The organism is Streptomyces iranensis, assembly GCF_017874715.1.
In the GTDB taxonomy this organism is placed as follows: Bacteria; Actinomycetota; Actinomycetes; order Streptomycetales; family Streptomycetaceae; genus Streptomyces; species Streptomyces iranensis.
In genome coordinates this window covers 338,596-394,952 of sequence record NZ_JAGGLR010000008.1, presented here as the reverse complement: position 1 = coordinate 394,952, position 56,357 = coordinate 338,596, and the positions used below count along the sequence as shown (strand labels likewise).

Sequence of the window (56,357 nt, the reverse complement as noted above, 5' to 3'; positions counted from 1 at the left end):
CGAGCCCACCCCGAGCTTCATCAGCACCCGCTGCACATGGGTGCGGGCCGTGCTGGGGGCGATCCCCATACCCGCCGCGATCAGCCGGGTGTCCTCGCCCTCGGCGACCCGCACCAGCACCTCCACCTCGCGCGGGGTCAGCATCCGCAGCAGCCGGGCGCCCTCGTCGTCGGGCTGGGCCGCGGGGTTGAGCAGCTCCGCGAACGCCCCCTGGAGCAGCTGGGGCGCCACGGCCGCCTCGCCCGCGCGCGCCTTCATCATGGCGCGTTCGACACCCTCGATCCGCTCGTCGTGGCGCACATAGCCGGACGCCCCGGCGGCGAAGGCGGCGGCTATGCCGCGCGGGCTCGGCACCGGGCCGAGCACCACGACCGCGACCTGTGGCCGCTCCTTCTTGATCCGCACCACCGGGTCGAACATCCCCGGCTCGGCGGGTGCCGCCGTGCCCAGCAGGCACACCTCAGGTGCCCGGCTCACCACCAGGTCCGCCGCGCCCGCGCTCGGCGCCGCCGCGGCGAGCACCCGGTGCCCGCGCAGCTTCAGCGCCGAGGCGAGCGCCTCCGCGAGCAGACGGTGATCGTCGACCACCATGAGTCGCACGCCCATGAGCTCCCCCCATTCGCTCAGGGGGGAAAGCTACACGCTTGTTCGACGTTGCGCGCCCCTTACCGGGCAGAAGCCCCCCGGAATGCCGAAATCCCGGCCATTCGTGCCTACTTGACGTCCGGTTGACGTCCCAATCCGATCGATGCGGCTGGGTTCCCAGGGGGCGCGCACCCCCGCGCTCTGCCGGGCGCGCACGGCGGCGGCCCCGCCCGTACGGTGTCGTACGGGCGGGGCCGCCGTGGGGTGGCCGGGCGGGGCGCCGGAACGTCAGCTCGCGCCGAAGATGATCGCCAGCGGGTCGTCCCGGTCGTAGGTGCCCGAGGGCTTGCTGGCGTAGACGTCGCTCATGTAGAGGTGCTCCCCGGAGTAGATGATCTCCGAGTAGCTGGGGCTGAACTTCTGCTCCATCTCATGGCTGGCGACGGGGTTCTGCAGCAGCTTGGTCTTGGCGTACGACTTGGGGTCGATCCGCCAGACCGCGCCGCCGGTCTCCCAGGTGCTCTCCTGGTAGGCGAGAACGGAGCCGTCCTCGTCCAGCCCGAGCGGGGTGAGGGCGGCGCCCTTGGCCCCGTCGGTCTTCCCGACCGGCTTGCCGGTCTTCAGGTCGAAGGCCACGATTTCGTTGGCCGTCGCCGCGCTGGAGTCGGTGCGGTCCTCGGAGCCGAGGAAGAGGGTGTTCGCCGACTTGGAGACGGCGAGCTTCCGGCAGCCCTCGACGTTGGTCGACTCGCACTTGGCGTCGTACTTGCCGTTCTCGGTGCCGATCTTGCCGAGCACCTTGCCGGTCTTGGCGCTGTCGTCGATGGACAGGAAGTCCGAGACCGCCGAGCCGGTGGAGTCACCGGCGTCCAGGCCGATCACCAACGGGTCGGTGGAGGCGACGTGGACGTAGTCGATGCCCTGCGAGACCTTGTAGGCCGACTTCACCGCGCCCGACTTCGGGTTCAGCGTCTGGACCTGGATCTGCGGGTTGTCGTAGTCGCCGCAGCGGCGCACCGCGACCAGCTTCTCCTCGCCGCCCGCGTAGCCGTCGTCCGAGCACTGCTCGCCCGACTTGGGCTTCCACAGGGACTGGCCCGAGCTGGACCAGGCGGCGCCGCCGCTGGTGCCGCCCGCGGCCACGGTTCCGCCGCCGATGGTGACCTCGTCGAAGCGGATCTTCTCGTCACCCTCCTTGACGTTCCGGTGCCACAGCATCTTGCCGTTCTTCAGGTCCAGCAGCCCGACCTCGGTGCAGCCGGGGTACTTGTCCTCGGCCGACGGCTTGGCCTCCTGGTAGAGGACCGTGGTCAGGCCGTCCTTGGTGAGGTGGTCCGAGGACCAGCAGACCGCGCCGTCCAGCGGGATCGTCCACTTGGCGGCGCCACCGCTCAGCGGATAGCCGACGATCTTGTAGACACCGGCCTTCACGAAGGTGTCGTCGGTGGTCCACATGCCCTCGACGGTGACCTGGTCGGAGACCTTGGGCATCGGGACCTTGTTGAGCAGCTTGGCGTCCACGGCCTTGGCGGGCTTGTCCCCGCCGCCCGTGGTGCCGCTGGAGGCGCCCTGGCTGGACTGCTTGTCCTTGCCCTTGGCCTCGCTGCCGCCGCCGTCGTCGCCCTTGGTGGCGAACCAGATGCCGCCGCCGATGATCAGCGCGACCGCGACCACGGCGCTGACGATGATCACCATGCGCTGCTTGGACTGGCCGGAGCCACCGGGGCCGCCCGGACCGGGGCCGCCCGGGTACTGGGCCTGCGGCGGCTGTCCGTACTGCGGCTGGCCGTATTGCGGCTGTCCGTAAGGCTGCTGGCCGTACTGCTGCTGACCGTAAGGCTGCTGGCCGGATCCGTACGGCGATCCGCCGCCCTGGGTCGGCTGGCCGTGCGCCGGCTGATCCGGGTAGCCGTAGCCGCCGGCGCCCTGCGGAGGCGTCTGCGGCGGCGCCGGCGGTGCCGACGGCGGCGGAGGCGGAGGGGTCTGCGGCGGCTGGCCGGGGGCCTGCGGATAGCCGTAGCCCTGCTGGCCCGGAGGCGGCGTGGGCGGCTGCTGTGGGTAGCCGTAACCAGGTTCCTGCGGCGCACCGAAGCCGCCCTGCGGCGGCTGGTTTGGCGGCGGAGGCGGCTGTGACATGCGAATTCCTTCAGATGCGGGACCCGTCGTCCGACCGGCCTCCCCCGCGATCCCGGTGGGTCAAAGGCCCCCGGGAAGGAGCGAATCGGACAGGGCACCCCGCCATTGAGCGGAAGGCAGGCGGGAGTTCTTTGTATCACCCGTAAGGGGCGCAATAGGGATCAGTGTCCAGGTCATCGATCAGCTGAGACCGGCCTGTGACGCGACCGTTGCCAGGGAGCGCGCCATCGCCGCACAACCTCTTCACACGATGCTTTCAGGCCACTCACATCACGCGTCGTCGGCTCATGCCTTGTCGACTCATGCGTTGTCGGCTCATGCGTTGTCGGCTCATGCGTTGTCGGCTCATGCCTCGTCGGCTCATGCGTCGTCGGCCAGCTCCAGCCAGCGGGTCTCCAGCTCGTCCCGCTCCCCCGTCAGCTCGCGCAGCTGCGTATCGAGCTCGGCGACCTTGGTGAAGTCCGTGGCGTGCTCGGCGATCCGCGCGTGCAGCCCGGACTCCTGCTCGTTGATCCGGTCCAGCCGCCGCTCGATGCGCTGAAGCTCCTTCTTGGCGGCGCGCTGGTCGGCCGCCGACCGCTGCCGGGCGGCCTGTTCACCGGTCTTCTGCTTGGCGGGCGCGGCGGCGGCCGGGGCGGCCGCGGCCAGGGCCCGCTGCCGCCGCTCCAGGTACTCGTCCACGCCGCGCGGCAGCATCCGCAGGGTGGCGTCGCCCAGCAGGGCGAGCACCCGGTCGGTGGTGCGCTCGAGGAAGTAGCGGTCGTGGCTGATGACCACGAGTGAGCCGGGCCAGCCGTCGAGCAGGTCCTCCAGCTGGGTCAGGGTCTCGATGTCCAGGTCGTTGGTGGGCTCGTCCAGGAAGAGCACATTGGGCTCGTCCATCAGCAGCCGCAGGATCTGCAGCCGGCGCCGCTCACCGCCGGAGAGATCGCCGACCGGGGTCCACTGCTTCTCCTTGGTGAAGCCGAACTTCTCGCACAGCTGGGAAGCGGTCATCTCCCGGCCCTTGCCGAGGTCGACGCGCTGCCGGATCTGCTCGACGGCCTCCAGGACCCGCAGGTTCCGGTCGAGCTCGGTGACCTCCTGGGACAGATACGCGAGCCTTACGGTCCTGCCGACCACGACCCGGCCCCCGGCGGGCTGCTGTTCGCCCTCGCTGCGGGCGGCCTCGGCGAGGGCGCGCAGCAGCGAGGTCTTGCCCGCGCCGTTCACCCCCACCAGGCCGATCCGGTCGCCGGGCCCCAACTGCCAGGTCAGATGGGTGAGCAGCACCTTGGGCCCGGCGGTGACGGTCACGTCCTCCAGGTCGAAGACGGTCTTGCCGAGCCGGGAGTTGGCGAACTTCATCAGCTCGGCGCTGTCGCGGGGCGGCGGGACGTCCGCGATCAGCGCGTTGGCGGCCTCGATGCGGAAGCGGGGCTTACTGGTGCGGGCGGGGGCGCCCCGGCGCAGCCAGGCGAGCTCCTTGCGCATCATGTTCTGCCGCTTGGCCTCCTCGCCGGCGGCGATGCGCTCGCGCTCGGCGCGCGCGAAGACGTAGTCACTGTAGCCGCCCTCGTACTCGTGGACGGCGCCGCGCTGGACGTCCCACATGCGGGTGCAGACCTGGTCGAGGAACCAGCGGTCGTGGGTGACCACCACCAGGCCCGAGCGGCGGGCGCGCAGATGCCCGGCCAGCCAGGAGATGCCCTCGACGTCGAGGTGGTTGGTGGGCTCGTCGAGGACGATCAGGTCCTGCTCTGCGATCAGCAGCTGGGCGAGCGCGATACGGCGGCGCTCACCGCCGGACAGCGGGCCGATGACCGTGTCGAGACCCTGGGGGAAGCCGGGCAGGTCCAGCCCGCCGAACAGCCCGGTGAGCACGTCCCGGATCTTGGCGTCACCGGCCCACTCGTGGTCGGCGAGGTCGCCGATCACCTCATGGCGGACGGTGGCCGCGGGGTCGAGCGAGTCGTGCTGGGTGAGCACGCCGAGCCGCAGACCACCGGCGTGGGTGACGCGGCCGTCGTCGGCGGGCTCCAGCTTGGCGAGGATCCGGATGAGCGTGGTCTTGCCGTCGCCATTACGGCCGACGACGCCGATGCGGTCACCCTCGTTCACCCCGAGGGAGACGCCGTCCAGCAGGGCACGGGTGCCGTACACCTTGCCGACGGACTCAACATTGACCAGGTTGGTCGCCATCACACTCCATTACGCGGATCGATCGGCATCCCAGGGTAGTCGCCGCGCGGGGCGCCTCGCTCAGGCGTCGACCAGCCGCGCTCCGGGGACCGGGCCGGAGGTGACCCGGACCGTGCGGCAGGTGCCCGAGGCGGCCAGCCCGGTCGCCACCGCCTGCGCGGCATCGGTGTCCTTCGCCAGGAAGGCGCAGGTCGGACCGGAGCCGGAGACGAGGGAGGCGAGCGCGCCCGCGTCCGCTCCGGCGCGCAAGGTGTCGGCGAGCGCGGGGCGCAGCGAGAGCGCGGCGGGCTGGAGATCGTTCGAGACGGCGGCGGCCAGCGCGGTGGCGTCCCCGGTGCGCAGCGCGTCCAGCAGCGCCTGGGAGGGCTCGGGGTCGGGCACGTCGGCGGCGCTCGCTCCCGCGCCGGACGCCTCGCGCAGCCGGTCGCATTCGCGGTAGACGGCCGGCGTGGACAGCCCGCCGTCGGCCACGGCGAACACCCAGTGGAAGGTGCCGCCGGTCTCCAGCGGCGTCAGCAGCTCGCCCCGGCCACGGCCGAGGGCCACGCCGCCAACGAGGCTGAAGGGGATGTCGCTGCCCAACTCGGCGCAGATCTCGAGGAGTTCGGCGCGGGTCGCCTGGGTGCCCCAGAGCGCGTCGCACGCCAGCAGCGCCCCGGCGGCATCCGCGCTGCCGCCCGCCATGCCGCCCGCGACGGGGATGTCCTTGGCGATATGGAGGTGCACGCCGGGCGCGATGCCGTGCCGCTCGGCGAGCGCGAGAGCGGCGCGGGCCGCGAGGTTGGTGCGGTCCAGCGGCACCTGACCGGCGTCCGCGCCCTCGACGGTGATCCGGAGGACTTCGGCGGGGGTGGCGGTGACCTCGTCGTGGAGCCCGACGGCGAGGAAGACGTTGGCCAGGTCGTGGAACCCGTCGGGGCGCAGCCCGCCGACCGCGAGCTGGACGTTGACCTTGGCGGGCACACGGGCGGTCACGGGGCGGCTCACGGGGCTCCTCGGCGGGGTTCGGGTGTTCCGGTGCGGCCATTGTCCCGCGTGCGGCGGGGAGGGCCTGCGTGCGGGGAGGGCCTGCGGCGGGCTTGTCCCCCACCCCGCCCCTTCCCGAACCGGGGGCAAGCCCCCGGACCCCGCTCTCGGAGGCTCCGCCCCCGCCCCCGCCGGGGCTCCGCCCCCCGGACCCCGCTCCTCAAACGCCGGAGAAGCTGGGCAGCGCGGCACCTCCACCCCACGCCCCGTCCAGCCCCCCTCAGGACTCTAGGGGCCTTGCCCCCGGAGGTTGCGCCCCGCGGCCCAGCCAGACCCCGGACCCCGCACCGGAGTCCGGGACGGAGCCCCGGCTACGGAACCCCGCTCCTCAAACGCCGGAGAAACTGGGCAGCGCGGCACCTCCACCCCACGCCCCGCCCGCCCCCCCTCAGGACTCAAGGGGCCTTGCCCCCGGAGGTTGCGCCCCGCGGCCCAGCCAGACCCCGGACCCCGCACCGGAGTCCGGGACGGAGCCCCGGCTACGGAACCCCGCTCCTCAAACGCCAGAGAAACTGGGCAGCGCGGCACCTCCACCCCACGCCCCGCCCGGCCCCCTCAGGACTCAAGGGGCCTTGCCCCCGGAGGTTGCGCCCCGCGGCCCAGCCAGACCCCGGACCCCCGCACCGGAGTCCGGGACGGAGCCCCGGCTACGGGAAGGGGCGGGGTGGGGAACAAGCCCGCCCGCAGGTGCGTCGTGTGATCAGGCCGCGGGCCCGTGCTCGGCGATCGCGGCGAAGTCCTCCACCGTCAGCGACTCGCCGCGCGCCTGCGGCGAGACCCCGGCGGCCTTCAGGGCCTCCTCCGCGGCCCCCGCCGAACCGGCCCAGCCCGCGAGCGCCGCCCTGAGGGTCTTGCGGCGCTGGGCGAACGCCGCGTCCACCACCGCGAAGACCTCTTCCCGGGTGGCGGTGGTGCGCGGGGGCTCGTCCCGGCGGATCAGCGAGACCAGACCGGAGTCGACGTTGGGGGCGGGCCAGAAGACGTTGCGGCCGATCGCGCCCGCGCGCTTGACGTGGGCGTACCAGGCGGCCTTCACGGAGGGGACGCCGTACACCTTGGAGCCGGGCGGGGCGGCGAGCCGGTCGGCGACCTCGGACTGGACCATGACCAGGGTCCGTTCGATGGTCGGGAACCGCCAGAGCATATGGAGCAGCACGGGTACGGCGACGTTGTACGGCAGGTTGGCGACCAGCGCGGTCGGGGCGGGGCCCGGCAGCTCGGTCAACCGCAGGGCGTCGCTGTGCACCAGCGCGAAGCGGTCGGCGCGGTGCGGCAGCCGGGCCTCGACGGTCGCGGGGAGGGCCGCCGCGAGGACGTCGTCGATCTCGACGGCGGTGACCCGGTCGGCGGCCTCCAGCAGCGCGAGGGTCAGCGACCCGAGCCCGGGGCCGACCTCGACGACCACGTCGTCCGGGCGCACCCCGGCGGTCCGGACGATCCGGCGGACCGTATTGGCGTCGATGACGAAGTTCTGGCCGCGCTGCTTGGTCGGACGTACGCCGAGCCGCGCCGCGAGTTCGCGGATGTCGGCGGGGCCGAGAAGAACGTCGGAGTCGGTGGAGCTCACCCAGGAAGTTTAGGCCCCCTTTCCGGCCCCCCTTTTTCAAGGCTCGGTCCTCCCCCGGCCACCACCGGCAGGCGCCCCCGGCCGGAGGATCCGAGCATCCCTGGGGCCGGGCCACCCGGCCGGGCCCCATCACCGGTGGAGCTTGGAGCCGCAGCTGGGCCAGGGGCTGCTGCCGCGTTGTTGGTAGAGCTTCTTCGCGCGGTAGGTCTGCTCGGACGAGGGCGCGTCCTGGGGGCGGCCGTGGCCGCCGAGGGCGTGCCAGGTGCCCTGGTCGAGTTGGTAGAGGCCGCCGTAGCGGCCGGAGCCGTCGACCGCGTCGGCCCGGCCGCCCGATTCGCAGCGGGCCATCGCCCGCCAGTTGAGCCCGTCCGCCGGGCCGCCGACGCCGGCGGGCACGGTCATGGTGCCGACCCGGACGATCCGGGCCACGGGCGCCTTGACGATCTCACTGCCGATCTTCCGCGGCCGCTGCCGTACGCCGTTGACGCTGCGCACCCGGTAGGTGATGCGCAGGGTGCCCGGCTCGCCGGGCCGGGCCACGAGTTCGGTGCCCTTGGGGAGGGTGGGGTCAGCGCGGCGGACGGTGGTGAAGGGCACCGGATGGTCCCGGGCCTCCTTGCCGCCGGTGATCCGCATCACCGTCACCGTCTGGCCGTCGCGCGGGAAGCTGTCCTGCGGGACGGAGGTGGTGTCCTGGCCGCGCAAGGTGAGCCCGGCGGCGGCGAGGGCCTCGCCGACAGTGGCCGCGTTCGTCCGGACGACGTGGGGGCGCCCGTCGGCGAGGAAGGTGACGGTGCGCTCGGTGCGGACGTGCAGGAGCAGCCCTCGGCTGGTGATGGCGGCGGAGCGGGAGGCGGACAGGTACGCGCCCTCGGCACGTACGCCCAGTTGGCGCAGTGCGCCGTCAACCGTGCGGGCGGTGGTCCACACTCGGCGGCGCTCCCCGTCGAGGGTGAGGGTGACGGGGCGGCCGTAGCGGACGGCGATCTCGTCGCCGTCGCCGAGCCGCTCTCCGGGCGCGGGAGCGACGATGTCGTGCGCGCCGACGCGGACGTCCTGGTCCGCCAGCAGCTCGCCCACGTCGTCGGCGTAGGTGTGCAACGTGCGCGCGTCGCCGTCGACGCTGAGCCGTACGGCCTTGTCCTGGGCGACAAAGGCGGAGGTGCCGCCGGCCAGGGCGGCGACCACCATCGCCTGCGGCAGCAGCCGACGCATCGGATCGGTCCGGCCGGTGGCGCCGCGACGGGCGGCTCGGCGGGCGGCGGCTCGGCCGCCCGGGACGCGGTGGCTGGCCCTACGGCTCACGACAACACTCCGGTAACACTCCACAAGTCCACTGGTCAGGGCGTTGGGTCCGGGACTGTATCGGAGTGGGGGTGACTCTCCAAAGGAAGATCATCACGCAGTGTGATCACCGCCCTCGGATCGCCACCGCCCCTCAATAGCCGAAGACGCGCGCCGTATTGGCCGCTACGGCGGTCGCCAGGGTGTCCTCGGGGACGCCCTTGACCTCGGCCATGGCCCGCAGGGTGAGCGGAATCAGATACGGAGCGTTGGGCCGTCCGCGGTAGGGGACGGGGGTCAGGAACGGCGCGTCGGTCTCGACCAGGACGAGGTCGAGCGGGGCGACTGCCAGGGCGTCGCGCAGCGGCTGGGCGTTCTTGAAGGTGATATTGCCCGCGAACGACATGTGGTAGCCGCGCTCGGCACAGATCTTCGCCATGGCCGCGTCACCGGAGTAGCAGTGGAAGACGACGGTGTCGGGCGCGCCCTCCTCGGCGAGCACCCGCAGCACATCGTCGTGCGCCTCCCGGTCGTGGATGACCAGCGCCTTGCCGTGCTCCTTGGCGATGGCGACGTGGCGGCGGAACGAGCGCTCCTGGGCGGCCATGCCCTCCGGGCCGGTGCGGAAGTAGTCCAGACCGGTCTCGCCCACACCGCGCACCTGGGGCAGCGCGGCGAGGGCCGCTATCCGGTCGAGCGCCGCGTCCAGGGCGGCGTCGCCGCCGGGCTCCCTGGCGCCCTGCCGGGACCAGCCATCAGGGTCGCCGAGGACGATGCGCGGCGCCTCGTTGGGGTGCAGGGCCACCGTGGCCCAGACGCTCTCGTGCGCCGCCGCGGTCTCGGCCGCCCACCGGGACCCGGCGAGGTCGCACCCCACCTGGACGACGGTCGTGACGCCGACCGAGGCGGCCTTGGCCAGTGCCTCCTCGACGGTGCCCGACTGCATGTCCAGGTGGGTGTGGGAATCCGCGACCGGGACCCGCAGGGGCTCCGGCGGCGGCGGGGGCGCGTCCTTTTCCTTTTGCGCGCCGCTCGCCTTGCCGCTGCCGCCGGGGGTCGATGCTGTTTTCGCCATGTGCGCGATTCTATGAATCCCGGTGAATGCGCGGTGAATCGCGTCCGGCCGCTCAGTTGACCCGCGCCCGGCTCAGGTGAACCGACTACAGAGCCGACTCACGTGAAACAGCTCATATGGACCGGATCGTACTCAGTCGCGGTGGTGCTGAAAGGGATGCAGCAGATTCGGAAGGTGCCAGTGGTGCCCACGGCGTCGCGCGGGGTCCTCGTTTTCCGGTGCGCGGTCCGGTGCGCGGTCCGGCGCGGCGTCCGCCTCGGCCTCCGGCGCGCCGGTGCCGTCCTCCCGGTCCCGGGTGGTGTGCGGCCTCCCGCGCCGCGCACTCTCCAGGACGGAGGAGACCTGCCCCGAGCGCATGATCCGCACCAGATGCGCACCGCAGTTGACGCAGTCGGGGCTCGTCAGCGGGGACGGGACGCGCAGGCCGCCGGTGAAGTAGACGACGAAGGCCCGGCCCTCGCCGTCCACGTGGTGTTCGATGTCGTACGACCGCTCCCAGCCGTGCCCGCACTTCATGCAGGCGAAGGCGTACGCCTCGTGGGCCACCTCGCCGGACTGATCGGAGGGGGTGTGGGCGGCTATCGGATGAGCACCGCTCGAGGTTCCCGCTATATCGCTCATGGCAGCTCCTCTTGTCACACAGGACAAGTCTTCCGGTATGGGATCGCCCCAGGTCTTCCACAACCAGTGGACGCCTTTCCCGGCGCCACCGCACGGGCTCTTCCCGCTCTTTGAGCGAGATTTGGCAACGGCCATGGAGAAACTGGCGAGCAACTGCCCGGCTACTAACCTGAGCTTTGCTTTTCGCTACGGGGCTTTACCTTCGCGTGGCGTGCTTCCCGCGGCGTTCTTCGCCGCCACCACCGCGTCGAACACCTGCCGCTTGGGCACCCCGGCCTCCTGCGCCACCGCCGCGATGGCCTCCTTACGGCGCTCACCGGCCTCCTCGCGCACCGCGACCCGGCGGGCCAGCTCGGCGGGGCCGGCCTCCTCGGGGCCGGGCGCGGGGGCGCCCTCGACCACGATGGTGATCTCGCCGCGTACGCCCTCCGCCGCCCAGGCGGCCAGCTCGGCCAGCGGGCCGCGCCGCACCTCCTCGTAGGTCTTGGTCAGCTCCCGGCACACCGCGGCGCGGCGGTCCGGGCCGAACACCTCGGCCATGGCCGCGAGCGTGTCGTCCAGCCGGTGCGGGGCCTCGAACCAGACCAGGGTGCGGCGCTCGTCGGCGACCTCGCGCAGCCGGGTCAGCCGCTCCCCCGCCTTGCGCGGCGGGAACCCCTCGAAGCAGAAGCGGTCCACCGGCAGCCCGGACACGGCCAGCGCGGTGAGCACCGCTGACGGGCCGGGCACGGCGGTGACGGTGATCCCGCGCTCCACGGCGGCGGCCACCAGCCGGTAGCCGGGGTCGGAGACCGACGGCATGCCCGCGTCGGTGACCAGCAGCACCCGGGCGCCCCCGGCCAGCGACTCGACCAGCTCGGGCGTGCGGGCCGACTCGTTGCCCTCGAAGTAGGACACCACCCGGCCGGCCGGGCGCACCTCCAGGGCCTGGGTGAGGCGGCGCAGCCGCCGGGTGTCCTCGGCGGCGATCACATCGGCGGCCACGAGTTCGGCGGCCAGCCTCGGGGGCGCGTCCGCCGTGTCGCCGATGGGGGTCCCTGCCAGTACGAGCGTTCCAGTCACGCCCCCATCCTCGCAGCCGGGCACGGCGGGCCCGGCGCCCGGCCGCGGCGTCGGCAGAGACCGGCCACGACCGGCCGCGGGGTCGGCAGAGACTGGCCGCGGGGTCGGCCGCGGGCTCGGCCCCGAGACCGCCGCGGGCTCGGTCCCGAGGCGACCGCGGGCTCGGCCCCGAGACCGCCGCCCCGGGCACGAATCCCCGTTCGCCGCCTTTCCCCGCCACACTCACAGACCCCTTCCCTACGATGGGCCGGTGAGCAGTGACACCGCGACCCACGCCCAGCCGGGCAAAGCCACCGGCCAGCAGCCGCCGGCCTGGCAGCGCCGGCTGCGCCGTTTCGGATACGCGGGCCAGACCAGGCCCGGCGTACGGGAGCGGCTGGTCCCGCCGTACGCGGAGCCGGGCACCCGGCTCTGGGAGATCCTCGGCGCGACCCCCTCGGCGGCGGCGAGAATCGCCCGCTGGAGCGGCTGGGGCGGTCCGCTGCTGGTCGCGCTGTGCGCCGGGCTGACCCGCTTCTGGCATCTGGGCAGCCCGGACAACGTCATATTCGACGAGACGTACTACGCCAAGGACGCCTGGTCGATCTGGGAGTACGGCTACGAGGGCACCTGGCCGAAATCCGCCAACGACCGGATTCTCGACGCCCCGCAGCACATCCCGCTCAGCGACGCGGCCTCGTATGTGGTGCACCCGCCGGTGGGCAAGTGGGTCGTCGGGCTCGGCGAGCAGTTCTTCGGGCTGCATCCGTTCGGCTGGCGGTTCATGGTCGCGGTGCTCGGCACCCTCTCGGTGCTGATGCTGTGCCGGATCGGGCGGCGGCTGTTCCGGTCGACCTTCCTCGGCTGCCTCGCGGGCGCGCTGATGGCCGTGGACGGGCTGCACTACGTGATGAGCCGCACGGCGCTGCTCGACCTGGTCGTGATGTTCTTCGTGCTGGCCGCCTTCGGCTGTCTGCTCGTCGACCGGGACCGGGCGCGCGCCAGGCTGGCGGCGGCGCTGCCGGCCGGTGAGGACGGCGCGGCGCGGCCGGACCCGGCGGTCGCCCGGGGCCTGAAACTGGGCGCGCGGCCGTGGCGGCTCGCCGCCGGGGTGCTGCTCGGCCTGGCCATCGGCACCAAGTGGAACGGGCTGTACGTGCTGGCGGCCTTCGGCCTGATGACCGTCCTGTGGGACGTGGGCAGCCGCCGCACCGCGGGCGCCCTCCGCCCCTACCGGGCCGTGCTGCGGCGCGATCTGGGCTGGGCGTTCATCTCACTGGTGCCTGTGGCGATCCTCACGTACATCGCCTCCTGGTCGGGCTGGTTCACCGCGAGCGGCAGCCACGACCAGGGCCGCGGCTGGCGGCACAGCGGCTACTTCCGCCACTGGGCCGAATCCCCCAAACCGGACGGCGGCGGCTACGGCACCGGCGGCACCTTCGACTGGCTGCTCAACCCGCTGCGCAGCCTGTGGCACTACGAGTCCGAGGTCTACCAGTTCCACGTCAACCTCCACTCGCCGCATGTCTACCAGTCCAACCCGTGGAGCTGGCTGGTCCAGTCCCGCCCGGTCTCGTACTTCTACGAGTCCCCGCGGGCGGGCCAGGAGGGCTGCCCCAAGGACGCCGCCGAGAAGTGCGCCCGCGAGGTGCTGGCCCTCGGCACCCCGCTGCTGTGGTGGACGGCCTGTTTCGCGCTGCTGTACCTGCTGTTCCGGTGGGCACTGCGGCGCGACTGGCGGGCAGGCGCGATCCTGTGCGGGATCACCGCGGGCTATCTGCCGTGGTTCCTCTATCAGGACCGGACGATCTTCTCGTTCTACGCCGTCGTCTTCGTACCCTTCCTGTGCCTCGGGGTGGCGATGATGATCGGCGCGCTGCTGGGGCCACCGGGCGCGAGCGAGACCCGCCGGGTGATCGGCGCGGTCGGCTCGGGCGCGCTCGTCCTGCTGATCATCTGGAACTTCATCTACTTCTTCCCGCTGTACACAGGGCAGACGATGCCGATGGACTCCTGGCGCGCCCGGATGTGGCTGGATACCTGGATCTAGCTGTAACGACGCTCTATGCGACGTGTGCGGGCCGCCGCCCGTCGCGGTCGTTGTTGGTCGTCATAGGTCGCCATTGGCCGTCCTCGGACGGCCCACAGACGGCCCCAAGCATGGCCCCGGAGATCCGGACGAACCGTTCCCCCGGGGCCATCGGATCACCTCGCGGCCCTCCCGATCGCCAGCAGATGCGAGCTGGCGGCCAGGAGTTCCGGATAGGGCTCAGCCATCCGCGCAGCCGTCAGCGCGGAGGCGAACAGGTCGTCTGTGGGCCCCTCGCCAGGCTGCTGCTCCACGGCCTTGAGCAATGACCATGCGGGGCCCTCGATTCCGAAGACCTCGACGTCGGTCAGTCCCGCCGCACGCAGTTCGTCGGCGAGTTCTTCGGCACGGTGGAAGTAGGCCAGGGTGAAGCCTTTGCCGTCGTGCACAGCGGTGCGGAGGATCTTGGAGATTGCCGCCTGTAGGCGGTCGGTGTGCAGGTGGGCGTAGCTGACGTGCTCGAAGAGAGAGGCGTACCGGTTGATGCCCGCCGCTGCGACCAGTCCTCCCGGCTTCACCACGCGCCGGGCCTCTGAGACGGTACGGCGCCGGTCTTCCGGGTCGGGCAGGTGGTAGAGCGGGCCGAGTAGCTGCACGACGTCGTAGCTCGCGTCTGCTGCGTCCAGCGCACGCGCGTCGCCCTGCGATGCGGGACAGATCGCCGCCGCCTGCTCGACGTGTCGGGCCACGGGGTCGATCAGCTCGACCTTGTAGCCGTCTTCGACAAGCCACCGTGCGTGCACGCCCGTGCCTCCTCCCACGTCAAGGACGCGCGCTGGTGCCGGTGGGAGGAAGCGACGCAGGATCTCCTGCGTGCGGACGAGCTCAAGCCGCCCGTCTGCCGACGCACTCAGCCGGGTGTTCTCGTCAATGACCTGTGAGTAGAAGTGTTCGATCTCCGGTGCTAGGACCACCTCTGGTTTCGTCATGGAGGCAGTATCCTGTGTACCGGTGGACCAGTCCAGTACGGACCTGACAAGGGGAGCCATGGCGCTGCTGAAGTACGAGGAAATCGCGGAATCCCTGCGGTCCCGGATCGCAGCGGGAGAGTTCGGGCCGGGCGACATCGTCCCATCGGGGCGGGATCTGGCCGAGCAGTGGTCGGTGTCACGGGCCACCGCCATCAAGGCCATGGATGTACTGCGGAACGACGGTGTGGTGCAAGCGAAGCAGGGCACGGGGTTCGTCGTCACCGAGACCCCCGTGGCACGGCCGGCGGGTGGCCGCCGGGCCGGTTCGGCGCGCGTGACCGGCGGCATGCCGTTCCTGCGCGTCGGAGCTCCCGACTGGGCGGCGCCTCCGCCGCATGTGGCCGAGGCGCTTCGAATGGACGGCGAAGCGCAGGCACTTCGCCGGGTGCGCGTGATGCAACTTCCCGATGGGAGTCCTCACAGCTACGCGGTGGCGTGGTTCCCGCCCGAGGTGGCGGAGGCGGCGCCCCGCCTGGCCCAGACCGCCCCCATCGCAGAGGGGACGACGCGGTACGTACGCCGACAGACCGGCCGGTTCTCCGTGGAGGGGACGGATGTCACCACGGTGCGCCTGGCGACGGAGATCGAGGCGGAGCACTTGGGGCTGTCGGACCCCACCCCGGTGGCTGTCGTGCTGCACACGGCGTACGACCAGGAGGGGCGCCCGCTGGTCTGCGAGGAAGGGGTCACGCCGGGCCCCCTCTATGAGCGGGAAGAGACCTACGAGATGTAGCCGTCATACACAACAGAAGGAGCTGGACCGGTCCGCCGGTCCAGCTTTTTTCGTCCCCAAAAAGCAGCCCCCACCAGCAGAGATGCGATTAGCCGTAACCGAATCCCGTCCGAAGAGGTTGACTGGACCGGTCCACCGGTCCAGTCTATGGATGTGGCCACAAGGCAGCCCGAACCCCCTCGGGGGCGGGGCTACTTGGCCATGTAGCGCCCGGAAGCCCTTCACAAGGGGGTGAAAGGAAGCGTCCGTTCCTTGAGAACTCAACAGTGAATCGACGGCGGGGTGAGACTTCCCCGCCCCCGCGACGGCCGGGTGAGGACCGTCGGCAGCGGTGCCACGCGTCGGCGTGGCACGTACGGCACTTCGGCTCTGTAGAACGCTCGCCTTGCGGCGGGCGGTCATCCGAGTGAGCTGCCCTGTTGCCGCGCCAGAGCAGAGACGATGGCGCGCCCGATCCGGGCTCGGGACCGGTCAGCCGTGGCAACGGCAGGCCGGTGAAGCCTGCTCTACCAGGAACCACCGTCACCGGCGCTCGCCTGCATGGTGCGCGCCGGTGGCCGTGGCTGCTCGTAGGGAGTGGTCGACACCAGCGCGGGCCCCGGGTTGCCCCCCGGGGCCCGCCGTACAGGCACCTTGAGTGGAGGAACCTGTGATCACCAGTCTGACAGAGGCTGAGCGGGAGGATCTGGCCCGCAAGAACGCCGAGCAGAACAAGCGCAGTGAGCGCGACGTTCAGGCGCGGGGTGGCCGGTGAGCGGCGAGCACGAGCGGGATGAACGTCCCACGTCCCCCGCTTCCCGTCCGCCATCCGCGGCCCCATCCCCACATGGCTTGAGCATCCACCACGGCTGACCCTCAGCCACCCACAGAACGGCGCGCACCCCCGGAGCGGCTACTCCGGGGGTGCTGTTCGGGCCGTTCCACCTTGGAAGGAACCACGACCCATGAAGTACATCGGTGCACTTCAGGCGGTTGTTACCGCCGACCTGTCCGACCGTGAGCCGACCGGCGCTGAGCTGGACGCGATCGACCTTGAGATGCCGGTCATCACGGCCGAGGTCGAGTTGCTGGACGCGCGGATCATGACGCTTGACCGGCCGGTGTCCGAGCTGGACGCGCGCCGTATCCGCCGGGCCCGTCGCCGGGTGCTGGCCGCCCGGCGGGAGCTGGCGAACCTCACCGCCGACCTGAGCACGTCGGGGGTGGGGGCGTGACCACACTGGATGCCAACCTCGCCACCGCGCATGCGGAGGTGAAGGCGGAAATCGCCCGGACCGATGGCAAGGCCAGTCTGCTGCTGGCGTTCATTGGTGCGGTTCTGGCCGGTGTGTGGACCGTCGCCGGCGACGCGCACCTTCCCACCCTCGTGTACGTGGTTGGTGGCGTGGGCGTGCTGCTGCTGGTGACGGCCGCTGCGCTGCTGCTGCGGGTGGTCCGGCCGAACCTGTCCGGCGCTGCTGTGGCGGGTTTCCCGCTGTGGGCCCGGCTGACCGGCGACGAGATCTGCGCCCTGCTGGCCGAGGACCGGCGCGGGGAGGACATCGCGAACCTCTCGCGGATCGCGCTGCTGAAGTTCGCCGCCCTTCAGCGTGCGATCGACGTGACCCGCGCGGCCGGCGCTCTGCTCGTCGTCGCGGCCGGTATGGCTGTGGGGGGTGTGCTGTGAGCGAGCCCATCACCCCCGTGGCGGCCCCGGTCGAGGACGCCGTTACGGCGTTGCTGCGGGCCGTGCATGACGCACTGGACCTTCCCCTGCCGGGCCTGACGGATCGGGACGAGCGGGAGTACTCCTTGCTGCTCGGCCGCCGGGTGTCTGACGCGCGGTGCGTTCTGGCCGGTGTGCTGGAGCAGGACCACGATATGGAGGTCGCCGCCCGGCTGCTGCGCCGCTGGACCGCCGACGAGCCGGTCACCTACACCCCCTGGGAAGACAAAGGGGGCCCGGCATGAACCGCAAGGCCAAGACTGCTCTCGTCCTCGCTCTGGTCGGTGTGGTCGGAATGGCCTTCCGGGTGTCGTGGAACGCGCTGAGGGACGTGGCTACGGCCATCGGTGCCGACGAGACAGCCGCGACGCTGTACGCCTTCGTGGTCGACGGTCTGATGGCTCTGGCGCTGGTCGCCCGACTGGTGCTGACCGCGCGGTCGGATCAACGGTTCGCGCTGCGGGTGCTGGCCTTCTACACGTCCGCCTCGCTGGTGCTGAACTACGTGCACGGACTGGTCCCCGAACTGCACGGCGGTTCGGTCGACCCCGGCCGACTGGCCGACCTGGGCAAGGTCGGTTGGCTGCTGGTGCTGCTGGCGACCTCACTTCCGGTCGGGTCGATCTACTTCGGGTCGGATCTGGTCGCCAAGGTGCTCCACCACCGACCCGAGCCGACCACAAATGCGGAGAAAACGGCCGAGAGTGAGAGCAATCGGTCTATGTCTGACCTGGGGGAGTCGGCCGACGAGCCGCCCGCCCCGGTCGCCGACCCGAACCCCCTTCCGGCCCCGGCACCGGTCGCACGGCCCGCCGCCGACCGGTCGGCCCCGGCCGGTGCGGCGGTACCGGTCGAGTCGGCCCGTCCGCGTCGGGCGACCGGTCGGGTTCCCCAGTCGGCCCGGCCCACCCGACCGAAGCGGACGCCCGCCGAACTCCTGGATGAGGCCCGGAAGGCTACCGCCGACTGGTCGGATGAGGAGCTGACGGCCGACCGCATCCGCAAGGAAGTCCACACGTCGGCGGAGAAGGCGCGCGGTCTGCGGGATGCGCTCCGTGCCGAGCGGGCCGAGTCGCCCGCCACTGCGCCTGAGGCGGTGGCGGTATGAGCCGGCCGCGTGTGCTGGATCTGTTCTCCTGCGCCGGCGGTGCGGGGAAGGGTTTCGAGGATGCCGGGTTCGCCGTGGACGGCTGCGACATCGCCGACCGGCCCCGGTACCCCTTCCCCTACCACCGGGGCGATGCCCTGGCCTACCTCGCCCACCTGATCGCCTCGGGTGAGATCCGGCGGTACACGCTGGTGCATGCCTCCCCGCCGTGCCAGGCCGGATGCGCGCTCACCGTGGGCACGAACCGCTCCCGCGGCTGGGGAGGTGCTCATGTCCAGCTCATCCCCGAGTTACGGGCACTGCTGGACCGTACGGGCCTGCCGTACGTGATCGAGCAGCCCAACGGCAAGGCGCCGATCCGCCGGGATCTCGCGCTGTGCGGGGAGATGTTCGGCCTCGGAGTGCTGCGCCACCGCAACTTCGAGTTGGGCGGCTGGAGCGTCGTGCAGCCGCCGCACCCCAAGCATCGGGGGCGGGTCCGTGGCCACCGGCACGGCCGCTACTACGACGGTCCCTACGTGGCCCCGTACGGCTCCGGGGGCGGCAAGGCCACGGTCCCGGAGATGCAGGCCGCGATGGGCATTACCTGGACCGACGCGCGGGAGGAACTCACCGAGGCCATCCCGCCCGCCTACACCACCTGGATCGGCCAAGCGTTCCTCGCCGGCCGGTCCGTGACCGATGCGGCGGCAGCCTGATGTCCCCGGCATTCGGCAAGTGCTATGACCCCACCGGCACCACGTGGGGTCTGGCCACGTACCCGTGGCGGCTGGCGCCGGACGGCTACGCGACGCGTCGTCAGTTACGGGCTCGGGGCTTGCGTCCGGGGGGTCAGCCGATAGCGGCGCAGGTGATGCGCCGCTCCCGCCGCCGGAAGTCCGGTGTGTCGGTGGCCTACCTCTACCGCCTGGACCTGGCCAAGCAGGTCCGGCCGATGACCCCGGGCATGTGGCGCGCGCACGAGGCGATGATGCGCGCCCGCCGTACCTGCCCGAAGTGCTCCACGGTCGCGGGTTACTGCATCCCCACTTCGCTCGGGGTGTGTGTGACCTGCGCCTATCCCGACGACTTCACGGAGGCGGCATGACCACGCCCCTGCCCTACCACCCGCCGGGTGACCCGGTCCCCGACCCGCTCACCCCCGACCTCTACAGCCCCGTCCAGCAGCCGCTGAGCGGGGCTGTAGAACTCGCCGCTGAGCGCGGCCCGGTGGTCTACGTGCCCGGCGCGCACGGCGGTTTCGTGGCCGTACGCCGCGAAGACCTCCCCACCATCCACACCCCGGCCCCCGGGCCCGTCCCGGTGTCGGCCGGGGCGGATCCGCAGGCTCAGCGGGTGGCTGCCAAGGGTGTGTTCGCCGCCGGGGCCGGGGTGGGTGCCTACTTCGCTGCCGGGGCCGCCGCGATCGTGGTGGATTCCCTCGTCAAAGCCCTTCTCGCTGCGGGTGTGGCGGCTGGTGCGGCCCTGGCCACCGGCCGCCGCAAGGGCGGTGACACCTACATCACCCATCACCACGTGGCCAATCGCTGGTGGGGCCGCTCCCACACCACCGTCCGCAACCGCTGATCGGGGAGGCCCCGCATGACCAGCAAGGCCCCGCACCCTGGCCCGGCCGGTGCGGGTGGCAGCGCGCCGGGGGACCGCACCGTCACCGGCAACGGCCGCCGCCCCGGCAGGCACCCCGCAGGGGTGGCCGACACCACCCACCGCCGCACCCACAAGCCCAAAGCGTCCTGAGCAGGAGTGGAGAGCACACCCCATGGACGACATCGTCCGCACCGCCGAACAGGTCATCACGCTCACCCGCGTCCGTGACTACATCGACGCGATGGGCCTGGTCGACCTGAACGACCCCGAAGAGCTGGCCAGCCGCCTTGCCGCGGCCAGGAACCTCCTCACAGAGGTGTCCGCCACGGTCACTCACCCCACAGCCGACGACGTGGAGGGCGTGGCCGAACAGATCCTCATCCTCGAAGCCGTGCGCGCCCTGGTGAGCGAGTACGCGGACGTCCCCGCGACCGACACGGGCCGCCTCCTCGGCCACCTCATGACCACCGAAGTGCAGCTCATCCAGGTGAACAGGGCGTTCGGCGAGTCCGAGCACACCGCCTGACCGATACCCGCGCATTCCCCCCCGTGATCAGGAAGGACACCGTTGTGAGCGAGGTTTACCGCTCCTACACCCCGGCCGAGAAGCGCAAGCGCGCCTGGCTGATCCTGCGCGGCGTCAAGCAGGCGGCCGCCGATGCAGTGGACCCGAAGATCGAGCGGCAGATCGACGCCATCGACGACGCCGCCGAGGAGCGCGGCCGCCTGGAGGCCGCCGCTCTGCACCGCCAGAACGAGAAGGCCAAGGCCGAACTGGCCACCGCCAAGGCCGCCGTACGCGCCGCCTCCCGCGAGGACCGGGCCGCCGCACGCACCGCCCTGACGAAGGCGGAACAGCGGGCGCGGGCCACCGAGAAGGCGATCCGCAGCGCCGGTCTGTGACCGGTCCTTCCGTCCCCCGCGGGCTTCCCGTGGGGGTGCGGTGGGACCGAATAGCCCGGCCCCGCAACCGGAAGGACGCGTGATGGCCCGGAAGACCCCCCAGCAGACGACCGCCGCGAAGACGGCGGTGGCCGCCTACAAGGCCGCCAAGCGCTCGCTGGCCCAGCACACCGACCCCGACAGCCCCGCGTACCTGGCCGACCACGACCGCGTGGTCGAGACCGAGAAGCACGTGCCCTGGTACCGCCGCTGACCTAGTCCAACACCCCTGGGGCGGCCGACCGGCCCGGCCAAGGAACAGCGGCCGCCCCAGGGCTTTTCGCATCCCTTCCCGCCCCTTTCGAAGGGGGGCAGTCAGGAGACGTTTCAGCATGAGCGACAACGTCGTTCACCTCTACAAGCACACCCCGACTCCCGCCGCCGAGGACCGGCCGACACCGGCCGGGGTCGAGGCCGCGCCCGCGCCAGCCGTGCCGTTGTGGGTGCGCTCCGGCCGCGCCGCGCGGACGGTCGTCACGCACGAGCGCACCAAGGCCGCCGCGCGTGCGGTCGTGCGGCACAACATGTACGTGCTGGGTGGTGCGCGGATCGTGGCCCGCCGGACCTGGGACGGGCGGACCGCCTCCCGCTATGAGCGCATGCTGCGCGCCGCCGAAGCTGCGGGAAACTATGAGGTGGCCGCCGAGTGGGAAGAGCGCGGGCAGCGCTTCCGCGAGGCCCGGCACCGGCGCCGCATGGACCTGCTGCGCGCCCCGGTCGCCATAGCCAAGGGCGCCGTGGTCGGCACCGGTGTGGGCATGGGCGCCCTGGTGGCGCTCGGGGTGGTGCTGGCCTGTGCCAACAAGGACGTCACCGACGTGGTCACGCCGCTGATGGCGGTGGTCGAGTTCATCAGGCTGCTCATCACCATCGTGGCCATCGTGTGGGGCCCGCTGGTCACGATCGGCCCCATCCTCGCCCTCCTCGGCCTGTGGACGGTTGGCCGTCACCAGCAGGCCGCACCCAACTGGGCCCTGCCCACATCCGCCCGCAGCAGCGAGGGGGAGCCCATCACCCCCTCGATCGTCGTCAAGGCCCTGCGCGACCTCGGCGTTCCCGCCCTGCGCAACGCCATCAAGGAGATGGGCGACGCCGGCGCGGCGATGCTCTCCCCGATCGTGATCGCCGGATGCGGCGTCGAACTCGACGTCACCCTGCCTTCCGGGGTGTCCACGATCGAGGTGCAGAACCGGCGCCGGAAGCTCGCGGAGAACCTGTCCCGGCATGAGCACGAGGTGTTCATCACCATCCCGGAGGCAGCCCGCACCGTCCGGCTGTGGGTCGCCGATTCCGGGGCGCTGGACGAGCCGATCGGGCCGTCTCCGCTGGTCACCGACGAGACCGTGACCGCCGACTACAAGAAGGGCCGCGCCCCCTGGGGTCAGGACCTGCGCGGGGACGCTGCCGCGCTGAGCCTGTTTCAGCGGCACCTGCTGGTCACGGGGTTGTCGAACCAGGGCAAGACCGCGTCCCTGCGGGCGCTGGCCCTGTGGGCGGCGCTCGATCGCACGGTGGAATTCCGGATCGCTGACCTGAAGGGCGTGGGGGACTGGGCCATGTTCGACGGTCTGGCCACCGTGCTCATCCAGGGCCCGGCCGATGAGAACGTCATCGAGGCCACCGAGATGGTCGAGGGCCTGGTGGTGGAGATGAACCGCCGGATCGAGGCGCGCAGGCTCGACCCCAAGGCGGTCTTCGCGCCGCTGATCGGCATCGTGGACGAGGCGCAGGTGGCGTTCATGTGCCCGGTCAAGGACGAGGAGAACCGCCCCTACGGCGGCTCCAAGGCCACCTCCCGGTACTTCATGGCCGTGCGCAAGGTCCACAACCAGGGCCGGGCGGTGGACGTGATCCTGTGGGAGGGCACGCAGGACCCCACCGACCAGAACCTTCCCAAGCTGGTCCGCGAAGGGGCCCACACCCGCGCATCCCTCGCGCTGGGCACCGAGTCTCAGGCCCGCATGGCGCTGGGAGACAAGGCCGTTGACGGCGGGGCCGCGCCGCACCTGCTGCGTCAGGGGCTGGACAAGGGAACCCTGGTCGTCGCCAGTGACGGGATCGAGATCCCCAAGGGGCAGTCGTCCCTCACGGTGCGCACGCACTACATCGACGACGACCAGGCAGAGGCCATCATCAACCGGGCCAAAGCCCTCCGGGACGGTGTGACCACGCTGCACGTCATCGACCGGGGTGAGGAGCGGGACCCGCTCGCCGACATCGCCACCGTGGTCGGGGACGCCTCGCGCGTGCTCACCCAAGACGTGCTCAAGCGGCTCGCCGCGCTCGACGCAGACGTTTACGGCAAGTGGTCGTTCATCGACCTCAAGCGCGTCCTGGAGGGCACCGGGGCCGAGCCGTACAAGTCCGATGGCCGCATGGTCGTCGGCCGCGATCGCGTTCAGCGCGCTCTCGCCGAGCGGGACGAGACGGATTCCGCTTCCGCCGCCGAGTAGAGGGAGCCACACCCGTGCCGGTCAGGGAGACAGGGAGAACTCCCTGAAACCCTCCCTGGCCCGCATCCCTGGCCCTGACCAGCGCGAATGATCCATCAGGGAGGCAGGGAGGCACGCAGGTCAGCACCCCTGAAACCCCCTCCACAAGCCCCCCGGCAGGGGGTGTCTCTGCCTCCCTGACCTACTCCCGACCCAGATTCCGCATACGCCATCGAGGAGAACCATGACCGACGCCCATGCCTTGCCGTGGTCCCATGTCCGCTCGATCGTCGCCTGCCTGGATGCCCGCAACGGCACCGACCCGGACGAGATCGCCACGCGGCTGCTGAAGGTGACCGAGGAGGCGGGGGAAGTCGCTCAGGCGTACATCGGCATGCAGGGCCAGAACCCCCGCAAGGGGATCACCCACACCCGTGCCGACGTCGCCGTTGAGCTGTGCGACGTGATCCTGTCCGCGATGGTCGCCCTGCACAGCTTCGAGGACGACCCCGCCGAACTCCTCGCCTTTGACGCGAAGCACAAGGCCGCGCGCCTGCACCGGCCGATCAGCGCCTAGATGCGCTCGGGGCGGCCCCCTCTCACGCCAATGAAGTCGGGGCCGCCCCGGTCTCCCAGCACTCAACAGAACTGGAGACATCCAGCATGACCCATGAAGCAAGCTCCGCGCTGCTCCGCGCAGCGCTGGAGGCCGCTGAACGCGACTGGCACGTCTTCCCCCTCCGCTTCGGAGCCAAGCCCCCGGCCCTGCACGGCGAAGCATCCTGCACCGGTACGGACGAGTGCGCGGCCGGGCACCGTAAGTGGGAACAGCGCGCCACCACCGACCCCGACCGCATCCGCACGGCATGGTCACGGGCCCCGTTCAACATCGGCATCGCGACCGGCCCGTCCGGACTGGTCGTGGTCGACCTCGACATGCCCAAGCCGGACGATGATGCGGACGCGCCTTGCGGCGTGACGTCTTTCCATGCGCTCTGCGAGCGCGCCGGGCAGGCCGTCCCCACCACGCTCACGGTGCGGACTCCCAGCGGCGGGAGGCACCTGTACTTCACCACCCCGCCCGGCACTCGTCTGCCCAGCACCAAGGGCACGCTCGCGAAGAAGATCGACACCCGCGCATGGGGCGGGTACGTGGTCGCTGCGGGCAGCGTCACCCCCGCCGGGCCGTACGAAGCCGTAGGCGGCTCTGTGGCGGCCCCGCTGCCCGCGTGGCTGCTGGGCGTCCTCAAACCCGCTCCAAAGCCCGTACAGGCCCCGTCGGTTGCCGTAACGGTGCAATCCCGCCGATACGCAGACACCGCGCTGGCCGATGAGACCCGCAATGTGACCACCGCCCAACGCGGCGGACGCGAGGCGGCCTTGTTCCGGGCGGCGCGGGCACTTGGGCGGTTCATCGCGTGGGGCGACCTCCCCCGGTCTGTGGTCGAGGATGCTCTTCAGGGAGCTGGGGAGGCGGCCGGACTCACCGCGTCCGAGTGCCGCTCGACCCTGCGCAGCGCGCTGAACTGGTCCATCGCGCACAACCAGCAGCGCCGGGAGACGGCATGAACACCCCCCGCCGCCCCCACCTGAAGAGCATCCCCAACACCACCGACCAGCCACGCCCCGCCGAACCGGGCCCGGCCCCGGACAGCCGTAGCGCGCCGAGGAACGTCGGCCGCAAGGCCGTCCCTTCTGCACTTCGCTCTGACCCGCACCAGGTCACGGTGACCGGCATCATGCCGGGCCTCCACGTCCGTATGGCGCTGCGTCCGCCGGTCGCTGACTGGCTGTGCCGCTGCGGTCACCACGAACGCGCCCGCGGTCGCGCGGCCGTCATCGAGCTGACCACGCGCGTACGCGTCGGCGAATGCCCCCACCGCGCCCCCGCCCCTGCCGAGACCGAAAGGCGGTCCGCCGCATGACCACCACCATCGACGGCGCGGCCCTGCTCAACGAGGTGGAAGCCTTCCACCGCCGCTTCAACGTCTTCCCCCACGAAGCTGCCTACGTCGCCGTGGCTCTGTGGGACGCGCATGCTCACCTGCTCGACTGCTTCGACTCCACCCCGCGTCTGGCCTTCCTGTCCCCGGAACCCGGCTCGGGGAAGTCACGGGCGCTGGAGATCGTGGAAACCCTCGTTCCCGAGCCCATGACGGCCGTCAACGCATCCGCCGCTGCCCTGTTCCGCTCCGTGTCCAACCCCAGCGGACGGCCCACGATCCTGTTCGATGAAATCGACACGATCTTTGGTCCCAAGGCAGGCGACAACGAAGAGCTGCGCGGCTTCCTGAACGCTGGTCACCGCCGCACCGGGGTCACGTACCGGTGCATCGGCGACGGCGGCAACCAGACCGTGCAGGCATTCCCCTCATACTGCGGGGTCGCAGTCGCCGGACTCGGCTCCCTGCCGGACACCATCATGACCCGCTCCATCGTCATCCGTATGCGTCGGCGGGCGCGCAACGAACGCGTGGAAGCCTTCCGGGCCCGCGTCCACGAAGCCGAGGGGCACAAGCTCCGTGACCGGCTCGCCCAATGGGCCGAGCACGCCCGTGGGTTCGTCATGGGCGCCTGGCCGGAGATGCCTGATGGCGTCACCGACCGCCCGGCCGACGTGTGGGAACCCCTGCTTGCCATCGCCGACGCGGCCGGCGGTAACTGGCCCCAGCGGGCGCGAGAGGCATGCGTGACGCTGGTGACCGCCTCCAAGGCCAACGACAAGGGCAGCCTGGGCGTTCGGCTGCTGGCCGACCTGCGCGACCACGTCATGGTCGGCATTGACCGCCTGCCCACCGTCGCCATCCTGGATCGGCTCAACGCCCTCGATGACGCCCCGTGGGCGGACCTCCACGGCAAGCCGTTCGACAACCGGCGCCTGTCGAAGATGCTCGCGGAGTACATGACGGCCGACAACGAGCCCATCACCTCCCGCAACATCAAGACCGCCGGAAGCGTCCTCAAGGGCTACTACGCCGCCGATCTCTGGGACGCGTGGGCCCGCTACTGCCCCCCACCCCCGGAAAGTCCGCTACCACCGCTACCCGGCACCGAAAACACAGCCTGACCAGCCACAACGGGGTAGCGGGAACCGGCATCGCGACCCGCTACCCCGCCGCTACCCATCCGCTACCGCTACCCCTTCCCGCTACCTCAAACAGGCCCCTGACCAGGGCGGTAGCGCCAGTAGCGGAAGTAGCGGCCCTCAGAGAAGGGGGCCCGAGCCCCACCGCTGTCGAGGAGACCGCCAGATGGCAGAGACGTCCGCCATAGCCGCGCTGGGGGCCGGGCTCCCGGACCGCTACCTGACCCCCGACGACATCGCCGAGATGTTCGAGGTACCCAAGGAGACCGTCTACGCCTGGCGCAAGAAGCGCATCGGCCCACCCGGATTCCGTGTCGGCAAGCACGTCCGCTACGACCCCGCCGCCGTCCAGCGCTGGACCGCTGAGCGTATGGCCGACGACATCGCCGCCTGACGGCGACAACCCACGAGCGCATTCACCACCCGCAGGGGCAGGGCCACATGGCCTCGCCCCTGCTCTGATCTGCCCGCGAAGGGACCACGCCTAATGGCAGGCCACATCCAAGACCGTTGGTACAAGGCCGAGACCGACGCCAACGGCAGGACCGTCAGGGTCAAGACCGACCGTTACGGCGCCGGCATGCGCTACCGCGCCCGCTACGTCGGTCCGGACGGCACCGAGAAGAGCAAGTCATTCCCGGACAAGCAGAAGCGTCTGGCGGAACAGTGGCTCGTGCAGATCGCCGCCGACATGTCGCGCGGCCAGTACATCGACCCGCGAGCCGCACGCATGACGTTCCAGCAGTACGGGGAACAGTGGCTTTCGACGCATACCACGGACATCAACAGCCAGGATTCGGCGGAACGACGTCTGCGCCTGCATGCCTTCCCGTACATCGGAACGCGCCCCCTGGCGTCGTTCCAGCCCGGACACATTCGTACCTGGCTGAGCGAGTTGGAGAGCGCTGTACCGGCAGCGTCGTACCGGCGGATCATCTTCGGGATCGTCTCAGCCGTCCTCAGTGCGGCTGTGGACGACGGCCTGATGCCTCGGAACCCCTGCCTGGTCAAGTCGGTCAGAGGGCCCCAAGGAAGCCCGCCCAAGGTGGTCCCCTGGACGCCAGAGCAGGTCTTTGCCGTCCGGGCGGCTCTGCCGGAGCGGTACCGCGCGATGGTCGACGTGGGCGGGGGGTGCGGCCTGCGACAGGGGGAGGTATTCGGCCTGCCCATCGACAACGTGGACTTTGACGGCGGCTGGCTTGCCGTCCGGCAGCAGCTCAAGCGGGTGCGGGGCAAGTTCGTCTTCGCCCCGCCGAAGCGCGGCAAGCTCCGTGACGTACCTCTCCCCACCGTCGTCGGCGCCGCTCTGCGGGAGCACCTGGAGCGGTTCCCCGCCGTGAAGGTGACCCTTCCGTGGCTCACGCCGGACGGACCCATGGTCACGAAAGAGTTGCTGTTCACCGGTCAGGCTGGCCGCGCCGTGCGGTCGAGCCACTTCGATGATCACCTCTGGAAACCGGCTCTGGCCGCCGCTGGCTTCATCCCCCAACCCGAGAAGGGGGAGCGCTACCAGGCCGCGCGGGAGCACGGCATGCACGCGCTCAGGCATTTCTACGCGTCGGTCCTGCTGGACGCGGGCGAGAGCATCCGGGCCCTGAGCACGTACCTCGGACACAGTGATCCCGGGTTCACGCTGCGTGTCTACACCCATCTGATGCCGAGCAGCGAGGGTCGTACCCGCCGGGCAGTCGACACCCTCTATCGGGCCTCCGGTAGGCCGCTGGACGGCCCAGAGACGGCCCAGGGCTCCTAGGAACAGCCTGACCAGAGGGAAAGCCCCTGGTCAGGCTGGACAAGCGTCCGGGAATCGGGACTTCATCTACTTCTTCCCGCTGTACACGGGCCAGACGATGCCCATGGACGCCTGGCGCGCCCGGATGTGGCTCGATACCTGGATCTGACCCCGGCTCGGCCCCGGGCCCACCGCATCGATCCGGCCACAGCCCCCGCGCCCCCCTACTGTGAGGGCGCGGGGGCGTCACATGGTGCCGGTAGAGTGCCGGGCACCGCGGCCCTCATCGACTGATGAGGGGAACCGAGAACACAGTGTGGGGGTTCTGAAATGCGGAGTGGCGCGAGAGCCGCGATCGTCGGTGCGGTGTTCGCCACCATGGTCGGTGTGGCCGGTTGCGGCAGCGGCCAGGACGATTCGGCCGGCCCGAAGGACGGTGCGAGCGCCGGCTCGGGTGACGACAAGCCGTCCCTCAAGAAGGTGAAGACCGGCCCGCCCAGCGCGGCCGAGGTCAAGACCACCGCCCACGCGTTCCTGGCGGCCTGGTCGGCGGGCGAGACGGCGAAGGCCGCCGCCCTTACGGACGACGGCGGCGCCGCCACCACGGCGCTGAGCGGCTACCGCAAGAAGGCCGAGGTGGCCAAGGTGGCGCTGGAGGCGGGGCAGGCGAGCGGCGCCAAGGTGCCGTTCTCGGTCAATGCCCAGCTCTCCTCCGGCGGTGAGAGCGTCCCCTGGACGTATGAATCCTCGCTGACCGTGACCCGCGACACCAAGACCGGCAAGCCGGTCGTCGACTGGAAGCCCTCCGTGGTCCACCCCGACCTCGCCGAGGGCGACACGCTCAAGACCGGCGCGTCCGAGGCACCGCCGATCAAGGCGGTGGACCGCGACGGCAAGGAGCTGACCGCCTCCGAGCACCCGACCCTCAAGACCGTCCTGGCCGCGCTGCGCGAGCGGTACGGCAAGAAGGCGGGCGGCGAGGCGGGCGTGGAGACCTGGATCGAGCGCGCCAAGGGCTCCAAGTCCCCCGACAAGACCCTCAAGGTGCTCTCCAAGGGCACCCCGGGCACGCTCCGCACCACGATCGACGCATCGCTCCAGCGCACCGCCGAGCAGCAGGTGAGCAAGCGCACCAAGGCGTCGGTGGTCGCGGTCAAGCCGAGCACCGGTGAGATCCTCGCGCTGGCCAACTCCCCCGCGAGCGGCTTCAACACCGCCTTCCAGGGCTCGTACGCACCCGGCTCGACGATGAAGATCATCACCTCGACGACGCTGATGGACAAGGGTCTGGCGGCGTACGGCAAGCCGCATCCGTGCCCGAAGTACTTCAGTTACGGCGGCTGGAAGTTCCAGAACGACAAGAAGTTCGAGATCAAGAACGGCACCTTCGAGCAGAGCTTCGCCCGCTCCTGCAACACGGCCTTCATCAGCCAGGCGGGAAAGCTGAAGGACGACGACCTGAGCAAGGAGGCCCGGGACGTCTTCGGCATCGGGCTCAACTGGCAGGCCGGCGTGCCCACCTTCGACGGCGCCGTGCCGGTGCAGTCCGCGGCTTCCAAGGCCGCCTCGCTGATCGGCCAGGGCGGCGTGCGGATGAACCCGCTCAACATGGCGTCGGTCGCGGCCACCGCCTCCACCGGCACCTTCCACCAGCCGTACCTGGTCTCGCCGTCGCTGGACGACCGGACGCTGGCCAAGGCGAGCAGGACGATGAAGTCCAGCACCCATGACCAGCTGAAGAAGCTGATGAACCTGACGGCCACCTCGGGCACCGCCGCCGAGGCGATGGCCGGGATGAGCGGTGACTTCGGCGCCAAGACCGGCTCGGCCGAGGTGGACAACCAGGAGAAGCCGAACGGCTGGTTCAGCGCGTACCGCGACGACGTCGCGGCCGCCGGTGTGGTCCCCGAGGGCGGCCACGGAGGCGACACGGCGGGCCCGATCGTGGCGGCTCTGCTGCGCGCGGGCGGCTGAGCCGGCCGTTCCACCGGCGTGACGGCACAGGAGCCGGGCGGGCGCGTCGAGCGCCCGCCCGGCTCCTTCGCGTTCGGCCGGCCGGTCAGCGGGGCCGGACGCCACCGGCGGGAAAAGTCATGGCGGGGGCGCGGGGGCGTCGATAGCGTCGTTCCATGGCCGACTCCACCCCTGACACCGCCGCCCACCCACGCTTCGCCGACGCCCTGCGCGAGCTCGGCCTGGACGTCGAGGTGCGCCGGTTCCCCGACGCCACCCGTACCGCCGCCGAGGCCGCCGCGGCGATCGGCTGTGAGCTGAGCCAGATCGTCAAGTCGCTGGTCTTCGAGGCGGACGGACAGCCGGTGGTGGTGCTGATGGACGGGGCGTCACGGGTCGACGTCGAGCTCGTACGGCATGAACTGGGCGCCGGGAGCGTCCGCCGGGCGGACGCGGCGCTGGTGCGGGAGACCACCGGCTACGCCATCGGCGGGGTGCCGCCCTTCGGCCACCGCACCCGTACCCGCGTCCTCGCCGACCGCCGGCTGCTGGACCACGAGACCGTATGGGCCGCGGCGGGCAATCCGCACACCGTCTTCCCGCTCGACCCCAAGACCCTGATCGCGCAAGCCGCGGGCACCCTGGCGGACGTGCGCGAGCGTTCCGCATGACCCCGCTGGTCGCGGCCGCCGTCCTCATCGCCGCCGTCACCCACGCCAGTTGGAACGCGATCGCGCACGGCATCAGGGACCAACTGCTCGCCTTCACCCTGGTGGGCGGCGGCGGGGCGCTGTGCGGGCTGGCGCTGCTGCCGTTCGCCCCGCTGCCCGCGGCGGACGCCTGGCCGTATCTGCTGGCCTCCGCGGCCATCCATGTGGTCTATCAGCTGCTGCTCATGCGCTCGTTCCACCTGGGCGACTTCGGCCAGATGTACCCCATCGCGCGCGGCACCGCCCCGCTGGTGGTGACCGTGGCCGCCGCGGTCTTCGTCGGCGAGCGGCCGGACCGCTGGCAGGCGGCGGGCATCGCGCTGGCCTCGGCGGGGCTGGTGGGCGTGGCGCTGTGGGGCATCAGGGGGGCGCGGCACGCCGAGCGCGAGGGGAACGGCGGGGGCGCACCGCAGTGGCTCGCCCTTACGGCCGCCATCGCCACCGGGCTGTCCATCGCCGCGTACACCGTCGTGGACGGTCTGGGGGTGCGCGCCTCCGGCAGCCCACCCGCCTACATCGCCTGGCTGATGATCCTGGAGGGCTTCGCCATCCCCGTCTGCGCCCTGGCGATCCGGCGCGGTGCGCTCCTTCAGCAGCTGCGGCCGGTCGCGGCGCGCGGGCTGCTCGGCGGGCTGCTGTCGGTCACCGCCTACGGCCTGGTGCTGTGGGCCCAGACCCGGGCCGAGCTCGCCCCGATCGCGGCACTCCGCGAATCGTCGATCATCGTGGGCGCGGCGATCGGGGCGCTGTTCTTCAAGGAGGGGTTCGGCGGTCCGAGGATCGCGGCGGCGGGGCTGATGGTGGCGGGCATCGGGCTGATGCTGCACGCGGGTTGACCGCGTACTCCGTTGGGCGTGCCTCGTTCTCCGCCGCGCCCGTACTCCACTGCGCCCGTACGCCACTGCGCCCGTACTCCACTGCGCCCGTACTCCGTTGTCCCTGCTCTTCGTTGGTCCTGCGCGGACGGCCCTGGGTAGGACAGAATCGAGGAGACCGTCGTCACAAGGGGGACTTGGTGCGGATCGACGTAGCGGTGACCGGTGGGGAGGCGGAGCTCCGTTCGCTCCACGACTGGCTGGGACGGGATCCGGGCGCGCGCCATGGCGCCCGGGTGGAGCTGGTCCAGGCCGAGCCCTCGCCGGGCCAGATGGGCGTGCTCACCGATGTGCTGCAGCTGATCACCGACAACGCCTGGAGCGCGGCCTCCTTCGCGCTGGCGCTGTCCACCTGGCGGCAGACGCGGCCGCACGGCCGGCGGATCACCGTGCGCCGTGGCGACCTTACGGTCGACATCGACAGCGGCGGCGACGAGGAGCTGCGGCGGCTGATCGCCGCGCTGGAGCGCCCGGCCGCCCCCGAACCGGAACAGGAACCGGACCATCAGGGCGGCGGGGAAGGGCGATAGCCGTGGCCGTTCTGCCCGACCCGGCCACCAGCCGCGCGGTGCTCATCGGCACCAGCAGCTATGCCCACCTGGAGCAGATCCCGGCGGTGGCCAACAACCTGAGCGCGCTGGCCGGGGCCCTGTGCGCCCCGGGCTCCTGGGGGCTGGCACCCGAACACTGCACGATCATCGAGGACCCCAGCACCGCGGTCGAGGTCCTCGAGGCCGTCCGGACCGCGGCCGAGGAGGCCACGGACACCCTGCTGGTGTACTTCGCCGGACACGGCCTCGTGGAACCGCGCCGCGGCGAGCTCTTCCTGGGGCTGACCGGGTCCATACAGCACCGCTCCTACACCGGACTGCCGTACGGCACACTGCGCGACGTCGTGCTGGACGGGCGGGCCGGGCGCCAGGTGATGCTGCTCGACTGCTGCTTCAGCGGACGCGTGCTCGGCTTCATGAGCGCGGCGAGCGCCGAGGCGGTCATCGACCAGGTGGAGATCGAGGGCACCTATCTGCTCGCCTCCGTCCCCGACACCAGCTTCGCGCTCGCCCCGCCCGGTGAGCCCCATACGGCCTTCACCGGTGAGCTGCTGCGGCTGCTGCGCGAAGGGGTGCCGGGCGGGCCGGAGCTACTGGACCTGGACACGGTCTACGCGCAGGTGTACGCGGCGCTGCGGGCCAAGGGGCGGCCGCTGCCGCAGAAGCGCGACCGCAATACGGCGGGCGGGCTCGCCCTGGCCCGCAACGCCGCCTGGGCACCGCCCGGTTTCGGCCCGGCGCCCCCGCCGTACGACCACGAGCCGACGCCACTTCCGCCGTACGACCACGAGCCGCCACCGCCCACGCCGTACGACCACGAGCCGCCGCCACCGCCCACACCGCTGCCCGCCGTGCCGCCGATGCCCACCTGGTCGCCGATGGCCCTGCCGTCGCCCGCCCCGCTCCCCTCCCCCGGCGGCGCCGCTCGGGGCCGCCGCCGCGCCGTCACCTACGGGCTGGCGGGAGCGCTCTTCGTGGCCCTGGTGGCCGCGGGCGTACCCCTGGCGATGTCCTGGATGAAGGACTCGTCCACGGACGACTCCGGGCAGCACCCGTCGAAGTCGAAGTCGTCCGGCAAGCCGAAGCCGGGCCCCACCTCCGGGAACAACGCCGCGGCCAAGGGCTCCGTCGTCAACCTCTCGACGAAACGGGGCGGGACGCTGAAGTTCATCAGCAAGGACGACGCGGACTACTGGGACCCCCAACGCACCTATTACGGCTACGTCTGGAACTTCTCCCGCTACTACGCCCGCCAACTGGTCACCTACGCCCCCAAGCCCGGTAAGGACGGCACCGAGCTGGTCCCCGACCTCGCGGAGAAGGTGGCCAAGGTGACCAACGGCGGTAAGACGTACACCTACACCCTGCGCAAGGGGATCACCTGGGAGGACGGCTCCCCAATCACAGCCGAGGACATCAAATACGGCATCGAGCGGGTCTGGGCCCAGGACGAGATCTCGGGTGGCCCGATCTTCCTACAGCAGGCGCTCGATCCCGACCTCACCTACAAGGGGCCGTACAAGGACAAGCTCGGCCTGAAGGCCATCGAAACCCGGGGCGACAGGACCATCGTCTTCAAACTGCCGAAGGCCAACGGCGACTTCGAGCGCATGCTCGCCACACCGTCCGGATCCCCCGTGAAAAAGGAGAAGGACACCAAGGACAAGTACACGGACAGGCCGTTCTCCTCGGGGCCGTACAAATTCGGCCCCTATCATCCGGACAAGTCGCTGGAACTGGTCCGCAACACCAAGTGGAATCCGTCGTCCGACCCGATCCGCACCGCCCTCCCCAACCGGATCACGGTGGCTGTCAACAACAATGACCAGGCGAGGGCCGAGGCGCTGTTCTCCGGCGACTACGACCTGGACCTGGGGTCCTCCGGACTCACCGAGCCCGCCCTCACCAAGGCCAAGGGCAGTTCCGACCTCAATGCCCGGCTGGACAACCCGTACACCCAGACACTCCTGTTCGCGGCCCTGCCCCGCTCCGTCAAGCCCCTGGAAAACGTCCACTGCCGCAAAGCGGTCCTCTACGCGGCGGACCGGGAGAACATGCAAACCGCCTCCGGAGGTGTGCTCTCCGGCGATATCGCGCCCCATATGCTTCCGCCCACCATCACGGGCTCCGACTCCTCCTACGACCCGTACGAGACGCTCAAGAAGCCTGGCAAGCCGAACGCCACCAAGGCGGAAGCGGAACTGAAGGCGTGCGGAAAGCCGAACGGCTTCACGACCACCATCGCGGTGCGCAACAACCGCCCCGCCGAAGTGGCCGTCGCCGAATCGCTCCAGTCGTCGCTGCGGAAGGTCGGCATCGAAACCGAGATCGATCAGATCGACGGCAGTCAATACGCCGTGACGATGGGCTCCCCCGCGACGGTGAAGAAGAAGGGATACGGCATCGTCATCTACCGGTGGGGCCCCGACTTCCCGACCGGTCAGAGCTTTCTGCAGCCGCTGGCTGACAGCCGTTTCATCCAGAGCACCGCCAATGCCAATGTCGCCGAGCTGGACGATCCCACGATCGACCATCTCTTCGACACGGCGATCGCCGAACAGGACCCGGAAAAGGCCGGGAGCGACTACGCACAGATCAATCGGAGGATCTCCGACTCCGCCGCGTATCTGCCCATCCTGTTCCAGAAGAGCGTGCTCTGGCGCGGTTCCCGGCTGACCAACGTCTATACGAGCGAGCCCTGGCAGGGCGCCTACGACTATGTCTCGCTGGGCGTCTCCGGGTGACCGAAGGCCCTGCGCACCGCCACGTTCGTGGTCGTGATGCCGCCGTCCACGGGGAGGGTGGTCCCGGTGATCCAGGCGGCGTCGGAGGAGGCGAGGAAGGTGATGGCGGCGGCGATGTCGGTGGGTTCGCCGACCCGGCCGAGCGGGTAGACCTCGGCGGCGCGGCGCAGGGTGTCCGCCTGGCCGTCCCAGCCGGGGGTGCGGATCGTGCCGGGGGCCACGAGGTTGACGCGGACGCCCCGGCCGGCGGCGTGGGTGGCCAGGGTGCGGGTGAGGCTGCCCAGGCCCGCCTTGGCGGCGCTGTAGGCGTGGTTGCCGAAGTCCTGGAGGCCGTTGACCGAGCCGACGTTGACGATCGCGCCCCGGCCCTCCGCGGCGGCCAGATGCGGCAGCGCGGCCCGGGAGCAGCGGAAGGCGCCGCCCAGGGTGACATCAATGTCCCGCTGCCACTCGTCGTCCGCCTGGTCCTCGAACAGCGGGGTGTCGACGTGACACGAGTGGGCGCTGTTGACCAGGACGTCCAGCCTTCCGAAGCTCCTTACGGCGTGCGCCACGGCCGCTTCGACATCCGCCCGCCGGGCCACGTCGCAGCCCAGCGACTCGGCCTCGCCGCCGTCGGTCCGTATGGACGCGGCGGCCTTCGCGGCCAGTTCGCCGTCCTGGTCGGTGATCAGCACCCGGGCGCCCTCGTCGGCGAACCTGCGGGCGGTCGCCTCCCCGATTCCGCGCCCCGCGCCGGTGAGCATGACCGCGTAGCCCTCGAATCTCCGCACCGTGTGCTCCTTCTCGTCGGCTCCGGGACCGCCGCCGCCCCATGGCGGCGGTCCGCCGGGATCTTGACCGGCCCCGGCATGATCCTCCCGCGCCGGGCGTTGCACCATAAGGAGAAACACAAGCACACACGCTCGGTCGGCATGGCGGGAGTCGGACAGTGGTGGACGTCCAGGGCACGGTGGCGAACGGTTTCGAACCGGTCCGGGACGCCTTCGCGGCGAACTTCGCCCGGCATGGCGAGCGCGGCGCGGCCGTGGTCCTGTACCGGGAGGGCGAGAAGGTCGTCGATCTATGGGGCGGTACGAAGACCCCCGACGACGGCCCCGAGCCCTGGGCCCGGGACACCGCCCAGGTCATCCGGTCGGTCACCAAGGGCGTGGCCGCCGCCGTGCCGCTGCTGCTGCACCAGCGCGGCCAACTGGACCTGGACGGCCGGGTCAGCACCTACTGGCCGGAGTTCAAGGCGGCAGGCAAGGAGCGGGTGCTGGTGCGGCATCTGCTGGCGCACCGCACCGGCGTGCCCGTGCTCGACACCCCGCTGACCCCCGACGAGGCCATCGACGGCATATCCGGGCCGCGGGCCGTCGCCGCCCAGCGGCCCGTATGGGAGCCCGGTACCGCGCACGGCTACCACGCCCAGACGTACAGCTGGCTGCTGGGCGAGCTGGTGCGCAGGGTCACCGGGCGGACCATCGGGCGCTGGATCGCCGAGGAGATCGCCCGGCCGCTGGGGCTCGACCTGTGGCTCGGGCTGCCCGAGGAGCAGCGGGACCGGGTCGGCCGGATCGCGGCGGTGGAGGCGCTCTCCGCGCCCGCCGCCCAGGGGCCGCGGCTGCGCCCCAAGCGGTCGGTGGCCGAGGCGTACCGGGACCCCGAGTCGCTGACCCGGCGGGCGTTCGCCGCGATCACCCCGCTGCCGGACGAGAACGACCCCGCGTATCTGGCCGCCGAGTTGCCCGCCTCGGGCGGGGTGGCGACCGCCGAGGCGCTGGCCCGCTTCTACGCGGCGCTGATCGGCCCGCTGCCCTCGGCCCGTACGGTCCGCTCGGGGGGCAGGCTGTTCGCCCCGGCAACGCTGACGATGGCCCGTACCGAGGAGTCCGCGGGCCCTGACCGGGTCCTGGTCGTCGGCACCCGCTTCGGCCTCGGCTACATGCTGCACGGCCCGGCCTGCCCGCTGCTGGGGCCGGGCTCCTTCGGCCACCCGGGGCGCGGTGGCTCCCTCGCCTTCGCCGACCCGGAGGCGCGCATCGGCTTTGCCTACGTCACCAACGGTATGCGGCGCGGTGTCACCGCCGATCCGCGTGCGCAGGCGCTTGTGCGCGCGGTGCGGACCAGCCTGGCGGCGCGGGAGGCGTAACGGCGCGCCCCGCCGCAGGTGCGGCGGGGCGGCGTGGAAGAGAGGGCGCCACGCGCCCCGGGTATGCCTCCGAGCGCCCTCCCGTACCCACATACGCGGGTCCACCAGGGCCAAGGGTCCCTATTGCGCCGTCCCCGGCCACCGCACACTGGAATCCGGGGGAACATCGGGGGGCACGTGGCTCGGTTACGGGGGCGGCTGCGGCCGCGTTCATGGGCGTGGGCGTGGCGGTGGGCACGCGAGGAACGACAGCGGGGGCGCGGGCGGGCGCCACGCCCCACCGACGGATATCACCAGGTCGCCGAGGAGCCGGCCGACCGGCACCGGCTGGCCCGCCGGGACATGGAATGGCAGATGCTGCGCATCCTGCTGATCTTCCGTCTGATGCACGGCATCCAGCTGGCGGTGACGGTGCCCGGGATCGCGGGCCGTCTGCCGCACCGTGGCGGGGCGTTGCTGCTGCTGATCGCGGTGGTGGCCGAATCCCTGTGGTTCGTCGCGCATATCGTCCGCAACCACCGGCGGATGATCGCGGACGACACCGAGCGGGAGCGAGCGGGCGCCCGGCCCGACCCGCAGAGCCCGCCGCCGACCACGTACGACGGTGTGGCGGCCGGTGTGGAGCTGTGCTCGGCCGTGGCGTTCCTGTGGGCCTGTGCGCTGGTCATGGGCCCGCACCGGTCGCAGGACATGGCCCCGCTGCTGGTGCTGACCACCGAGCAGATCTCGGCCGCGGGCATCGGCTCGGCGCTCGGCCGGCCGCGGCGGGTGCTGATCATCGGCACCTGCGCGATCGCCGCCTCCTACGCCGCGGTCGTCGCCCTGGGCGACGGCGGCCCGGCGGCGCTGGCCCGCTCCGATGTGCTCATCGGGCTCACCGGCTACGGGGCGCTGGCGTATCTCATCCGCCGCGGCGCCGCGTTCCTGCTGCAACTCGCCGCCGACCTGGGCGACATGAGCCTTCAACTGCATGAGCAGGAACAGCGCAAGCTGCTCGCCATCGAGCTTCACAACCACCTCGGCCACACTCTCAACGCCTTCCAGCGGATCGACGCCTCGGACCCCGAGCAGATCGACTCGCTGCGCAAATCGGCGGTGGTGGCGCGGGAGCGGCTGGCCACCTTCATCGGCACCGGACGGTTCAGCGAGTCGGTGCCGCTGATCGGCATGGTCCACCGGCAGGTGGCCCTGGCCACCAACGACACCCTCACCGTGGAACCGATCGTCACCGAGCGGGTGGTCGGCGCCGCGGCCCGGGTGCTGCCGTCCCAGGTGGAGCTGCTGGAGCCCGCGTTGCGCGCCCTGTTGATCAATGTGCCGCGCAGCGCCGGGGTGCACGACGCGGTGCTGCATGTGGACCTCGTCGAGGACGCCGACGGCGGCGAGCTGGTGGAGCTGGTGGTCACCGACGAGGGCGTGGGCTTCCCGCCCGCGGTGCTGGCGCGCGGGGTCGGCGCCATGCGGTCACTGGCGCTGCACGAGAGCCTGCTGCGCGAGCGGGGCGGGGCGCTGCGGGTGCGGTCGGTCGACGGGTTCACGCAGGTGACGCTCACCCTGCCGATCCAACGGGACAACAACACCGAGACGGGTTACACGACCGAGCCGAGTCAAGGGGGCGTCGGATGAGAGACGAGTCGGCCGAGTACGGACCGAAGCAGCCACTCCAGGTGGCGGTGGTCGAGGACCATGAGATGACCAGACGCGGCCTGGTGGCCGCGCTGAACGCCGATCCACGGCTGACCGTGGTCAGCGAGGTGGACTCCGTGGAGCAGCTCGAGGTGAGCGGTGCGGAGTACGACGTATGCGTGGCGGACATGATGGGGGTCGGCACCGCCGAGCAGTTCGCCGACCTGGTGCGCCGCTCGGACGTGGTGGTGTGCACGGCGGCCGAGCAGTGGCGCCAGCGGGTGGCCCCCTGGGTGTGCGGGGCGAAGGCGGTCTTCGGCAAGACGGTCGGCGCGGCGGTCCTGGCCAATGCCGTATGGGACGCCCGCAACCATCCGCACTGGCTGAAACCGCATCTGGCCTCCGCCCTGGAGACGGCGGTGCGCGAATGCGGGCTCAGCGTGCCGCCGTACTTCGCCGATCTGCTGGGGCGCACGGCCCGCGGCGGCCGGGTGGCCTGGATCCTGGAGGAGCTGGGCGTCAGCGAGAAGCGCTACGGGGAGGATCTGCGGGACTTCCGGATGCAGTGCGCTCGGGCCGGGCTCGGCCAGCTGACCCTGCTGGACGCGCTCTACATGGCCTCGTCGGCCGAGCAGCCGCCCGCCCATGAGCCCGTGGTGTTCTCCCCCTGGGCGGCCGGGCTGAGCGAGGGCCAGGTCCGGGCGCTGGAGTGGTACGCGGACGGGTACTCGTACGAGGAGACGGCCGCCCACCTCGATGTGAAGGTCTCCACGGTCCGTACGCAGATCGACCGGGCCATGACCGCCTGCGGGATCAACTCCAAACCGGCCGACATCCGCATGATGTTCGCGATGTACGTGTGCTCCCGGCACACCAAACCGGATCTGCTGCTGCGCCGGCTGACCGAGCTGGGGGCGCATCCGCCGCGCCGGGGCGGGGCCGAGCGATGAGGGGCCGCGCGACGAGGGCCCGCGCGTTACGGGGTTGCGCGGATGTCGGTTTCTGTCGTCACGGGCGCCGACAGCGATCTCCCGGATTTCCCACCGTCCCGGGGGACGAAAAGCGACACGCGGGGCGCGCAGGATCGATATCGGGCCCTCGCCGGGGGAGCCGGGGGCCCGCCTCTTCGGACGACCGGTTCGGACGACGGATTCGGAAGACGGGGGAAGCCCATGCCTGACCAGCGCGGCGCTCGTGAGACGGCCACCGACGACCGTTTCCTCGGCACCTTCGACGTGACCCTCCGCGGGACGGACGCCCGGCTCGAGTGCCGGTCCACCGGGGCCGGGAGCGACCGGGAGCGCGGGCGGGGGCGGGAGCGCGGACAGGGGCGGGAGCGTGGACGGGGCGCCCGGCGCGTATCGCCGCGCGGCGTCCTCCGCTACCGCGATGTGGTCTCCTTCCTGGTCCGCAACCGTGCGCGGGCGCCGGAAGCGGCCGCCGGCGCCGTGCTGCGGCGGCGCCAAGGGCCGGTGTTCGTCGTCCAGACCTTCTTCCTGGACCAGGAGGGCGTCCCGCTGGCCGACACCGAGGCGTCCGCCCCGGTCTGGGTCTGCCGGGCCCGGCGCCTGGACGAGGAGCTGTGCGCGGCCTTCGGGGACAAGGACCTCATCATCTTCGGAGAGGCGGGGCCGTCATGCTGAGCCTGCTGGGCATGGTCCTCCTCGCGCTCGGCGGGATCGGCGCGGTCGCGGTGGTCCATGTCGTCATCGTGACCATCGAGCTCCTGGCGGACTGGTTCCGGTCCCGGAGCGAGCGCCTGCACACCGATCCCGATCTGCGGGCGGTCACCGTCTCCGAGTCCATCCGCAACGGCAATGTCAGCTATATCCAGGGGCTCTTCGACACCTCGCGGGAGCAGTTCGTCGAAAGCCGCCGGATCGAGGGGAAGCAGGCCGAGCAGCGGGTGCGCAGCGCTCATGCCCACCACCGGGTCGCGGTCTGGGGCTGAGGGTCCGGGGCGCGGCCGGTGTTCGAGGGGGGAGATCCAGTGAGGAACCTGGGCAGGGGTTCGCGTACCGCCTTCGCCGTCACCGGGATTCCGGGCGGCACCGACGATGTGGAGGCGGCGCTGCTGCGGACCCGGCTGATCGAGGCCGCGAAGGAGTTCAGCGGCCGCGGCGGACCACGGCCGCTCACCGTCACCGTCACCAACCAGCCACGGGGAGCGGCGGCGGAGTCGGGGCCGCGCGCGGGCGCGCCGACGGAGACGGAAGCGGAATCGGAATCGGAATCGGGGCCGGACGAGCCGTCGATCGCGGAGCGGGCGCGGCGGTTCACCGCGACACCACCGCTGTACACCTTCGACCGCCTGGTGCTCCCGGACCGGACGCTGGACCAGCTGCTGCGTGCCGTGCACACCGTGGAGCAGCGCCGGGTGCTGTTCGACGAGTGGGGGCTGCGCGAGATCCAGCCGCACCCCGGCTCGGCGATCAACCTGGAGGGCGCGCCCGGCACCGGCAAGACCCTGGCCGCCCACGCCCTCGCCCACCGGCTTGGGCGTCCGCTGATCCCGGCCCGCGCCTCGCAGTTGGAGAGCAAGTACCACGGGGAGGGCCCGAAGAATCTGGCGGCGCTCTTCCACGCGGCGCGTGAGCAGGGCGCGGTGCTCTTCCTGGACGAGGCGGACGCGCTGATGTCCTCGCGGTTCGAGACCACCAGCCATGGCTCGGAGCACGCGGTGAACGCCATGCGCAGCGAGATGCTGACCGCCCTGGACAGCCATGAGGGGCTGGTCGTCCTGGCCACCAACCTGGTGACCAGCTATGACACGGCGTTCGACAGCCGGGTGTGGCATGTGCGCTTCCCGGCGCCGGACAAGGCGGCGCGGGCCGGGATCTGGCGGTGCCATCTGCCCGAGGCGCTCCCCCTCGCCGAGGATGTCTCGCCGGAGGGGCTGGCCGGGGTCGACGAGGTGACCGGGCGCGATATCCGCCGTGCGGTGATCGACGCGGCGGCGGAGGTGCTGCGGACGGGGCGGCCGCGGGTGGGGCAGGCGGATCTGCTGGCGGCGGTGGAGCGGATCAAGGCCGGGCGCCCGTGCCGAGCGGCGCCGACGCCGATGTCCATGTCCGGCGGGTCCGGATGACCGTTCACCCGACCGGAGCGCCGCCTCACCGGTACTGGTCACCTCATCGGTACGGGTCACCCCGCCTACACGGGTCCGGCGGATCGATATGCGACTCCGCCGCATAGCAGGGGCGGGGCGGGGAGGGGAGCAGCCCGCCGCAGGCGCCACGGAACCCGGCGGCCCCCTGGCCCGTCACCTCACCGGCATCCTCACCTCACCGGAAACACCGGCACCCTCACCGAGCGCGGGTCGAAGCCGAAGGGGAGCTCCAGCCGGTGCTCGCGCATCAGCTCCTCGTCGCACAGCAGCTCCTGCGTTCCGCCGTCCGCCGCGATGACCCCGCCGCTGAGCACCACCGAGCGCGGGCACAGCTCCAGCGCGTACGGCAGATCGTGGGTGACCATCAGCACGGTCACCTCCAGGGAGCGCAGGATGTCGGCGAGTTCGCGCCGCGAGGCCGGGTCGAGGTTGGACGAGGGCTCGTCCAGGACCAGGATCTCCGGCTCCATGGCCAGTACGGTCGCCACGGCCACCCGCCGCCGCTGCCCGAACGAGAGGTGGTGCGGCGGCCGGTCGGCGAACTCCGCCATCCCGACGCGCTCCAGCGCGCGGCGCACCCGCTCCTCCAGCTCCGCGCCGCGCAGCCCGGCCGCGGCCGGGCCAAAGGCCACGTCCTCGCGCACGGAGGGCATGAACAGCTGATCGTCCGGGTCCTGGAAGACGATGCCCACCCGGCGGCGGATCTCGGCCAGATGCGCCTTCGCCACGGGCAGCCCCGCGACGGTGACGGTCCCGGTGCCCGCCGTAAGGATGCCGTTGAGGTGCAGTACGAGCGTGGTCTTGCCCGCGCCGTTGGGCCCGAGGAGCGCCACCCGCTCACCCCGGGCCACGGTCAGATCGACGCCGAAGAGCGCCTGATGGCCGTCGGGGTATGCGTAGGCCAGACCCGACACCTGGAGGGACGGCGGGGTGGTGGCGGGGTCGGTCATGGCAGCATCCATCCGGTCAGGCAGACCGCCAGCGCGGTCAGCGGGAGGGCGGCGGCGTACATCCACTGGGTACGGGACGCCGTCACATCGTCGATCACCGGCATGGTGCCCGTATAGCCCCGGCTGACCATCGCCAGGTGGACCCGCTCGCCCCGTTCGTAGGAGCGGATGAACAGCGCCCCGGCCGAGGAGGCGAGCACCCCCCAGTGCCGCACCCCGCGCGCCTCGAAGCCGCGCGACTGGCGGGCGATCCGCATCCGGCGCATCTCGTCGGAGATGACGTCCCCGTAGCGGATCATGAACGAGGCGATCTGCACCAGCAGCGAAGGCATCCGCAGCCGCTGCAACCCCAGCAGCAGGGCACGCAGTTCGGTGGTGGACGCCAGGAGGACGGAGGCGGCGACGCCGAGGGTGCCCTTGGCGAGGATGTTCCAGGCGCTCCACAGCCCGGACTCGCTGAGCGACATCCCCAGCGCCTCCACCCGCGGGCCCTCCGCGATGAACGGCATCAGCACGGCGAAGGCCACGAACGGGATCTCGATCAGCAGCCGCCGCAGTACGTACCCGGCCGGGATCCGGGCCGCCACCGCCACTCCGGCCAGCAGCACCGCGTACGCCCCGAAGGCCCAGACGGCCTCGCGGGGCGTGGAGACGACCACCAGGACGAAGCAGAAGACGGCGGCGATCTTGCAGTGCGGGGGGAGGGCGTGGACGGGCGACCGGCCCTCCCGGTAGAGCTTGTGCGCGTGTCCCGCGCCCACGGTCAGCCCCGCTCGCTCTCGGCCGTCGCCCTGCGCCGCCGTATGACGACGAAGACCCCGGAGCCGACGGCGAGCGTGGCCCCGACCCCGATCACCCCGGCGAGCCCGCCGGAGAGCCGGGCGTCGGTGATGTCCTTGACGCCGTAGTCGGCGAGCGGGGAGTCCTTGGCGGCGTGGTCCTCCGCCTTCTGGTCGATCCCCTTGTCATGGGCGACCTTCTCCAGCCCGTCGGGGCTGGCGGAGGCGTAGAAGCTGACGACCCCGGCGCACAGCAGCGCGGCCGCGAGCCCTGCCCACCACACGCGCCGCGCCGACCGCCGTGGCGCCGCGGCGGGCGCCGGTGTCCCGGTGGGCTCGGACGTCTCAAGGGCCTCGGAGGTCTCGGAAGTGTCGGAAGTGTCGGAGGTCGCCGCGGCGGGTTCGGCCGCCGGGCCCTCGGCCCGCGCCACCGCTCCCGGGGCGGCCGGGGCCAGCGGGCTGCTGCGGATCTCCAGCGGACGCGCGGTCACCCCCCGCGCCCCGTACACCAGATCCGGCCGTACGGCCACGACGGCACCGACCGTCAGTGCGGTGATCGCCGCCTCGCCGATGCCGATCAGCACATGCACACCGACCATCGCCGCGAAGACCTTGCCGATCGCCACATCGGCCGTGCCGCCGAGCGCGTAGATCACCGTGAAGGCCACCGCGGCGGCCGGTACGGAGATCAGCGCGGCAACGAAGGACGCGACGGTGACCGTACGGCGGCGATGCGGGGCCAGCTTCACGATCGCGCGGAAGAGCCCGTACGCCACGACCGTGGTGACCAGGGCCATGTCCGTGATGTTGACGCCGAGCGCGGTGAGCCCGCCGTCCGCGAACAGCACGCCCTGCATCAGCAGCACCACGGAGACGCACAACACCCCCGTGTACGGCCCCACGAGTATCGCGGCCAGCGCCCCGCCCAGCAGATGGCCGCTGGTCCCGGCGGCCACGGGGAAGTTCAGCATCTGTACGGCGAAGATGAACGCCGCGACCAGCCCGGCCAGCGGCGCGGTCCGCTCGTCGAGCTCCCGCCGGGCACCGCGCAAACTGACCGCGACGGCCCCGGCCGCGACCACACCGGTCGCCACCGACACCGGTGCGTCGATGAATCCGTCGGGCACATGCATGGCGGAACTCCGCTCCTGAGCTGCAGCTATCGGCCCGATGGTAGCCCGTACCTGCAACTCGTTCGCAAGAGCGCCGACGTCGCGGAATCGCGCGGGCTCGCGGAAAACGCCGAACGGCGGCCTTCCGGGATCGGAAGGCCGCCGCCGGGCCGAGGCGTGACGCCAGGTGTTCAGACGCGGGTCAGACGCGGGTCGGACGCGAGTCAGACGCGGGTCAGCTCGGCGTCTGGGTCGGAGTCCCTGTCGCGCTGCCGGTCCGCGGAGGGCTGCTCGAGCTGCTTGCGCAGGCCCTCGCCCTCCACATCCACGTTGGGCAGCGCCCGGTCCAGCCAGCGCGGCAGCCACCAGGCCGCCTTGCCGAGCAGCGCCAGGACCGCCGGGACGATGGCCATACGGACCACGAAGGCGTCGAAGAGAACGGCGGTGGCCAGGCCGAAGCCGATCATCTTGATCATCGACTCGGACGAGCCGATGAATCCGGCGAAGACGCTGATCATGATGACCGCGGCCGCGGTGACCACCCGGGCGCCGTGCCGGAAGCCGGTGACGACGGCCTGGCCGGGGCGCTCGCCGTGGACGTACGCCTCCCGCATCCGGGTCACCAGGAAGACCTCGTAGTCCATCGCCAGACCGAACACCACACCGATCATGAAGATCGGCATCATGCTCATGATCGGACCGGTCTCCTCGACCCCGAACAGATCCGCCAGCCAGCCCCACTGGAAGACCGCGACCACCGCGCCGAGCGCCGCGACGACGGAGAGCAGGAAGCCGAGCGCCGCCTTGAGCGGGACCAGGACGGACCGGAAGACCACCATCAGCAGCAGGAAGGCCAGTCCGACGACGAGTACCAGATAGGGCACCAGCGCGTCGTTGAGCTTCTGCGAGATGTCGATGTTCATCGCCGTCTGGCCGGTCACCAGCACCTCGGTGCCGGTGTCGGACTTGAACCCGCTCGCCTCGTCCCGGATGTCGCCGACCAGGTTCTCGGTGTCGATGCTGCTCGGCTTGTACTTGGAGATGACGGTGATCGTCGCGGTGTCACCGGCCTTGTTGAAGGTGGCCGGGCTGACCGCGGCCACCCCGTCCAGACCGGTGATGGTCTTACGGACCTGCTGGGCCGCGCCCCTGGCGTCATCGCTGCCCTTGGCGTCGACGACCACCATCAGCGGACCGTTGGAACCGGGGCCGAAGCCCTCGGAGATCATGTCGTACGCCTGGCGCTTCTGGCTGCTGACCGGCTGCGAGCCGTCGTCCGGCAGACCGAGCTCCAGGCTGGCGGCGGGCAGGGCGGCCGCACCCAGTCCGAGCACGGCCACCAGCAGCACCAGCACCGGGCGGCGCAGCACGAAGCGGGCCCAGCGGGTGCCCATGTTGGGCTTCTCCTCGGGGGCGTCCGCGCCGCTCGCGGCGGCCGCCGCGGCACGCTCCTCCATCCGCCGGCGCGCCCTGCGCCCGAACACCCGCTTGCCCGCGAAGCCCAGCACCGCCGGGATGAGGCTGATCGCGATGAGGACGGCGATGACGACCGTACCGGCCGCGGCGAAGCCCATCTTGGTCAGCATCGGGATGTTGACGACGGCGAGGCCGACCAGCGCGATGACGACCGTAAGGCCGGCGAAGACGACCGCGGAGCCCGCGGTGCCCACGGCACGTCCGGCGGCTTCCTCCCGGTCCCGTCCCTCGGCCAGCTCCGCGCGGTAGCGGGAGACGATGAACAGCGCGTAGTCGATGCCGACCGCGAGGCCGATCATCATCGCCAGTGTGGAGGTGGTGGTGGACAGCCCCAGGGTGGTGGCGAGCGCGGTGATCGACGAGATGCCGATGCCGACGCCGATGAGCGCGGTCAGCAGTGGCAGTCCGGCCGCGACCAGCGAGCCGAAGGTGATGGCGAGGACGACCGCGGAGATCGCGATGCCGATGATCTCGGTGGAGCCGGTCTCCGGCATCTCCTGGAGCGCGTCACCGCCGATCTGCACCGACAGCCCCGACTTCTCGGCCTTCTCCCCCACCTCCTTCAGACCGTCCTTGGCGGGGTCCTCCAGCTCCATCGCGTTGACCTTGTAGCTGGTCAGGATGTACGCCGTGGTGCCGTCCTTGCTGACGGCCCGAGCCTGGTAGGGGTCGGCGACCGAGGCGACCTGCGGCGAGCTGGCCTTGAGCTCGGCGACGGTCTTGGTGACCACCGCCTTGTTGTCCGGGTCGGTCATCTTCTCGCCGCTCGGGGCATGGAAGACCACACGGGCGGTGGCACCGTCCGCGTTACCCCCGGGGAACCGCTGTTCCAGCAGGTCGAATGCCTTCTGGGCCTCGGTGCCCGGAATGGAGAAGCTGTCGTTGGCGGGCTGGGAGGCGGTGGCGGCGCCGACGCCCGCTACCGCGAGCAGCGCCACCCATATCAGCGCGACGAAGCCGCGTCGCCGGAAGGCGAACCGGCCGAGTTTATAGAGGAAGGTGGCCACGAGAAGGGGTGCTCCCGTCGGTTGTCTGGCAGAACAGGGATGGGTGACCGAACCGGCGACGAGAGCGGCGCGCCGGCCGGGGCCTTATGTGGTTGTGCGGGGAGATCAGGGGGGAGTGAGGAGGTGAGAGGAAGGGCTATGCGGCGCCGAGTGCGGGGAGGATCACGGCGTCGATGTACTCCAGGAGATACGTCTGGTCCGGCTGCTTGCCCTCGACGAGCGGTCGGGTGATGAACGCGCCGCACATCATGTGCACGACGTAGTTCAAGGCGGGCCGGTCCGGGGCGACTTCGCCGCGGTCGACGGCGCGCCTCAGCAGCGCGTGGAGCGCGTCGATCTCGGGGAAGATCAACAACTCTCGCAGGGCCTGATGAAGGTCCGGGTTGTCATGACTTGCGTGGGCGAGTCCCCTCATCAGCGCGGCGTCCCGCTCATGGGCGGTCTCCGAACACCGCGCGATCTCCCGCAGGTCCCCGCGGAGCGATCCGGTGTCGACGCCTTCGAGCAGAACGGGCTTGGTGTGCCGCAGCGCGGTCGCGACCAGCTGCGGCTTGCCTTTCCACTGGCGGTAGAGCGTGGCCTTGCTGGATCGGGTGCGGGCCGCGACGGCGTCCATCGTCAGACCGTCGTACCCGACCTCACCCAGCAGCTCGACCACCGCCTCGTACAGCTCCCGCTCGCGCTCGGGGGAGAGTCTGCTGCGGCGCACCCGGGCGGTGTCGCGGTCCTCCGTCGGCTGATCCGTGGTCCGCATGGGGCGTCGCCTCCCTCCGAACTTCGAACTCTGGACTTCGGACTCTGAACTTCGGACTTCGGACTACGGGCTTCGAAACTTCCGAACGAAACGGTTTCGTACTCCTCCAGCATAAGCCCGGTCGTATCGAAACTACGCCGTTTCGTTCGTGGTCTCGGTCACACAACCGAGTTGCTCCGAATGGCGTAGCTCGAAAACATGGGTGGGTGGAGCCTTACGCGTGCGACGACGACCTGGCGTACCTGCGATTTCCGCATCTGCACGGCGACTTGCTGTGCTTCGCGGCCGAGGACGATCTGTGGGCCGCCCCGCTGACCGCCCCGGGTGAGCCACCCGGGCGAGCGTGGCGGCTGACCGTGGACCGTACCCGCGTCGGACCTCCCCGCTTCTCCCCCGACGGCTCCCAGATCGCGTTCACCACCTGGCGCAGCCTCGACCCGGAGATCTATCTCGTCCCCTCGGCCGGCGGCCCGGCCCGCCGGCTGACCTACTGGGGCAGTACGGACGCCACGGTCTGCGGCTGGACCCCGCCGGACCAGGACGGCGCCTCCCAGATCCTCGCGGTCTCCTCCCATGAGCAGCCGTTCTCCCACTTCTCCTGGGCCTACAGCCTGCCCACCGACGGCAGCCCCGGCGGGCGGCTGCCCTGGGGGCCGGTGGCCGACATCGCGGTGGCCGACCTCGACGGCGAGCGCCGCACCCTGCTGCTCACCGGCAAGCCGCCGCACGAGCCCGCCACCTGGAAGCGCTACCGGGGCGGTGCCACGGGCCGGCTGTGGCTGCACGGCACCCGGCTCGTGGAGAAGCTGAACGGCCACCTGGACGCGGCGATGTTCGTCGGCGGCCGGATCGCCTTCCTCTCCGACCACGAGGGCATCGGCAACCTCTACTCCTGTCTGCCCGACGGCACCGATCTGCGCCGCCACACCGACCACGCCGACTTCTACGCCCGGCACGCCTCGACCGACGGCTCCCGCGTCGTCTACCAGTGCGCGGGCGAGCTGTGGCTGATGGACGACCTGAGTCCGGACGGCGAGCCGCGCAAGCTGGACGTGCGGCTCGGCGGCGCGCGCACCGGGCGACGGCCCTACCAGGTGCCCGCCGCCTCGCATATCGACTCGCTGTCGGTGGACACCACCGGCCGGGCCAGCGCGGTGTGCGTCCGCGGCAGCCTGTACTGGCTCACCCACCGCGACGGCCCCGCCCGCACCCTCGCCGACACCCCGGGCGTCCGGGTGCGGCTGCCTGTGATGCTGGGCTCGACCGGCCGGGTCGCCTACCTCACCGACGCGGAGGGCGAGGACGCCATCGAGATAGCGCAGCTGCCCCGGGCCACCGGCCCCACCGAGCCGCGCCGGCTGGCCGCCGGTCGGCTGGGCCGGGTGCACGAGCTGGAGCCCTCGCCGGACGGCGACCTGCTCGCGGTCGCCGCGGGCGACGGGCGGCTGCTGCTGGTGGACACCTCCCCCGACGGGGACGGCGAGGTCACCGAGCTGATCCGCTCCGACAACGGCCCGGTGGGCGACCTGGCCTTCGCCCCCGACTCGGCCTGGCTCGCCTGGTCCCACCCCGGGATAGGGCGCACCCTGCGCTCGATCAAGATCGCGCGGCTGGCCGACCGGACCACGGTGGATGTGACCAATGGGCGGTTCGAGGACGAGGAGCCGGTCTTCACCAGCGACGGCCGCTATCTCGCCTTCCTCTCCTGGCGCGGCTTCGACCCGGTCTACGACGTGCACACCGGCGACCTCTCCTTCCCGCTGGGCTGCCGCCCCTATCTCGTACCGCTGTCCTCCGCCACCCCCTCGCCCTTCGCGCTGTCCCCCGAGGGGCGCCCGGCGGCGGGCGGTCTTGACCCGGACGTCAGCGGGGGCGAGGGCGACGGCGACGGCACGGTGACGGTCGAGGTGGAGGGGCTGGCCAGCCGGGTCACGGCCTTCCCCGTCTCCGCGTCCAAGTACTCCTCGCTGAGCCCGGTCAGCGGCGGCGGGCTGGTGTGGCTGCGCTGGCCGATCTCGGGCGCGCTCGGCGAGACGTTCGCCAGCCCGGACGAGACCTCGAGCCGCCCCACGCTGGAACACTTCGACCTGGCGAAGGCCAAGCGCACCGAACTCACCGGTGAGCTGGACTGGTTCGTGGTCAGCGGCGACGGCAGCCGGCTGGTCGCCTACGACGACGGCGATCTGCGCGCGATGCCCGCCACCGAGTCCGGCGACAGCGACTCCACCGTCCACCTCGACATGCGGCGCATCCAGCACACCGCCGATCCGGCGGCCGAGTGGCGGCAGGCGTACGACGAGGCCGGGCGCATCACCCGCCACTACTACTGGGACCCGGGGATGTGCGGTGTCGACTGGGGCGGGGTGCTCGACCAGTACCGTCCGCTGGTCGAACGGGTCGCCTCGCCCGACGAGTTCGCCGACTTGCTCCGCGAGACCCTCGGCGAGCTGGGCACCTCGCACGCCTATGTCAGCGCGGCGCGGCGCAACGAGGGGCCGTCCCACTACCAGCGCCCCATCGGACTGCTCGGCGCCAACCTCACCCGCGCCAAGGACGGGCGGTGGGCGGTGGCCCGCATCCTGCCCGGTGAGTCCTCCGACTCCCGGGCCCGCTCACCGCTGGCCGGTCTGGGGATCCGGGACGGCGCCGTGCTCACCCATGTCGACGGGCGCCCGGTGGACCCGGTGGCCGGTCCGTATCCGCTGCTGACGGCCGCGGGCGGCACGACGGTGGAGCTGACCTTCGAGCCGCCGGAGGGCGAGGGGCCGCCGCGCCGGGTCGCGGTCTCCCCACTGATCGACGACCGGCCGCTGCGCTACCAGGACTGGGTCGCCCAGCGCCGGTCCGTGGTGCGGGAGTTGAGCGACGGGCGGTGCGGCTATCTCCACATCCCCGACATGGGCGGCTCCGGCTGGGCGCAGTTCAACCGCGATCTGCGCCGCGAGATGTCGCTGCCCGCGCTGATCGTGGACGTCCGGGGCAACGCGGGGGGCAACATCAGCGAGCTGGTGGTGGAGAAGCTCACCCGCAAGGTCATGGGCTGGGACCTGACCCGCAACGCCCGGCCCGTGTCGTACTCCAGCAACGCGCCGCGCGGGCCGATCGTCGCGGTCGCCGACGAGGCGACCTCCTCTGACGGCGACATGATCACCGCGGCCTTCAAGATCCAGGGCATCGGGCCGGTGGTGGGGCTGCGCACCTGGGGCGGGGTGGTCGGAATGACCGGCCGTCACCGCCTCGGCGACGGCACGTCGATCACGGTGCCGATGAACGCCGCGTGGTTCGACGCCTACCGCTGGGGCGTGGAGAACCACGGCGTGGAGCCGGACATCGAGGCTCCGCGATCCCCCGTGGACTGGGCGGAGGGCCGCCATCCGCAACTGGGGGTCGCCGTCCGTACGGCGCTCGATCTGCTGGAGCGGCATCCGGCCGCGACCCCGCCGGACTACTCGGACGTCCCCAACCTTCGCCGCCCCCAACTGCCGCCGCGCAACGGGAACTGACGGTGTGGGCGCAGGGGTGTATCCCCGTGATCAATCATGGGGATACACCCCTCCCGCCCTATGTGCCGCCTCTGTGCGTCACATCTCCTCGAAGGGCTCCTGGTCCATCGTCTCGTCGCCCATGCCCGGCTGACGGCGCTCACGGCCCATCCGCTGGGACTGCCCGTGAGCCTCCGGCCGGTCCTGCTGGCCACGGCGCTGCTCCTGCCCCGGTTCCCGGCGGGAGCGCTCCTCCATACGCTCACCGGACTGCATGCGCTCACCGGACTGCATGCGCTCAGCCGACTGCGTGCGCTCACCGGACTGCGTCTGCTGACCGCGCCGCGGCTCCTGGCTCCGCCCGCCCTGCTGCTTCCGCTTGGCCTGCTGAGCCTTCTCGTTCGACTGGTCCTTGGGGCCCATGTGTCACTCCTCATCGGGTGAATGGCGTCGGGCCCGACAAGAGTTACATGCACTGACTTTATCCGCATTCCGGACTGGAGGAGCCGAAGAAAGCCCAGGTCAGCACGGTTGACGGAGCGTTACTGGTGACGCTCCGTGCCCACGGTGCCCGCCGTGCGCGCCTTCTCGTCCGCCGCGCCGCCCTCGCCCACCAGACCGCCCCGCGCCTCCCGGGTCGCCGCCAGCCGAGGCTCGGCGCGACGCATCTCGCGCCGCCCCACAGCGTGGATGAACGCGGGCAGATAGCCGCGCATCGACTGCATACCGCGCAACCACCACTGCGCGTACACATGCGCCGACCGGCGCTCGATGCCCGCCACCAGCCGGTCCACCGCCGGGCCCAGCGGATAGGTGCGGCCCGCGGGCCAGGGCAGCCGCTGCCGTAGCTCGCGCATCACCTCGTCCCGGTCGGCGCCGCGCACCATATCGGTGTCCGTCCAGCTCAGATAGCCCACGCCGACCCGGACCCCACGGTGGCCCACCTCGGCCCGCAGACTGTGGGCGAACGCCTCGACCCCGGACTTGGACGCGCAGTACGCCGTCATCATGGGCGCGGGCGCGATCGCGGCCAGCGAGGCGATCTGCAGCAGATAGCCGCGGCTGGCGGTCAGCGCGGGCAGGAAGGCGCGGGCCGTGTTGGCGCCGCCCAGCAGATTGACCTCGATCACCCGCCGCCAGGCCGACTCATCGGTGTCCAGGAACGGACCCGCCTGGGCCACGCCCGCGTTGGCACAGACGATGTCCACCGCGCCGAACCGCTCCACGACCTCCGCCGCCACCCGCGCCATCGCCTCGGCGTCGGTGACATCGGCGTGCCAGTAGGCGGAGTCGGTGGGCAGCCGCTCCGAGACCCGCTTCAGCTCCTCGGGCTCCAGGCCCACCAGCGCGACCTTCGCGCCGCGTGCGGAGAGCTTGCGGGCGAGCAGCTCGCCGACGCCCCGCGCCGCACCCGTCACCACCGCGACCTGGCCCTCAAGACCCCTGCGCGCACTCATGCCGTCTGCTCCTTCGCCGCCACTGCCGTGTGCCCGGCTTCCGTCGCTGTTGTGGGCCGGGATTCCTGAGAGAGGGATTCCTGAGAGGTGAAGTCGGATTCCTGGGAGGTGAGGTGGGCTTCCCGGGAGGTGAGGTGGGCTTCCTGGGACGTTGTGAGATCGGTTTCCCGGGCTGTCCCGTACTCCTCGACCAGGCCGCGGATCACCCCGGTGACCGCCTCGGGATCCTCCAGCGGGGTCATATGGCCGAGCCCCGGGAGCTCGGTGAGGCCGGTGCAGTGCGGCAGCGCGGCGGCGAGGGCGTGGGCGTGCTCGGGCGGGGTGAGCCGGTCGGCGGCGCCGACGATGACGGCCGTGGGCACGGCCAGTTGACCGACCCGCGCGTCCAGTTCGAGGTCGGCCAGGACCCGGCCCCATCCGGCGCGTACGACGCGGGGGCAGGCGTGCAGGATCCGCGCGGCCACCTCCACCGTGGCCGGGTCGGTGCCGGGGCCCATCGCGACGTACCGCACCAGCCGCTTGGCGAGCGGGGTGACCGGGCCCAGCGGCGCGCGTGAGCCGAGGAGCAGGCGGTGCGCCCGCGCCCGTGCCCGCGGGGAGCGCAGCGGCACCACCCGCGACCGCTCCATCAGCCGTGAGGCGCCGGTGCTGCACAGCACCGCGGCGGCCGCGCGCTCGCGCAGCATGGGGCGGTCGGCCGCGGCCATCAGCGTCATCGCCCCCATGGAGTGGCCCGCCAGCACGGCCCGCCGACCGGGCGGAAGGGTCGCCTCCAGCACCGCCACCAGGTCGTCGGCCAAGGCGTGGGCGCTGTAGCCGCCGGGCCCTGGGGCCGGGCTGCGGCCATGGCCGCGCTGGTCGTAGAGGATCACCCGGTGGTCGGCCGAGAGGGCGCGCAGCACCGGCGCCCAGAAGGCCGTGGAGCAGACCCAGCCGTGCGCGAGCACGACGGCCGGGGCGCCCTCGGGGCCGTGCAGCTCCGCATGGATCCGGCTCCCGTCGGCCGAGACGACCGTCAGCTCGCGCTCCGGCACGGGCGGGACGTACGGCCCCGAGGGCGGCGAAGGAGCCCGCCTCACCGCGATCCCCTCCCCGCACCGGCCGTGGACACCGTGGCCTTGACCGGCCCGGTGCGCGGCCGCACCACCGTGTACTCGGCGAGGTCCACGCGCCGGGTGACCCTCCTCAGCTCGGACGTCGTCCCGGGCCACAGGGTGGTGTTGCGGCCGTTGTCGAGGTACCAGCTGTCGCAACCTCCGGTGTTCCACACCGTGCGTTCCATCCTTTCCTGGATCATGTCGGTGTAGGCACGCACCGCCGACGGCCGGGCGTCCAGCGCGACCTTGCCGCCGAGGGTGTCCAACTGGCGCAGATAGTCGGCCATATAGGCCAGCTGCGCCTCGATGACGAGGATCATCGAGCTGTTCCCGAGGCCGGTGTTGGGCCCGATGATGGTCAGGAAGTTGGGGAAGCCCGCCGGGGTGGTGCCGCGCAGCGCCTCCATCCCGCCCTTCCACTCCTCCGCGAGCGTCGTCCCGCGCGCCCCCGTCACCTGCTGGGCTATGGGGACGTCGGTCACATGGAAGCCGGTGCCGAAGATGATCACGTCGGCCTCGGTCTCGGTGCCGTCGGCACCGACCAGAGTGCTGCCGCGCACCTCCTTCAACCCCGTCGGGACCACGTCCACATGCGGCTGGGCGAGCGCCGGGTAGTAGTCGTTGGAGAGCAGGATGCGCTTGCAGCCGATGCGGTAGTCGGGGGTCAGCGCCGCCCGCAGCCCCGGGTCCTTGACGGCCCGTCGCATATGGGCGCGGGCCAGCCGCTCCACGAACCGCATCTCGCCCGGCCGCTTGGTGAAGGCCCCGACCTGCAGCTCCCGGATGCCCCACAGCACCCCGCGGCGCAGCGACCGGGTGGCCGGGATCTTCGAGTGCAGCCATCGCTCGAGGCCGCTGATCCGGCGATCCATCCGCGGCAGCACCCAGGGCGGGGTGCGCTGGAAGAGGGTGAGCCGGCCGACCTCACGCTGGATGGCGGGAACGATCTGGATGGCCGAGGCACCGGTGCCGATCATCGCCACCCGCTTGCCGCGCAGATCGGTGGTGTGGTCCCAGCGCGCGGAGTGGAAGACGGCGCCGGGGAAGCCGTCGAGCCCCGGGATGTCCGGGATCCGGGGGTCGGCGAGCGGACCGGTGGCGCTGACCACGACATCGGCGGTCAGCGAGCCCCGTGCCGTCTCCACCTCCCAGTGCACCGCCTCGGTGTCCCAGCGCAGGGACCGCACCTCGGCACCGAAGCGCAGGTGCGGCCGCAGCCCGAAGGTGTCGGCGACCCGCTCCAGATAGGCGCGGATATGGGGCTGGCCGGAGAAGTTCCGGGGCCAGTCGGGGTTGGGCGCGAAGGAGAAGGAGTACAGATGCGACGGGACATCGCAGGCACAGCCCGGATAGGTGTTGTCCCGCCAGGCGCCGCCGACCGCGTCCGCGCGCTCCAGCACCACGAAGTCCGTGACGCCCGCGCGACGCAGCCGCACCGCCGCCCCCAGCCCGCCGAACCCGGCCCCGATCACCGCCACCCGTACATGCTCATGCGTCAGCCCAGCCATGCCGCCGCCTTCCACGAACGCGAATACGACCGCGCCAGCAATCACTGGCACGATGGGAGCGTAGGACAGGGATCTACCAAGCGGTAGGGGCTGTGGATAACGAAGTTACCGGCGGTCGCACCCGACCGGCCGCGGCATGGGCTTCGGCATAGGCTTCCCTCGTGGCGACGAGCGAAGCGGACGAGGTACGCGAGTACCGCATGGCGGAACTGGCCGAGAGGGCCGGGATCACCGTGCGCACCCTGCGCTTCTACCGGGAGCGCAAGCTGCTCCCGCCACCGCGCCGCGAGGGCCGGATCGCCTGGTACAACGACCACCATCTGGCCCGGCTGCGGACGATCGCGGCACTGCTGGAGCGCGGCCACACCCTCGGCGGGATCGCCGAGCTGCTCGCCGCCTTCGAAAGCGGCCGCCGGGACGTCGGCGAGCTGCTCGGGCTGCCCGGCGCCGCCGCCTCCTGGCCCGCGGAGACCCCGGTCCGGCTCAGGCCGGAGGCGCTCGCGGACTACTTCCAGGGCGAGGTCACCCCGGAGAACCTCAGCACCTCACTCGACCTCGGCTACCTGGCCGTCGACGGCGACGAGATCGTCCACCTCAGCCGCCGCCTGCTGGACGTCTCACACACCCTGGTCGAACAGGGCGTCCCGCTGGCCGCCGTGCTCGGCGCGGCACGCGAGGTGCGTGAGCACGTGGACGCGATCGCCGAGACCTTCGTCACACTGCTGCGCGCCCATGTGCTGGCGGACGCCGTGGAGCGCGGCGAGGACGTCGGCGAGACCGTGGAGCGGCTGCGGCCACTGGCCACGAGCGTGGTGGACGCCGAGCTGACGATGGCCATGAACCGCCGGATGCGCGCGGAGCTGGGCGAGGCGCCGCCCCAGGGCCACTCCGGCAAGCAGTGAGCCCACGGGGCCGGTGAGCCCGCGGAGACCGGCGAACCCGCGAAGACCGGCGAGCCCGCCGAGACCGGCGAACCCACAGGACCGCTGCCCCGCGAACCTCAGTGAGCCGGGCCGTAGGCCACGGTCACCGGGGCGTGGTCGCTCCACCGCTGGTCGTAGGCGGCCGCCCGTTCCACCACCGCCTTGACCGCGCGCCCGGCGAGCCCCGGGGTGGCGATCTGGTAGTCGATG

General features: G+C 71.6%; 53 protein-coding genes and 1 pseudogene (2 of these 54 only partly in view). 33 read left to right on the top strand and 21 right to left on the bottom strand.

Translation table 11 applies throughout. The annotated features are described in order from the left end of the window. The 9 genes from J2Z30_RS17295 to rsmI all read right to left on the bottom strand — a co-directional run. Positions 1 to 606, bottom strand: the 5' portion of a protein-coding gene (locus J2Z30_RS17295) for a response regulator transcription factor (protein ID WP_044570964.1). It extends 123 nt beyond the left edge of the window; the window shows 606 of its 729 coding nt (coding positions 1-606); its start codon is at positions 604 to 606; its stop codon lies off the left edge, out of view. A gap of 267 nt (positions 607 to 873) precedes the next feature. Next, complete coding sequence (locus J2Z30_RS17290; protein WP_044570966.1) at positions 874 to 2,721, bottom strand: hypothetical protein; 1,848 nt, start codon at positions 2,719 to 2,721, stop codon at positions 874 to 876. Positions 2,722 to 3,081: 360 nt separating this feature from the next. Next, positions 3,082 to 4,902, bottom strand: coding sequence for an ABC-F family ATP-binding cassette domain-containing protein (locus J2Z30_RS17285; protein WP_044570969.1), 1,821 nt, complete (start codon positions 4,900 to 4,902; stop codon positions 3,082 to 3,084). Between the two features lie 60 nt (positions 4,903 to 4,962). Continuing rightward, positions 4,963 to 5,889: a 4-(cytidine 5'-diphospho)-2-C-methyl-D-erythritol kinase gene (locus J2Z30_RS17280; RefSeq protein WP_044570971.1), complete on the bottom strand. Its 927-nt coding sequence runs from the start codon at positions 5,887 to 5,889 to the stop codon at positions 4,963 to 4,965. A 739-nt stretch (positions 5,890 to 6,628) separates the two neighbouring features. Then, positions 6,629 to 7,495 carry a 16S rRNA (adenine(1518)-N(6)/adenine(1519)-N(6))-dimethyltransferase RsmA gene (gene rsmA / locus J2Z30_RS17275; RefSeq protein ID WP_044570973.1) on the bottom strand — a complete coding sequence of 289 codons (867 nt, stop codon included), beginning with the start codon at positions 7,493 to 7,495 and terminating at the stop codon, positions 6,629 to 6,631. 129 nt (positions 7,496 to 7,624) lie between these two features. Continuing rightward, positions 7,625 to 8,824: a resuscitation-promoting factor gene (locus J2Z30_RS17270; protein ID WP_044570975.1), complete on the bottom strand. Its 1,200-nt coding sequence runs from the start codon at positions 8,822 to 8,824 to the stop codon at positions 7,625 to 7,627. A gap of 109 nt (positions 8,825 to 8,933) precedes the next feature. Next, on the bottom strand, positions 8,934 to 9,854 hold the full coding sequence (locus J2Z30_RS17265) for a TatD family hydrolase (protein ID WP_044570978.1): 921 nt from the start codon (positions 9,852 to 9,854) through the stop codon (positions 8,934 to 8,936). 132 nt (positions 9,855 to 9,986) lie between these two features. Then, complete coding sequence (locus J2Z30_RS17260; protein ID WP_044570980.1) at positions 9,987 to 10,475, bottom strand: hypothetical protein; 489 nt, start codon at positions 10,473 to 10,475, stop codon at positions 9,987 to 9,989. A 186-nt stretch (positions 10,476 to 10,661) separates the two neighbouring features. After that, entirely contained in the window at positions 10,662 to 11,537 is an 876-nt protein-coding gene (rsmI, locus tag J2Z30_RS17255; RefSeq protein WP_044570982.1) for a 16S rRNA (cytidine(1402)-2'-O)-methyltransferase, read from the bottom strand. A 250-nt stretch (positions 11,538 to 11,787) separates the two neighbouring features. Here rsmI and J2Z30_RS17250 point away from each other — a divergent pair, with 250 nt between their 5' ends. Further along, positions 11,788 to 13,566 carry a dolichyl-phosphate-mannose--protein mannosyltransferase gene (locus J2Z30_RS17250; RefSeq protein ID WP_044570984.1) on the top strand — a complete coding sequence of 593 codons (1,779 nt, stop codon included), beginning with the start codon at positions 11,788 to 11,790 and terminating at the stop codon, positions 13,564 to 13,566. 155 nt (positions 13,567 to 13,721) lie between these two features. Here the strand turns inward: J2Z30_RS17250 and J2Z30_RS17245 are convergent, their stop codons facing one another. Further along, positions 13,722 to 14,534, bottom strand: a complete 813-nt coding sequence (locus tag J2Z30_RS17245; RefSeq protein ID WP_044570988.1) for a class I SAM-dependent methyltransferase — start codon at positions 14,532 to 14,534, stop codon at positions 13,722 to 13,724. A 58-nt stretch (positions 14,535 to 14,592) separates the two neighbouring features. On the opposite strand from J2Z30_RS17245, the gene J2Z30_RS17240 reads away from it, so the two are divergent. The 24 genes from J2Z30_RS17240 to J2Z30_RS17125 all read left to right on the top strand — a co-directional run bounded on the left by J2Z30_RS17240 (position 14,593) and on the right by J2Z30_RS17125 (position 34,733). Continuing rightward, the gene (locus tag J2Z30_RS17240; protein WP_044570991.1) at positions 14,593 to 15,309 is read left to right on the top strand and encodes a GntR family transcriptional regulator; all 717 of its coding nucleotides are present in this window, start codon (positions 14,593 to 14,595) and stop codon (positions 15,307 to 15,309) included. Between the two features lie 944 nt (positions 15,310 to 16,253). Beyond that, positions 16,254 to 16,523: a DUF6284 family protein gene (locus J2Z30_RS17235; RefSeq protein ID WP_044570994.1), complete on the top strand. Its 270-nt coding sequence runs from the start codon at positions 16,254 to 16,256 to the stop codon at positions 16,521 to 16,523. After that, positions 16,520 to 16,975: a Pycsar system effector family protein gene (locus tag J2Z30_RS17230; protein WP_044570996.1), complete on the top strand. Its 456-nt coding sequence runs from the start codon at positions 16,520 to 16,522 to the stop codon at positions 16,973 to 16,975. Before J2Z30_RS17235 ends, J2Z30_RS17230 begins: the two co-directional genes overlap by 4 nt. Beyond that, on the top strand, positions 16,972 to 17,259 hold the full coding sequence (locus J2Z30_RS17225; protein WP_044570998.1) for a hypothetical protein: 288 nt from the start codon (positions 16,972 to 16,974) through the stop codon (positions 17,257 to 17,259). The genes J2Z30_RS17230 and J2Z30_RS17225 overlap by 4 nt, the downstream gene beginning before the upstream one ends. Then, on the top strand, positions 17,256 to 18,122 hold the full coding sequence (locus J2Z30_RS17220) for a DUF2637 domain-containing protein (RefSeq protein ID WP_044571001.1): 867 nt from the start codon (positions 17,256 to 17,258) through the stop codon (positions 18,120 to 18,122). The genes J2Z30_RS17225 and J2Z30_RS17220 overlap by 4 nt, the downstream gene beginning before the upstream one ends. After that, positions 18,119 to 18,820 carry a DNA cytosine methyltransferase gene (locus J2Z30_RS17215; RefSeq protein ID WP_044571005.1) on the top strand — a complete coding sequence of 234 codons (702 nt, stop codon included), beginning with the start codon at positions 18,119 to 18,121 and terminating at the stop codon, positions 18,818 to 18,820. Before J2Z30_RS17220 ends, J2Z30_RS17215 begins: the two co-directional genes overlap by 4 nt. Then, positions 18,820 to 19,209 (top strand): RRQRL motif-containing zinc-binding protein, encoded by a 390-nt coding sequence (locus J2Z30_RS17210; protein ID WP_044571006.1) that lies wholly within the window; start codon positions 18,820 to 18,822, stop codon positions 19,207 to 19,209. Before J2Z30_RS17215 ends, J2Z30_RS17210 begins: the two co-directional genes overlap by 1 nt. After that, entirely contained in the window at positions 19,206 to 19,688 is a 483-nt protein-coding gene (locus tag J2Z30_RS17205; RefSeq protein WP_044571008.1) for a hypothetical protein, read from the top strand. Before J2Z30_RS17210 ends, J2Z30_RS17205 begins: the two co-directional genes overlap by 4 nt. Before the next feature lie 15 nt (positions 19,689 to 19,703). Then, on the top strand, positions 19,704 to 19,859 hold the full coding sequence (locus tag J2Z30_RS17200) for a hypothetical protein (RefSeq protein ID WP_209468719.1): 156 nt from the start codon (positions 19,704 to 19,706) through the stop codon (positions 19,857 to 19,859). A 22-nt stretch (positions 19,860 to 19,881) separates the two neighbouring features. Continuing rightward, positions 19,882 to 20,235 carry a hypothetical protein gene (locus tag J2Z30_RS17195; RefSeq protein WP_044571010.1) on the top strand — a complete coding sequence of 118 codons (354 nt, stop codon included), beginning with the start codon at positions 19,882 to 19,884 and terminating at the stop codon, positions 20,233 to 20,235. A 44-nt stretch (positions 20,236 to 20,279) separates the two neighbouring features. After that, positions 20,280 to 20,612 (top strand): hypothetical protein, encoded by a 333-nt coding sequence (locus J2Z30_RS17190; RefSeq protein ID WP_044571012.1) that lies wholly within the window; start codon positions 20,280 to 20,282, stop codon positions 20,610 to 20,612. A gap of 82 nt (positions 20,613 to 20,694) precedes the next feature. Then, positions 20,695 to 20,865, top strand: a complete 171-nt coding sequence (locus tag J2Z30_RS17185; protein WP_209468718.1) for a hypothetical protein — start codon at positions 20,695 to 20,697, stop codon at positions 20,863 to 20,865. 118 nt (positions 20,866 to 20,983) lie between these two features. Further along, on the top strand, positions 20,984 to 23,104 hold the full coding sequence (locus J2Z30_RS17180) for an FtsK/SpoIIIE domain-containing protein (protein WP_044571015.1): 2,121 nt from the start codon (positions 20,984 to 20,986) through the stop codon (positions 23,102 to 23,104). Between the two features lie 223 nt (positions 23,105 to 23,327). Then, positions 23,328 to 23,660 (top strand): MazG-like family protein, encoded by a 333-nt coding sequence (locus J2Z30_RS17175; RefSeq protein WP_044571017.1) that lies wholly within the window; start codon positions 23,328 to 23,330, stop codon positions 23,658 to 23,660. 86 nt (positions 23,661 to 23,746) lie between these two features. After that, entirely contained in the window at positions 23,747 to 24,652 is a 906-nt protein-coding gene (locus J2Z30_RS17170; RefSeq protein ID WP_044571020.1) for a bifunctional DNA primase/polymerase, read from the top strand. Continuing rightward, on the top strand, positions 24,649 to 25,008 hold the full coding sequence (locus J2Z30_RS17165) for a hypothetical protein (RefSeq protein ID WP_245388060.1): 360 nt from the start codon (positions 24,649 to 24,651) through the stop codon (positions 25,006 to 25,008). Before J2Z30_RS17170 ends, J2Z30_RS17165 begins: the two co-directional genes overlap by 4 nt. After that, a complete protein-coding gene (locus J2Z30_RS17160) occupies positions 25,005 to 26,150 on the top strand; it encodes a DUF3631 domain-containing protein (protein WP_044571022.1) in 1,146 nt (381 codons plus the stop codon). Before J2Z30_RS17165 ends, J2Z30_RS17160 begins: the two co-directional genes overlap by 4 nt. Positions 26,151 to 26,334: 184 nt before the next feature. After that, complete coding sequence (locus J2Z30_RS17155) at positions 26,335 to 26,562, top strand: helix-turn-helix domain-containing protein (RefSeq protein ID WP_044571025.1); 228 nt, start codon at positions 26,335 to 26,337, stop codon at positions 26,560 to 26,562. A gap of 93 nt (positions 26,563 to 26,655) precedes the next feature. After that, complete coding sequence (locus J2Z30_RS17150) at positions 26,656 to 27,921, top strand: tyrosine-type recombinase/integrase (RefSeq protein WP_044571027.1); 1,266 nt, start codon at positions 26,656 to 26,658, stop codon at positions 27,919 to 27,921. 309 nt (positions 27,922 to 28,230) lie between these two features. Then, positions 28,231 to 29,874: a penicillin-binding transpeptidase domain-containing protein gene (locus J2Z30_RS17145; RefSeq protein ID WP_044571030.1), complete on the top strand. Its 1,644-nt coding sequence runs from the start codon at positions 28,231 to 28,233 to the stop codon at positions 29,872 to 29,874. A 155-nt stretch (positions 29,875 to 30,029) separates the two neighbouring features. Further along, positions 30,030 to 30,524, top strand: a complete 495-nt coding sequence (locus tag J2Z30_RS17140) for a YbaK/EbsC family protein (protein ID WP_044571033.1) — start codon at positions 30,030 to 30,032, stop codon at positions 30,522 to 30,524. Continuing rightward, positions 30,521 to 31,399, top strand: a complete 879-nt coding sequence (locus J2Z30_RS17135; RefSeq protein ID WP_044571035.1) for an EamA family transporter — start codon at positions 30,521 to 30,523, stop codon at positions 31,397 to 31,399. Before J2Z30_RS17140 ends, J2Z30_RS17135 begins: the two co-directional genes overlap by 4 nt. Before the next feature lie 179 nt (positions 31,400 to 31,578). Next, a complete protein-coding gene (locus J2Z30_RS17130) occupies positions 31,579 to 31,968 on the top strand; it encodes an effector-associated constant component EACC1 (RefSeq protein WP_044581520.1) in 390 nt (129 codons plus the stop codon). A 2-nt stretch (positions 31,969 to 31,970) separates the two neighbouring features. Continuing rightward, complete coding sequence (locus J2Z30_RS17125) at positions 31,971 to 34,733, top strand: caspase, EACC1-associated type (protein WP_044571037.1); 2,763 nt, start codon at positions 31,971 to 31,973, stop codon at positions 34,731 to 34,733. Here J2Z30_RS17125 and J2Z30_RS17120 read toward each other — a convergent pair. After that, the gene (locus J2Z30_RS17120) at positions 34,706 to 35,506 is read right to left on the bottom strand and encodes an SDR family NAD(P)-dependent oxidoreductase (protein WP_044571039.1); all 801 of its coding nucleotides are present in this window, start codon (positions 35,504 to 35,506) and stop codon (positions 34,706 to 34,708) included. The genes J2Z30_RS17125 and J2Z30_RS17120 overlap by 28 nt on opposite strands. Positions 35,507 to 35,664: 158 nt before the next feature. On the opposite strand from J2Z30_RS17120, the gene J2Z30_RS17115 reads away from it, so the two are divergent. The 6 genes from J2Z30_RS17115 to J2Z30_RS17090 all read left to right on the top strand — a co-directional run bounded on the left by J2Z30_RS17115 (position 35,665) and on the right by J2Z30_RS17090 (position 41,581). Next, positions 35,665 to 36,867: a serine hydrolase domain-containing protein gene (locus tag J2Z30_RS17115; RefSeq protein ID WP_044571042.1), complete on the top strand. Its 1,203-nt coding sequence runs from the start codon at positions 35,665 to 35,667 to the stop codon at positions 36,865 to 36,867. Positions 36,868 to 37,044: 177 nt separating this feature from the next. Continuing rightward, positions 37,045 to 38,493: a sensor histidine kinase gene (locus J2Z30_RS17110; RefSeq protein WP_209468717.1), complete on the top strand. Its 1,449-nt coding sequence runs from the start codon at positions 37,045 to 37,047 to the stop codon at positions 38,491 to 38,493. Then, a complete protein-coding gene (locus J2Z30_RS17105) occupies positions 38,490 to 39,443 on the top strand; it encodes a sigma factor-like helix-turn-helix DNA-binding protein (RefSeq protein ID WP_044571047.1) in 954 nt (317 codons plus the stop codon). The genes J2Z30_RS17110 and J2Z30_RS17105 overlap by 4 nt, the downstream gene beginning before the upstream one ends. A gap of 222 nt (positions 39,444 to 39,665) precedes the next feature. After that, positions 39,666 to 40,136, top strand: coding sequence for a hypothetical protein (locus J2Z30_RS17100; RefSeq protein WP_044571049.1), 471 nt, complete (start codon positions 39,666 to 39,668; stop codon positions 40,134 to 40,136). Further along, a complete protein-coding gene (locus tag J2Z30_RS17095) occupies positions 40,130 to 40,444 on the top strand; it encodes a hypothetical protein (protein WP_044571052.1) in 315 nt (104 codons plus the stop codon). Before J2Z30_RS17100 ends, J2Z30_RS17095 begins: the two co-directional genes overlap by 7 nt. A 39-nt stretch (positions 40,445 to 40,483) precedes the next feature. Further along, a complete protein-coding gene (locus J2Z30_RS17090; RefSeq protein WP_308279946.1) occupies positions 40,484 to 41,581 on the top strand; it encodes an ATP-binding protein in 1,098 nt (365 codons plus the stop codon). A gap of 191 nt (positions 41,582 to 41,772) precedes the next feature. On the opposite strand, the gene J2Z30_RS17085 is transcribed toward J2Z30_RS17090, so the two are convergent. From J2Z30_RS17085 to J2Z30_RS17065, 5 genes are all read right to left on the bottom strand, one after another. After that, positions 41,773 to 42,552: an energy-coupling factor ABC transporter ATP-binding protein gene (locus J2Z30_RS17085; RefSeq protein WP_044571058.1), complete on the bottom strand. Its 780-nt coding sequence runs from the start codon at positions 42,550 to 42,552 to the stop codon at positions 41,773 to 41,775. Then, a complete protein-coding gene (cbiQ, locus tag J2Z30_RS17080) occupies positions 42,549 to 43,313 on the bottom strand; it encodes a cobalt ECF transporter T component CbiQ (RefSeq protein WP_037948253.1) in 765 nt (254 codons plus the stop codon). Before cbiQ ends, J2Z30_RS17085 begins: the two co-directional genes overlap by 4 nt. A gap of 2 nt (positions 43,314 to 43,315) precedes the next feature. Next, entirely contained in the window at positions 43,316 to 44,464 is a 1,149-nt protein-coding gene (locus tag J2Z30_RS17075; protein ID WP_209468716.1) for an energy-coupling factor ABC transporter permease, read from the bottom strand. Between the two features lie 203 nt (positions 44,465 to 44,667). After that, on the bottom strand, positions 44,668 to 46,926 hold the full coding sequence (locus J2Z30_RS17070) for an MMPL family transporter (protein ID WP_044571061.1): 2,259 nt from the start codon (positions 46,924 to 46,926) through the stop codon (positions 44,668 to 44,670). Between the two features lie 136 nt (positions 46,927 to 47,062). After that, positions 47,063 to 47,680 (bottom strand): TetR/AcrR family transcriptional regulator, encoded by a 618-nt coding sequence (locus J2Z30_RS17065; protein ID WP_214664930.1) that lies wholly within the window; start codon positions 47,678 to 47,680, stop codon positions 47,063 to 47,065. Between the two features lie 206 nt (positions 47,681 to 47,886). Between J2Z30_RS17065 and J2Z30_RS17060 the strand changes: the two genes are divergently transcribed. After that, positions 47,887 to 51,183 carry a S41 family peptidase gene (locus J2Z30_RS17060; RefSeq protein ID WP_044571064.1) on the top strand — a complete coding sequence of 1,099 codons (3,297 nt, stop codon included), beginning with the start codon at positions 47,887 to 47,889 and terminating at the stop codon, positions 51,181 to 51,183. Positions 51,184 to 51,261: 78 nt separating this feature from the next. Here the strand turns inward: J2Z30_RS17060 and J2Z30_RS17055 are convergent, their stop codons facing one another. The 4 genes from J2Z30_RS17055 to J2Z30_RS17040 all read right to left on the bottom strand — a co-directional run bounded on the left by J2Z30_RS17055 (position 51,262) and on the right by J2Z30_RS17040 (position 55,224). Continuing rightward, on the bottom strand, positions 51,262 to 51,585 hold the full coding sequence (locus tag J2Z30_RS17055; protein ID WP_044571066.1) for a hypothetical protein: 324 nt from the start codon (positions 51,583 to 51,585) through the stop codon (positions 51,262 to 51,264). Positions 51,586 to 51,704: 119 nt separating this feature from the next. Beyond that, entirely contained in the window at positions 51,705 to 52,619 is a 915-nt protein-coding gene (locus J2Z30_RS17050; RefSeq protein ID WP_044571069.1) for an SDR family oxidoreductase, read from the bottom strand. After that, complete coding sequence (locus J2Z30_RS17045; protein WP_078956703.1) at positions 52,616 to 53,698, bottom strand: alpha/beta fold hydrolase; 1,083 nt, start codon at positions 53,696 to 53,698, stop codon at positions 52,616 to 52,618. Before J2Z30_RS17045 ends, J2Z30_RS17050 begins: the two co-directional genes overlap by 4 nt. Continuing rightward, positions 53,695 to 55,224 (bottom strand): flavin-containing monooxygenase, encoded by a 1,530-nt coding sequence (locus J2Z30_RS17040; RefSeq protein WP_044571071.1) that lies wholly within the window; start codon positions 55,222 to 55,224, stop codon positions 53,695 to 53,697. The genes J2Z30_RS17045 and J2Z30_RS17040 overlap by 4 nt, the downstream gene beginning before the upstream one ends. A gap of 161 nt (positions 55,225 to 55,385) precedes the next feature. Here J2Z30_RS17040 and J2Z30_RS17035 point away from each other — a divergent pair, with 161 nt between their 5' ends. Next, positions 55,386 to 56,126: a MerR family transcriptional regulator gene (locus tag J2Z30_RS17035; RefSeq protein WP_308279945.1), complete on the top strand. Its 741-nt coding sequence runs from the start codon at positions 55,386 to 55,388 to the stop codon at positions 56,124 to 56,126. A gap of 98 nt (positions 56,127 to 56,224) precedes the next feature. Here the strand turns inward: J2Z30_RS17035 and J2Z30_RS17030 are convergent. Further along, positions 56,225 to 56,357: pseudogene (locus tag J2Z30_RS17030) on the bottom strand (exodeoxyribonuclease III); its annotated part runs 11 nt beyond the window's last position; the annotation flags it as partial.

What these genes read in the sequence shown, in the direction of transcription:
- J2Z30_RS17290 (WP_044570966.1), bottom strand. Translation starts at nt 2,721, where the DNA reads ATGTCACAGCCGCCTCCGCCGCCAAACCAGCCGCCGCAGGGCGGCTTC.
- J2Z30_RS17285 (WP_044570969.1), bottom strand. Translation starts at nt 4,902, where the DNA reads ATGGCGACCAACCTGGTCAATGTTGAGTCCGTCGGCAAGGTGTACGGC.
- J2Z30_RS17265 (WP_044570978.1), bottom strand. Translation starts at nt 9,854, where the DNA reads ATGGCGAAAACAGCATCGACCCCCGGCGGCAGCGGCAAGGCGAGCGGC.
- J2Z30_RS17260 (WP_044570980.1), bottom strand. Translation starts at nt 10,475, where the DNA reads ATGAGCGATATAGCGGGAACCTCGAGCGGTGCTCATCCGATAGCCGCC.
- J2Z30_RS17245 (WP_044570988.1), bottom strand. Translation starts at nt 14,534, where the DNA reads ATGACGAAACCAGAGGTGGTCCTAGCACCGGAGATCGAACACTTCTAC.
- J2Z30_RS17240 (WP_044570991.1), top strand. Translation starts at nt 14,593, where the DNA reads ATGGCGCTGCTGAAGTACGAGGAAATCGCGGAATCCCTGCGGTCCCGG.
- J2Z30_RS17235 (WP_044570994.1), top strand. Translation starts at nt 16,254, where the DNA reads ATGAAGTACATCGGTGCACTTCAGGCGGTTGTTACCGCCGACCTGTCC.
- J2Z30_RS17220 (WP_044571001.1), top strand. Translation starts at nt 17,256, where the DNA reads ATGAACCGCAAGGCCAAGACTGCTCTCGTCCTCGCTCTGGTCGGTGTG.
- J2Z30_RS17215 (WP_044571005.1), top strand. Translation starts at nt 18,119, where the DNA reads ATGAGCCGGCCGCGTGTGCTGGATCTGTTCTCCTGCGCCGGCGGTGCG.
- J2Z30_RS17210 (WP_044571006.1), top strand. Translation starts at nt 18,820, where the DNA reads ATGTCCCCGGCATTCGGCAAGTGCTATGACCCCACCGGCACCACGTGG.
- J2Z30_RS17205 (WP_044571008.1), top strand. Translation starts at nt 19,206, where the DNA reads ATGACCACGCCCCTGCCCTACCACCCGCCGGGTGACCCGGTCCCCGAC.
- J2Z30_RS17200 (WP_209468719.1), top strand. Translation starts at nt 19,704, where the DNA reads ATGACCAGCAAGGCCCCGCACCCTGGCCCGGCCGGTGCGGGTGGCAGC.
- J2Z30_RS17195 (WP_044571010.1), top strand. Translation starts at nt 19,882, where the DNA reads ATGGACGACATCGTCCGCACCGCCGAACAGGTCATCACGCTCACCCGC.
- J2Z30_RS17185 (WP_209468718.1), top strand. Translation starts at nt 20,695, where the DNA reads ATGGCCCGGAAGACCCCCCAGCAGACGACCGCCGCGAAGACGGCGGTG.
- J2Z30_RS17180 (WP_044571015.1), top strand. Translation starts at nt 20,984, where the DNA reads ATGAGCGACAACGTCGTTCACCTCTACAAGCACACCCCGACTCCCGCC.
- J2Z30_RS17175 (WP_044571017.1), top strand. Translation starts at nt 23,328, where the DNA reads ATGACCGACGCCCATGCCTTGCCGTGGTCCCATGTCCGCTCGATCGTC.
- J2Z30_RS17170 (WP_044571020.1), top strand. Translation starts at nt 23,747, where the DNA reads ATGACCCATGAAGCAAGCTCCGCGCTGCTCCGCGCAGCGCTGGAGGCC.
- J2Z30_RS17165 (WP_245388060.1), top strand. Translation starts at nt 24,649, where the DNA reads ATGAACACCCCCCGCCGCCCCCACCTGAAGAGCATCCCCAACACCACC.
- J2Z30_RS17160 (WP_044571022.1), top strand. Translation starts at nt 25,005, where the DNA reads ATGACCACCACCATCGACGGCGCGGCCCTGCTCAACGAGGTGGAAGCC.
- J2Z30_RS17155 (WP_044571025.1), top strand. Translation starts at nt 26,335, where the DNA reads ATGGCAGAGACGTCCGCCATAGCCGCGCTGGGGGCCGGGCTCCCGGAC.
- J2Z30_RS17150 (WP_044571027.1), top strand. Translation starts at nt 26,656, where the DNA reads ATGGCAGGCCACATCCAAGACCGTTGGTACAAGGCCGAGACCGACGCC.
- J2Z30_RS17145 (WP_044571030.1), top strand. Translation starts at nt 28,231, where the DNA reads ATGCGGAGTGGCGCGAGAGCCGCGATCGTCGGTGCGGTGTTCGCCACC.
- J2Z30_RS17140 (WP_044571033.1), top strand. Translation starts at nt 30,030, where the DNA reads ATGGCCGACTCCACCCCTGACACCGCCGCCCACCCACGCTTCGCCGAC.
- J2Z30_RS17135 (WP_044571035.1), top strand. Translation starts at nt 30,521, where the DNA reads ATGACCCCGCTGGTCGCGGCCGCCGTCCTCATCGCCGCCGTCACCCAC.
- J2Z30_RS17105 (WP_044571047.1), top strand. Translation starts at nt 38,490, where the DNA reads ATGAGAGACGAGTCGGCCGAGTACGGACCGAAGCAGCCACTCCAGGTG.
- J2Z30_RS17100 (WP_044571049.1), top strand. Translation starts at nt 39,666, where the DNA reads ATGCCTGACCAGCGCGGCGCTCGTGAGACGGCCACCGACGACCGTTTC.
- J2Z30_RS17095 (WP_044571052.1), top strand. Translation starts at nt 40,130, where the DNA reads ATGCTGAGCCTGCTGGGCATGGTCCTCCTCGCGCTCGGCGGGATCGGC.
- J2Z30_RS17085 (WP_044571058.1), bottom strand. Translation starts at nt 42,552, where the DNA reads ATGACCGACCCCGCCACCACCCCGCCGTCCCTCCAGGTGTCGGGTCTG.
- J2Z30_RS17075 (WP_209468716.1), bottom strand. Translation starts at nt 44,464, where the DNA reads ATGCATGTGCCCGACGGATTCATCGACGCACCGGTGTCGGTGGCGACC.
- J2Z30_RS17065 (WP_214664930.1), bottom strand. Translation starts at nt 47,680, where the DNA reads ATGCGGACCACGGATCAGCCGACGGAGGACCGCGACACCGCCCGGGTG.
- J2Z30_RS17055 (WP_044571066.1), bottom strand. Translation starts at nt 51,585, where the DNA reads ATGGGCCCCAAGGACCAGTCGAACGAGAAGGCTCAGCAGGCCAAGCGG.
- J2Z30_RS17050 (WP_044571069.1), bottom strand. Translation starts at nt 52,619, where the DNA reads ATGAGTGCGCGCAGGGGTCTTGAGGGCCAGGTCGCGGTGGTGACGGGT.
- J2Z30_RS17040 (WP_044571071.1), bottom strand. Translation starts at nt 55,224, where the DNA reads ATGGCTGGGCTGACGCATGAGCATGTACGGGTGGCGGTGATCGGGGCC.